Annotated in this window: 51 protein-coding genes and 2 pseudogenes (1 of these 53 running past the window's edge); 23 read left to right on the forward strand and 30 right to left on the reverse strand. The window is 68.8% G+C overall.

Annotation, left to right across the window (positions count from 1 at the left end; genetic code table 11):
- Nucleotides 1-28: 28 nt before the first annotated feature.
- Together ETD86_RS11950 and ETD86_RS11955 are read right to left on the reverse strand one after the other, a co-directional pair.
- The gene (locus tag ETD86_RS11950) at nt 29-781 is read right to left on the reverse strand and encodes an SDR family oxidoreductase (RefSeq protein WP_138666205.1); all 753 of its coding nucleotides are present in this window, start codon (nt 779-781) and stop codon (nt 29-31) included.
- 30 nt (nt 782-811) lie between these two features.
- Nucleotides 812-1,780, reverse strand: a complete 969-nt coding sequence (locus ETD86_RS11955) for a PQQ-dependent sugar dehydrogenase (protein ID WP_211369988.1) — start codon at nt 1,778-1,780, stop codon at nt 812-814.
- Between the two features lie 7 nt (nt 1,781-1,787).
- On the opposite strand from ETD86_RS11955, the gene ETD86_RS56870 reads away from it, so the two are divergent.
- Nucleotides 1,788-1,982 carry a hypothetical protein gene (locus ETD86_RS56870; protein WP_211369989.1) on the forward strand — a complete coding sequence of 65 codons (195 nt, stop codon included), beginning with the start codon at nt 1,788-1,790 and terminating at the stop codon, nt 1,980-1,982.
- Between the two features lie 84 nt (nt 1,983-2,066).
- Nucleotides 2,067-2,768 carry a TetR/AcrR family transcriptional regulator gene (locus ETD86_RS11960; RefSeq protein WP_138666207.1) on the forward strand — a complete coding sequence of 234 codons (702 nt, stop codon included), beginning with the start codon at nt 2,067-2,069 and terminating at the stop codon, nt 2,766-2,768.
- A gap of 52 nt (nt 2,769-2,820) precedes the next feature.
- On the opposite strand, the gene ETD86_RS11965 is transcribed toward ETD86_RS11960, so the two are convergent.
- The 12 genes and pseudogenes from ETD86_RS11965 to ETD86_RS12015 all read right to left on the reverse strand — a co-directional run bounded on the left by ETD86_RS11965 (nt 2,821) and on the right by ETD86_RS12015 (nt 16,315).
- The gene (locus tag ETD86_RS11965; RefSeq protein WP_170223027.1) at nt 2,821-4,998 is read right to left on the reverse strand and encodes a xanthine dehydrogenase family protein molybdopterin-binding subunit; all 2,178 of its coding nucleotides are present in this window, start codon (nt 4,996-4,998) and stop codon (nt 2,821-2,823) included.
- Nucleotides 4,995-5,978, reverse strand: coding sequence for an FAD binding domain-containing protein (locus ETD86_RS11970; RefSeq protein WP_138666208.1), 984 nt, complete (start codon nt 5,976-5,978; stop codon nt 4,995-4,997). Before ETD86_RS11970 ends, ETD86_RS11965 begins: the two co-directional genes overlap by 4 nt.
- Complete coding sequence (locus ETD86_RS58070; protein ID WP_246147871.1) at nt 5,975-6,439, reverse strand: (2Fe-2S)-binding protein; 465 nt, start codon at nt 6,437-6,439, stop codon at nt 5,975-5,977. Before ETD86_RS58070 ends, ETD86_RS11970 begins: the two co-directional genes overlap by 4 nt.
- 231 nt (nt 6,440-6,670) lie before the next feature.
- Nucleotides 6,671-6,934: pseudogene (locus ETD86_RS58075) on the reverse strand (Dabb family protein); the annotation flags it as partial.
- A gap of 331 nt (nt 6,935-7,265) precedes the next feature.
- The gene (locus ETD86_RS11980) at nt 7,266-7,778 is read right to left on the reverse strand and encodes an inorganic diphosphatase (RefSeq protein WP_138666210.1); all 513 of its coding nucleotides are present in this window, start codon (nt 7,776-7,778) and stop codon (nt 7,266-7,268) included.
- Nucleotides 7,779-8,374: 596 nt separating this feature from the next.
- A complete protein-coding gene (locus tag ETD86_RS11985) occupies nt 8,375-9,853 on the reverse strand; it encodes a sulfatase family protein (protein WP_170223028.1) in 1,479 nt (492 codons plus the stop codon).
- Nucleotides 9,854-9,891: 38 nt separating this feature from the next.
- Nucleotides 9,892-11,256, reverse strand: a complete 1,365-nt coding sequence (locus ETD86_RS11990; RefSeq protein WP_170223029.1) for a sulfatase-like hydrolase/transferase — start codon at nt 11,254-11,256, stop codon at nt 9,892-9,894.
- Nucleotides 11,253-12,617, reverse strand: coding sequence for an ABC transporter substrate-binding protein (locus tag ETD86_RS11995; RefSeq protein WP_170223030.1), 1,365 nt, complete (start codon nt 12,615-12,617; stop codon nt 11,253-11,255). Before ETD86_RS11995 ends, ETD86_RS11990 begins: the two co-directional genes overlap by 4 nt.
- Nucleotides 12,618-12,630: 13 nt before the next feature.
- The gene (locus ETD86_RS12000; RefSeq protein ID WP_138666213.1) at nt 12,631-13,290 is read right to left on the reverse strand and encodes a hypothetical protein; all 660 of its coding nucleotides are present in this window, start codon (nt 13,288-13,290) and stop codon (nt 12,631-12,633) included.
- The gene (locus tag ETD86_RS12005) at nt 13,287-14,195 is read right to left on the reverse strand and encodes a carbohydrate ABC transporter permease (protein WP_138666214.1); all 909 of its coding nucleotides are present in this window, start codon (nt 14,193-14,195) and stop codon (nt 13,287-13,289) included. Before ETD86_RS12005 ends, ETD86_RS12000 begins: the two co-directional genes overlap by 4 nt.
- Nucleotides 14,192-15,043 carry a carbohydrate ABC transporter permease gene (locus tag ETD86_RS12010; protein ID WP_170223032.1) on the reverse strand — a complete coding sequence of 284 codons (852 nt, stop codon included), beginning with the start codon at nt 15,041-15,043 and terminating at the stop codon, nt 14,192-14,194. The genes ETD86_RS12005 and ETD86_RS12010 overlap by 4 nt, the downstream gene beginning before the upstream one ends.
- Nucleotides 15,044-15,274: 231 nt before the next feature.
- A complete protein-coding gene (locus ETD86_RS12015) occupies nt 15,275-16,315 on the reverse strand; it encodes a LacI family DNA-binding transcriptional regulator (RefSeq protein ID WP_138666216.1) in 1,041 nt (346 codons plus the stop codon).
- A gap of 306 nt (nt 16,316-16,621) precedes the next feature.
- Here ETD86_RS12015 and ETD86_RS12020 point away from each other — a divergent pair, with 306 nt between their 5' ends.
- Both ETD86_RS12020 and ETD86_RS12025 read left to right on the forward strand, forming a co-directional pair.
- Nucleotides 16,622-17,140 carry a PadR family transcriptional regulator gene (locus tag ETD86_RS12020; RefSeq protein WP_138666217.1) on the forward strand — a complete coding sequence of 173 codons (519 nt, stop codon included), beginning with the start codon at nt 16,622-16,624 and terminating at the stop codon, nt 17,138-17,140.
- Nucleotides 17,137-17,919, forward strand: coding sequence for an alpha/beta fold hydrolase (locus ETD86_RS12025; protein ID WP_138666218.1), 783 nt, complete (start codon nt 17,137-17,139; stop codon nt 17,917-17,919). The genes ETD86_RS12020 and ETD86_RS12025 overlap by 4 nt, the downstream gene beginning before the upstream one ends.
- A 73-nt stretch (nt 17,920-17,992) precedes the next feature.
- Here ETD86_RS12025 and ETD86_RS12030 read toward each other — a convergent pair whose 3' ends face one another.
- Entirely contained in the window at nt 17,993-18,712 is a 720-nt protein-coding gene (locus tag ETD86_RS12030; protein WP_138666219.1) for a FadR/GntR family transcriptional regulator, read from the reverse strand.
- A gap of 311 nt (nt 18,713-19,023) precedes the next feature.
- On the opposite strand from ETD86_RS12030, the gene ETD86_RS12035 reads away from it, so the two are divergent.
- The 5 genes from ETD86_RS12035 (at nt 19,024) to ETD86_RS12055 (ending at nt 26,793) form a co-directional block, all read left to right on the forward strand.
- Nucleotides 19,024-20,349 carry an L-fuconate dehydratase gene (locus ETD86_RS12035; RefSeq protein ID WP_246147864.1) on the forward strand — a complete coding sequence of 442 codons (1,326 nt, stop codon included), beginning with the start codon at nt 19,024-19,026 and terminating at the stop codon, nt 20,347-20,349.
- A 52-nt stretch (nt 20,350-20,401) separates the two neighbouring features.
- Entirely contained in the window at nt 20,402-21,469 is a 1,068-nt protein-coding gene (locus ETD86_RS12040; RefSeq protein ID WP_138666220.1) for a sugar ABC transporter substrate-binding protein, read from the forward strand.
- Nucleotides 21,459-22,976: a sugar ABC transporter ATP-binding protein gene (locus ETD86_RS12045; protein WP_246147865.1), complete on the forward strand. Its 1,518-nt coding sequence runs from the start codon at nt 21,459-21,461 to the stop codon at nt 22,974-22,976. The genes ETD86_RS12040 and ETD86_RS12045 overlap by 11 nt, the downstream gene beginning before the upstream one ends.
- Nucleotides 22,969-23,991: an ABC transporter permease gene (locus ETD86_RS12050; RefSeq protein WP_138666221.1), complete on the forward strand. Its 1,023-nt coding sequence runs from the start codon at nt 22,969-22,971 to the stop codon at nt 23,989-23,991. Before ETD86_RS12045 ends, ETD86_RS12050 begins: the two co-directional genes overlap by 8 nt.
- A gap of 105 nt (nt 23,992-24,096) precedes the next feature.
- Nucleotides 24,097-26,793 carry a glycosyl hydrolase family 95 catalytic domain-containing protein gene (locus tag ETD86_RS12055; RefSeq protein WP_246147866.1) on the forward strand — a complete coding sequence of 899 codons (2,697 nt, stop codon included), beginning with the start codon at nt 24,097-24,099 and terminating at the stop codon, nt 26,791-26,793.
- A gap of 194 nt (nt 26,794-26,987) precedes the next feature.
- Here the strand turns inward: ETD86_RS12055 and katG are convergent, their stop codons facing one another.
- On the reverse strand, nt 26,988-29,264 hold the full coding sequence (gene katG / locus ETD86_RS12060) for a catalase/peroxidase HPI (protein ID WP_138666223.1): 2,277 nt from the start codon (nt 29,262-29,264) through the stop codon (nt 26,988-26,990).
- A 404-nt stretch (nt 29,265-29,668) separates the two neighbouring features.
- Here katG and ETD86_RS56875 point away from each other — a divergent pair, with 404 nt between their 5' ends.
- Together ETD86_RS56875 and ETD86_RS12080 are read left to right on the forward strand one after the other, a co-directional pair.
- A complete protein-coding gene (locus ETD86_RS56875) occupies nt 29,669-29,884 on the forward strand; it encodes a hypothetical protein (protein ID WP_138666224.1) in 216 nt (71 codons plus the stop codon).
- Nucleotides 29,885-30,239: 355 nt separating this feature from the next.
- Nucleotides 30,240-30,692 (forward strand): hypothetical protein, encoded by a 453-nt coding sequence (locus ETD86_RS12080; protein ID WP_138666226.1) that lies wholly within the window; start codon nt 30,240-30,242, stop codon nt 30,690-30,692.
- Between the two features lie 518 nt (nt 30,693-31,210).
- Here the strand turns inward: ETD86_RS12080 and ETD86_RS12085 are convergent.
- The 3 genes from ETD86_RS12085 to ETD86_RS12095 form a co-directional block, all read right to left on the reverse strand.
- Nucleotides 31,211-32,065: an SAM-dependent methyltransferase gene (locus ETD86_RS12085; RefSeq protein WP_138666227.1), complete on the reverse strand. Its 855-nt coding sequence runs from the start codon at nt 32,063-32,065 to the stop codon at nt 31,211-31,213.
- Nucleotides 32,066-33,070: 1,005 nt separating this feature from the next.
- On the reverse strand, nt 33,071-34,054 hold the full coding sequence (locus tag ETD86_RS12090) for an alpha/beta hydrolase (protein WP_170223033.1): 984 nt from the start codon (nt 34,052-34,054) through the stop codon (nt 33,071-33,073).
- 63 nt (nt 34,055-34,117) lie between these two features.
- Nucleotides 34,118-35,044, reverse strand: coding sequence for a LysR family transcriptional regulator (locus ETD86_RS12095; RefSeq protein WP_138666229.1), 927 nt, complete (start codon nt 35,042-35,044; stop codon nt 34,118-34,120).
- Nucleotides 35,045-35,205: 161 nt separating this feature from the next.
- Here ETD86_RS12095 and ETD86_RS12100 point away from each other — a divergent pair, with 161 nt between their 5' ends.
- The 3 genes and pseudogenes from ETD86_RS12100 (at nt 35,206) to ETD86_RS58090 (ending at nt 37,171) form a co-directional block, all read left to right on the forward strand.
- Entirely contained in the window at nt 35,206-36,330 is a 1,125-nt protein-coding gene (locus ETD86_RS12100) for a tartrate dehydrogenase (protein ID WP_138666230.1), read from the forward strand.
- 141 nt (nt 36,331-36,471) lie between these two features.
- Nucleotides 36,472-36,774: pseudogene (locus ETD86_RS60035) on the forward strand (hydantoinase B/oxoprolinase family protein); the annotation flags it as partial.
- A 166-nt stretch (nt 36,775-36,940) separates the two neighbouring features.
- Entirely contained in the window at nt 36,941-37,171 is a 231-nt protein-coding gene (locus ETD86_RS58090) for a hypothetical protein (RefSeq protein WP_246147869.1), read from the forward strand.
- Nucleotides 37,172-37,195: 24 nt separating this feature from the next.
- On the opposite strand, the gene ETD86_RS12115 is transcribed toward ETD86_RS58090, so the two are convergent.
- A complete protein-coding gene (locus tag ETD86_RS12115; protein ID WP_138666231.1) occupies nt 37,196-37,939 on the reverse strand; it encodes a GntR family transcriptional regulator in 744 nt (247 codons plus the stop codon).
- Nucleotides 37,940-38,049: 110 nt separating this feature from the next.
- Between ETD86_RS12115 and ETD86_RS12120 the strand changes: the two genes are divergently transcribed.
- Genes ETD86_RS12120 through ETD86_RS12135 form a run of 4 tightly spaced genes read left to right on the forward strand, consistent with a single transcriptional unit; the run spans nt 38,050 to nt 42,006 of the window.
- Nucleotides 38,050-39,330 (forward strand): MFS transporter, encoded by a 1,281-nt coding sequence (locus ETD86_RS12120; RefSeq protein ID WP_138666232.1) that lies wholly within the window; start codon nt 38,050-38,052, stop codon nt 39,328-39,330.
- On the forward strand, nt 39,327-40,277 hold the full coding sequence (locus tag ETD86_RS12125) for a phosphoglycerate dehydrogenase (RefSeq protein WP_138666233.1): 951 nt from the start codon (nt 39,327-39,329) through the stop codon (nt 40,275-40,277). The genes ETD86_RS12120 and ETD86_RS12125 overlap by 4 nt, the downstream gene beginning before the upstream one ends.
- Before the next feature lie 18 nt (nt 40,278-40,295).
- The gene (locus tag ETD86_RS12130) at nt 40,296-41,678 is read left to right on the forward strand and encodes an acyclic terpene utilization AtuA family protein (protein WP_138666234.1); all 1,383 of its coding nucleotides are present in this window, start codon (nt 40,296-40,298) and stop codon (nt 41,676-41,678) included.
- Entirely contained in the window at nt 41,671-42,006 is a 336-nt protein-coding gene (locus ETD86_RS12135; RefSeq protein WP_138666235.1) for a DUF4387 domain-containing protein, read from the forward strand. The genes ETD86_RS12130 and ETD86_RS12135 overlap by 8 nt, the downstream gene beginning before the upstream one ends.
- 269 nt (nt 42,007-42,275) lie before the next feature.
- Here the strand turns inward: ETD86_RS12135 and ETD86_RS12145 are convergent, their stop codons facing one another.
- The 4 genes from ETD86_RS12145 to ETD86_RS12160 form a co-directional block, all read right to left on the reverse strand.
- A complete protein-coding gene (locus ETD86_RS12145) occupies nt 42,276-42,785 on the reverse strand; it encodes a pyridoxamine 5'-phosphate oxidase family protein (protein ID WP_138666236.1) in 510 nt (169 codons plus the stop codon).
- A 72-nt stretch (nt 42,786-42,857) separates the two neighbouring features.
- Nucleotides 42,858-43,280 carry a PPOX class F420-dependent oxidoreductase gene (locus ETD86_RS12150; RefSeq protein WP_211369992.1) on the reverse strand — a complete coding sequence of 141 codons (423 nt, stop codon included), beginning with the start codon at nt 43,278-43,280 and terminating at the stop codon, nt 42,858-42,860.
- An 84-nt stretch (nt 43,281-43,364) separates the two neighbouring features.
- Nucleotides 43,365-43,634, reverse strand: coding sequence for a DUF899 family protein (locus tag ETD86_RS60040; protein WP_211369993.1), 270 nt, complete (start codon nt 43,632-43,634; stop codon nt 43,365-43,367).
- A gap of 3 nt (nt 43,635-43,637) precedes the next feature.
- Nucleotides 43,638-45,059: an MFS transporter gene (locus ETD86_RS12160; protein ID WP_425465628.1), complete on the reverse strand. Its 1,422-nt coding sequence runs from the start codon at nt 45,057-45,059 to the stop codon at nt 43,638-43,640.
- A 17-nt stretch (nt 45,060-45,076) separates the two neighbouring features.
- Here ETD86_RS12160 and ETD86_RS12165 point away from each other — a divergent pair, with 17 nt between their 5' ends.
- Nucleotides 45,077-46,015: a LysR family transcriptional regulator gene (locus tag ETD86_RS12165; protein ID WP_138666237.1), complete on the forward strand. Its 939-nt coding sequence runs from the start codon at nt 45,077-45,079 to the stop codon at nt 46,013-46,015.
- Between the two features lie 245 nt (nt 46,016-46,260).
- Nucleotides 46,261-47,262: a magnesium and cobalt transport protein CorA gene (locus ETD86_RS12170; protein WP_246147870.1), complete on the forward strand. Its 1,002-nt coding sequence runs from the start codon at nt 46,261-46,263 to the stop codon at nt 47,260-47,262.
- A gap of 136 nt (nt 47,263-47,398) precedes the next feature.
- On the opposite strand, the gene ETD86_RS12175 is transcribed toward ETD86_RS12170, so the two are convergent.
- Together ETD86_RS12175 and ETD86_RS12180 are read right to left on the reverse strand one after the other, a co-directional pair.
- On the reverse strand, nt 47,399-48,373 hold the full coding sequence (locus tag ETD86_RS12175) for a VWA domain-containing protein (protein ID WP_138666239.1): 975 nt from the start codon (nt 48,371-48,373) through the stop codon (nt 47,399-47,401).
- Nucleotides 48,374-48,865: 492 nt separating this feature from the next.
- The gene (locus tag ETD86_RS12180) at nt 48,866-50,041 is read right to left on the reverse strand and encodes a cytochrome P450 (RefSeq protein WP_138666240.1); all 1,176 of its coding nucleotides are present in this window, start codon (nt 50,039-50,041) and stop codon (nt 48,866-48,868) included.
- A gap of 97 nt (nt 50,042-50,138) precedes the next feature.
- Between ETD86_RS12180 and ETD86_RS12185 the strand changes: the two genes are divergently transcribed.
- The gene (locus ETD86_RS12185) at nt 50,139-50,804 is read left to right on the forward strand and encodes a TetR family transcriptional regulator (RefSeq protein WP_138666241.1); all 666 of its coding nucleotides are present in this window, start codon (nt 50,139-50,141) and stop codon (nt 50,802-50,804) included.
- 1,099 nt (nt 50,805-51,903) lie between these two features.
- Here the strand turns inward: ETD86_RS12185 and ETD86_RS12195 are convergent.
- Nucleotides 51,904-52,563: a VOC family protein gene (locus ETD86_RS12195; protein ID WP_138666242.1), complete on the reverse strand. Its 660-nt coding sequence runs from the start codon at nt 52,561-52,563 to the stop codon at nt 51,904-51,906.
- A gap of 480 nt (nt 52,564-53,043) precedes the next feature.
- On the opposite strand from ETD86_RS12195, the gene ETD86_RS12200 reads away from it, so the two are divergent.
- Nucleotides 53,044-53,400, forward strand: a complete 357-nt coding sequence (locus tag ETD86_RS12200; RefSeq protein WP_138666243.1) for a helix-turn-helix domain-containing protein — start codon at nt 53,044-53,046, stop codon at nt 53,398-53,400.
- Between the two features lie 27 nt (nt 53,401-53,427).
- On the opposite strand, the gene ETD86_RS12205 is transcribed toward ETD86_RS12200, so the two are convergent.
- Both ETD86_RS12205 and ETD86_RS12210 read right to left on the reverse strand, forming a co-directional pair.
- Nucleotides 53,428-54,018 (reverse strand): ClpP family protease, encoded by a 591-nt coding sequence (locus tag ETD86_RS12205; protein ID WP_138666244.1) that lies wholly within the window; start codon nt 54,016-54,018, stop codon nt 53,428-53,430.
- Nucleotides 54,015-54,641 carry a ClpP family protease gene (locus ETD86_RS12210; protein WP_138666245.1) on the reverse strand — a complete coding sequence of 209 codons (627 nt, stop codon included), beginning with the start codon at nt 54,639-54,641 and terminating at the stop codon, nt 54,015-54,017. Before ETD86_RS12210 ends, ETD86_RS12205 begins: the two co-directional genes overlap by 4 nt.
- A gap of 739 nt (nt 54,642-55,380) precedes the next feature.
- Between ETD86_RS12210 and ETD86_RS12215 the strand changes: the two genes are divergently transcribed.
- A complete protein-coding gene (locus tag ETD86_RS12215; protein ID WP_138666246.1) occupies nt 55,381-56,169 on the forward strand; it encodes a hypothetical protein in 789 nt (262 codons plus the stop codon).
- Nucleotides 56,170-56,656: 487 nt separating this feature from the next.
- Here ETD86_RS12215 and ETD86_RS12220 read toward each other — a convergent pair whose 3' ends face one another.
- Nucleotides 56,657-57,059 carry the end of a hypothetical protein gene (locus ETD86_RS12220; RefSeq protein ID WP_138666247.1) on the reverse strand. Its footprint extends 734 nt past the window's final position, so the window shows 403 of its 1,137 coding nt (coding positions 735-1,137); the start codon falls outside the window, past its right edge; the stop codon is at nt 56,657-56,659.

Consider the following 57,059-nt stretch of genomic DNA (forward strand, 5'->3'; position numbering starts at 1 on the left):
GGGTGGGGAGGTGGCGGGCATCGGCGGGTCAGGCGGTGCGGCCGCTTTGCATGGCGAGGACCTTGTCGTACACGCCGTTCGCCACCGCGAAGCGTTGGCGCTTGACGCGTTCGACGAGGATCTGCTGCGCGTCCGGCTCCGAGGCGAGCAGGGTCATGACCTCGGAGAGGAAGTCGTCGAGTGGCATCGCGCGATCGTTGTCGGTGTTGCCCGCCATCAGCGTCGTACGGGTGAGCGGCGGCACGATCTCGATGACCTGCACCGAGGTGTCGCGGAGTTGCTCACGCAGGCTCTCGGTATAGGAGTGGACGGCCGCCTTCGTCGCGCTGTACGTCGGCGACGTCGGCAGCGGCACGTACGCCAGCCCCGAGGTCACGGTCAGGATGGCCGCCTCCGGCCGGGTCTTCAGGAACGGCGCGAAGGCGTGGATGAGGCGGATCGGGCCCAGCAGGTTGGTGGCGACAGTGTGCTCGGCCACCTCCAGCGAGTCCGGGTGGAGCACCTTCTCGGCGCCCATGACGCCGGCCATCGCGACCAGCACGTTCAGGTCCGGATGCTTCGCGGTCACCGTCTCGAACAGCCGGCGGACCGAGGCGCCGTCGGTGATGTCGAACGTCTCGGCGTCCATCCCGGGGTGTGCCGCGACGAGCTCGTCGAGCAGCTCGCGGCGCCGTCCGGCGACGATCACGTGGTTGCCTGCTTCGTGAAGCCGGATGGCCAGGCCTCGCCCGATGCCGGAGGTGCCGCCGGCCACCAGCACGGTGTTTGCGGAGATCTTCATGGTGGGTCGTTCCCCTCTTGGGTGCTGCAGTCAGTTCTGTCCGGGCAGCTCGATGCGGATGATGCGGTCGTCGCCGGAACGGGGGTCGGTTCCGCCCCAGGTGGCCTGGTCGGTGTTGGACGTGACGATCCACAGGGCGCCGTCCGGCGCCACCTCGACCGTGCGGATGCGGCCGTACTCGCCGACGAGGTGCGCGATCGGCTCGCCGGTCGCGCGCGGGCCCTCGACGGGCAGTTGCCAGAGGCGCTGGCCGCCGAGGGCGCCCATCCAGAGGGAGCCGCCGGCGTAGGCGACTCCGGACGGGGAGGCGTCGTCGGGGTGGAGGGTGAAGAGGGGCGGCTGCCCGGTGTCGCCGGCGACGCCCTCGGTCTCGGGCCAGCCGTAGTCCCTGCCGGAGGTGAGGACGTTGACCTCGTCCCAGGTGCGATGGCCGAGCTCGGAGGCGTACATCGTGCCGTCGGGGCCGAACGTGATGCCCTGGACGTTGCGGTGTCCGCTGGAGTAGATGGCGGTGCCGGACGGGTTGCCGGCTGGGATCGTGCCGTCGGGGCGGATCCGGAGGATCTTGCCGTTCAGCGAGGTGCCGTCGGCGGCGTTCTCGGGCAGGAAGGCGTCGCCGGTTCCGATCCACAGGTTGCCGTCCGGGCCTATGCGCAGCCGGCCGCCGTGGTGCCGATCCGCCGTCCGGATGCCGTCGATCAGAACCCGGGTCTGGGTGAGCGAGCGGTGGTCGGGGGCGATGCGCAGGGCGACCACCCGATTGGTGGGCGAGCCGGACACGTAGGCGAAGAGGGTGCGGTCGGACTCGAACCGCGGCGAGGTGGCGAGGCCGAGCAGCCCGCCCTCGGCGCTGGTCACGACGCCCGGCACCGTGCCGACGGGTTCGGGCGTGCCACCGGTCGGCGGGATGCGGACGATCTCGCCGGACAGCCGCATGGACACCAACGCGGAGCCGTCCGGGAGGAACGCCAGCCCCCAGGGCGCCCGCAGTCCGGTCACCAACTCCGTGCGCTCACCCAGTGCCGATGACGGACTACTGACGCTCGGCGACGCCGTCGCCGGTGAGCTCGGCCGGGTCGCGGCGGCGCCGGACCCGGCGACGCTCGTCGTGCACGCCGCGAGGCTGACGCTCACGGCCCCCGCGAGCAGGAGCATCGGTACGGATCTCGTGGTCGGCGATCGGTTCATGGCCACCTCCTGACTGGTATCGATATCGATGCTAACGATAACGCGCTATCTTTGATAAAGCAACCTATTGCTATCAGTTTCCTGTTATCATCGATTCATGAGTGACCGGGAAGAGGTCCGGCGGCGCATCATCGACGCCACGACCAGGCTGCTTCGGGACAAGGGTCGCGAAGGAGTGACGACGCGCACCGTCAGCGGCGCGGCCGGCGTGCAGGCCCCCACGATCTACCGCCTGTTCAACGACATGAACGGGCTGCTCGAGGCGGTCGCGGCCGACGGATTCGCGCGCTACCTCGTCCAGAAGCACAGCCAGGCGCTCTCCGACGACCCCGTGGACGACCTGCGCCGCGGATGGGACACGCACATCGGCTTCGGCCTGGAGAACCCGGCCCACTACCTGCTCATGTACGGCCAGCCCACTCCCGGGTCCCGGACCCGGGCCGCCGTGCAGGCGCTGGCGCGGCTGCGCATGCTGGTCGAGCGCATCGCCGTCGCGGGCCTGCTCGCCGTCGGAGTCGAGGCCGCCGTCAGCATGGTGCACGCCGCGGGCGTCGGACTCACGCTCAACCTCATCGGGACGCCTCCCGAGGAGCGCGATCCGACCCTCCCCGACCGTCTGCGCGAGGCCATGATCGCGTCGATCACCACGGCGGCCCCGGCCGGCGCCCCGAGCGCGGCCCAGCGCGCCGTGGCCCTGAAGGCCGTGCTCGGCGAGGTGGCGGACCTGTACAGCCCGGGAGAGCGGGCCTTGCTGAACGAACTCCTCGACCGCGTCGCGGACCACACCCCGGCCCGCTGAGGTCGCCGGTGGATGGGCGTCCCCGAGGCACCCATCCACCGGCTCGCAGGGGTCAGAGCAGCTTGTCCGGGGTGAAGGGGACGTCCCTGAGGCGGCGGCCGATGGCGTGGTAGATGGCGTTGCCGATGGCCGCGGGCACGCCCGTCCCCGGCGTCTCGCCGAATCCGCGGACTCCGAGCAGCTTGCCGTCCGGCTCCGACCGATCCACGAACAACGCCTCGACCGACGGCGTGTCCGCGCAGACCGGAACCAGGTAGGTGGACAGGTTCGGGTTGACGACCCGCGCCGTGTTCGGGTCCACCATCGTGTGCTCCATCAGCGCGAAGCCGATCCCCCACGTCACGCCGCCGATGACCTGCCCGCGCGCGGTCCGGCGGTTGAGCACCCGTCCCAGGTCGTGCGCGGTCACCACACGGGTCACGCGCAACCTGCCCAGCCTCGGCTGGATGCGTACCTCCAGGAACACCGCGCCGAACGAGTGCCCGGCCGTGTTGTCCTGGCGTCCGGTCACCTCGACGGCGCTGCCGTGGCGGGTCACGACGTTGCGGTAGGTGTCCCTGCGATCGCGGTCGCCCCGGGCGAACAGGTGGCCGTTCTCGGTCACGACCTCCTCGGCGGGCACGCCGAGCAGCGGGGAGCGCGGGTCGGCGACGGCGAGCGCGATCACGGCGTCCCGCGCGCGCCGCGCCGCGTCGGCCGCCGGGCCGGCCACGCTGGGCATCGTGGACGACCCCGCCGACAGGGACGCCTCGGGGTACGCCGTGTCGCCGAGCAGCGTCGTGACGTGGCCGAGCGGCATGCCGAGCCCCTCGGCGACGACCTGGGTGAGCACGGTGTAGGTGCCAGTGCCGATCTCCTGGGTGGCTGCCCGCAGGGTGGCCCGCCCGTCGGGGCCGATCGCGAGGTGGACCTGGGACGGGATGACGCCGTAGGTGTGGGTCTCGGTGGCCATGCCCCACCCGACGTACTCGTCGCCGTCCCTGGTGACGCCCGGCCTGGGGCTGCGCCGGGCCCAGCCGAACGCCTCGGCCGCGGCCCGGTAGCACTCCAGCAGTTGCTTGCCGGCGTAGGCCTGGCCGGTCTCGCTCTGCTGGTCGACCTCGGTGTGGTTGCGGATCCGGAGTTCCACCGGGTCGATGCCGAGCTCGTAGCTCAGCTCGTCCATGGCGGTCTCGAGGCCGAAGTGCGCGGTCGTCTCCGGTGAGCGCATGTAGCTCGACGTCGGCAGGTCCAGCCGCACGCCCAGCTGCCGCACGTGGACGTTCGGGCAGGCGTACAGGCGGAGCGTGGAGTCGCTGCCGTTGTAGATGTTCTCCTCGACGCGGGTCACCTGTGCCGTCGAGGTGTCGACGATGGCGGTCAGCATGCCCTGCCGGGTGGCGCCGAGCCGGAGGTGGTGGCGGTACTCGGCGCGGTGACCGTTGGAGGTGTACATCTGCGCGCGCGACAGCACCAGCTTCACCGGCCGGCCGGCGAGCTGCGCGGCCGCCGCGGTGAGCAGCGTGTGCGGATAGGTGGGGCCCTTGGCGCCGAAACCACCGCCCAGGTAGGGCGAGATGACCCTGACGCTCTCCCGGCCTTTGCCGAACGCGAACGCCACGGCGTTACGGGCGAAGACCACGCCCTGGGTGCTCTCGTACAGGATCAGCGTGCCGTCCTCCCAGACGGCGGTGGTGGTGTGCGGCTCGATCGGGTTGTGGTGCTGCATCGGGCTGCTGTAGGTCTGGTCGATGCGCACCTCGGCCTGTTCGAGCGCGGCGGCGGCGTCGCCGCGGGCGGCCTCGTTGGGCCTGTTGCGGAATTTCTCCGGCAGGAACGCCTCGTCGAGCACGTCCGCCATCCGCGCGACCGGATGCTCCGCCCGGTAGCGCACCTTCACCAGGTTCGCGGCCTCCTGCGCCTGCTCCAGGGTCTGGGCCAGGACGTACGCGACCGGCTGTCCGTGGTGGTGCACCCGCGTGTCCTGCATGGGGATGAAACGCCTGTTGAACGGAAAATCCGGCAGTTTCAGCCTCGGCATGTCGGCGTGGGTGTAGACCGCGACGACGCCGGGATGCGCCAGCGCCGCCCCCGTGTCGATCTCCACGACCTCGCCGCGGGCGATCGTGCTCATCACCAGGAAGCCGTGCAGCACACCGGCCACCTCGTTGTCCGCGGCGTAGCGGGCCGCACCGGTGACCTTCGCCCGGCCGTCCACCCGCGCCACGCCCTGCCCCACCAGCCCGCTCATCGAAGCCCTCCCAGATCGCTGAGGATGCTCACCAGCGCCCGCTGGACGAGCTCGACCTTGAACCTGTTCCCTTCGTACGGCTCGGCGTCCCTGACCAGGAGCCGGCCCGCCTCGGCGATCGCCTGCCCAGTGAGCGGCCGCCCGCGCAGCGCCGCCTCCACCTGGGTGTCCCGCCACGGACGGGTGCCCACGCCGCCGAACGCCAGCCGTACGTCCTGCACCACGCGCCCGCTCGTCCGTAGCGCCGCCGCCACCGACACCACCGCGAACTCGAACGTGGCCCGGTCGCGCAGCTTCAGGTAGCGCGACCGCCCGGCGAGGGCCGTGCGCGGCACGTCCACCCAGGTGATCAGCTCGCCCGGGCGCATCACGGTCTCCCGGTCCGGCGTGGACCCGGGGAGGAGATAGAAGTCGGCGATCGGGACGGCCCGCTCGCCACCCGGCCCGAGCAGGTGGACGGTCGCGTCCAGCGCGATCAGCGCCACCGCCAGGTCCGAAGGGTGCGTGGCGATGCAGTGGTCGCCGCCGCCCAGGATCGCGTGTCCCCGGTTGTGCCCCGTGATCGCCGGGCAACCGCTGCCCGGGACCCGCTTGTTGCACGCCGAGGCCGCGTCCCGGAAATATCCGCACCTCGTGCGCTGCAACAGGTTCCCACCGATCGAGGCCATGTTCCGTACCTGAGGGGAGGCCGAGGCCAGCAGCGCCTCCGACAGCACGGGGAACTCCCGCCGCACCCTGGGGTGCTCGGCGACCTGGCGCATTCTGGCCGACCCTCCGACGCGCAACCGCCTGGAGTCGACGGCGACACCGTCGATGCCGAGGCGGTTGACGTCGACCAGGTGGTCATGGGCCTCCGCGCCGTCCCGCATCAGGTTCAGCAGGTCAGTGCCGCCCGCCACGAAGGTCGACTCGGGGGTGCTCGCGGCGATCCGCACCGCCTCGGCCGGGCTGCCCGCGACCGTGTAACCGAAGGCCCTCACCGCCGTACCTCCTTCGCGGCGTCGGCGACGGCGGCGACGATGTTCTGGTACGCCGCGCACCGGCACAGGTTCCCGCTCATCCACTCGCGGATCTCCGCCTCAGAACCCGCATGCCCCTCGTCGATACAGGCCACGGCGGACATGATCTGACCGGGAGTGCACGCCCCGCACTGGAACGCGTCGTGCCGGATGAACGCCTCCTGCACCGGGTGCAGCTCATCGCCCCGCGCCAGCCCCTCCACCGTGGTGATCTCGGCCCCCTGCCGCATCACCGCCAGCGTCAGGCACGACTTGACCCGCTCGCCGTCGGCCAGCACCGTGCACGCCCCGCACTCACCCCGGTCACAACCCTTCTTGGTGCCGGTCAGGCCGAGCCGCTCGCGCAACGCGTCCAGCAACGTCACCCTCGGCTCCAGGACGACCTTGCGCAGCTGCCCATTGACCGTCAAGGCGACCTCCACCGACGCCCCGGGGGCGACGGCGTACGCCTGAGCGGCGGCGGTCTGGGCGGCCGCGGCAGCGGGAGCGGCGGCGATGCCCGTCCCGGCCGCGGCCGTTCCCGCCGCGGTCACCGCGATGGCCTTGAGCACCGTTCGGCGGGTGTGCACGGGCCTCTCAGGCAAGGGATCGTGTTGCCGCCATTCGGCCATCTTCACGCCCGCCTCCGGATCCGGGTCGTCGGTCAGGTCGAACGAGACGATGTTCTCGATCAGCGGCAGTGCGATCTGCTCGGCACGGCGGCGCGCGGGATGCGTCATGAATTCGCGGTAGCCGTCCAGATCTTCGATCACGAAGATGGCGCCCCACTCGTACTCGCCGCTGTGGTCACGACCGACGACGAAGGATCTGACCGACGGGATGACCCTGCCCTGGTCGCTGAGGCCTTCGAGAGCCTCCGTCCGCTGTCGCGGTGTTATGTCCGGTTTGAAGGTGAACCGGCTGCCGTGATAGATCATCTCGCTCCCTTCTCCGTACGGACTGGTCTGGCGACATGCGAAAGCCCAGGCCGGTCGTGTGTGTCGTCAGCGGTCCTGGCGTCTCGGCCTGTGGTGTCGATCAGCCGGGTTCATGTGCCTTCTCGGGCGAGCAGGGGCCAACGCCACCGCCTCGTGTTCTCTGCTTTCGCGCTAGCGCTGGTAGCAGTATTCCGTTAACAGCCATTACAAGTCAACAGGCGCTAACGGAGATGTGTTAGCGATGACTCACAGCGGGAATCGCGACCATGTCCCGCTCGAACACCCGGTTCGGCTGTGAGCTGGGGTTTGCCGCGGTGGGAGTCTGCCGGCCTTATCCGCGGCATCCGGGCGTGACTTTTGACGAGGCGGATTCGGCCTGGCGGGCGGCGCGCTCGATCACGTCCTCTGCCTGGGCGCAGGCTTCCCAGCCACGGGTGTCGGTGCTTTTGCCCGGCTCGAGGTCCATGTAGACGTGGAAGAAGTGACTGATCTCGCCGAGTACGTGGACATCCACGTCCAGCAGATCCTGGATGTGGGCGTAGCGGCTATCGTTGGCAGGCACGCAGAGAATCTTCGCGTCGGGTCCGTGCTCGTCATGCATCCAGAACACCGCCACCGGACGCACCCTGATCACGCATCCGGGAAAGGTCGGCACCTCGCCCAGCACCAGCGCATCCAGCGGATCGTCGTCCTCGGCCAGTGTCCCAGGCACGAACCCGTAGTCGTAGGGATAGGCGGTGGCGGTGAACAGCAGCCGGTCGAGCTTGATCCGCCGTTTGCCCTGGTCCATCTCGTACTTGTTGCGCGATCCCCGCGGTGTCTCCACGATCACGTCGAAGCGCATCACAACCTCCCGTGCCGCAGCTCCGGCCGGCCACCCCCTCGGCAGGGCACGCGACGCGGCCAGGTGCCTGGGCGGTATGCCGCCCAGGCGGCGATTCCGCATGCCAGCCGATAGGGACGATCAAGACGTTGCCCGCTCGGCTGGAACATCGCGCACACAGGGCATTCCTCTCATCACGAGGAGAGGACCCATTGGCCGGTGCGGCGGAGCCGCCACTGGTGGAAGCGGCCTCGGCGGGCTCCACCACCGAGTTCTTCCATGATATGCCGCACACGGCGGCCGGTCAGACTCTGCATGGATGTTCGGCCGCCGGGTGAGCGCTCGCTGCATGGTGTACCGCGCGATGGGTCATACCGCCTGGCAGGCGGTCCCGTTGAGGGGTGTAATCGTGCGGGCGGTCGTGGCGGGCGACGGCCCGGCCGCGGCAGACGCGATGACCGCCCACCTGCGGGCGGCGAGGGAGCGAATGCTCGTCGCACTTCCGTGAGGTTCACCCTGCGGTTGCCGATGATGTCCCGGTGAGGGATCGAGGTCGACCCGCCATTCCTCGATCGCGACGTGTCGGCCCGGTGTGCCGGCGTCCGCCGACGGGCGGCTCATCCTGCGCCGAAGCCGGTCACCCCGCGCGACAGGTCGAACTGATGGATGCGGGTCAGCGGCCAGGTCTCGTACGGAAAGGTGCGCAGCCCGACACCATCGAGGCACTCGGTCACGCCCTCGACGCGTAGCCGCTCGGCCAGCAGCGCGGTCAGCCGATCGGCGTCGTGCGGACGCGCCTGCTGTACCGGAACGAGCTCGTCCGGATCGGACGTGAGGTCGAACAGCAGCCGGTGCCCGCCGTTGGCCAGCCAGATCAGCTTCAAGCCGCCCTGCCGGACCATGGCCTTGAACCGCCGGGTGCCGGGTCGCCCGTGGTAGCCGAACAGCGTCTCGCGGGGCGGGGCTGTCCCGGTCAGCAGGCCGAGCAGGTCGCTGCCCTGCCGCAGCTCCGGCTCCCCCGCGGCGGAGGTGGCCAGGCCGAACAGGTCGGTCAGGCAGACCAGCTCGGACCGGCGGTCACCGGCCGCGATCCGGTCCGGCCAGGAGATCAGGAACGGCACCCGGGCGGAGGCCTCGAAGAAGCTCTCCTTCTGCCAGCCGTGGTGGTCGCCGAGCAGGTCGCCGTGGTCGGCGAAGAAACAGATCACGGTGTTGCCGGCGTCCGGTCTTCGTTCCACGGCGTCGAGCAGGTCGCCGATGCAGGCGTCGATGTAGCTGATCTCGCCGTAGTAGCGGGCCTTGAGCGTCCGGGCCCGGTGCGGGTCGACGTCCTCGGCGTAGACGAGGTGGTTCATCCACGGGATGTGCTGGTCGAGATGGTCGATGGCGCGGTCGCCGCACACCGGATCGGGCATCTGGTCCGGGTCGTACATCCGGTTGTACGGCAGCGGCGGGGCGAACGGAGGGTGGGGGCCGATGTAGGACACGACGCCGAACCACGGACGGCCGTCGCCGGCGGCCAAGAGCCCGATCGCCTCGCGGGTGGCCCAGGACTCGACGGTGCAGTCCGCCGGCAGCGGACTGAGCTGCGGCATGTAGTACATGTCGGTCCGCTCGCCCATCAGGGCCTCGATCCAGTCGTACTCGGGGTGCTCGCGTGCGATCCAGGACGCGTACGCGTCCCCGGCCCGCTGCTCGGGGGTGCCGTAGAACTCCTCGCTGTGCCGCTGCACGTCGTAGCCGAGCGGCGCGTCCCACGGCGTGGTATGGAATTTGCCCACCCCCCAGGTGCGGTACCCGCGCTGCCGCATCGCCTCGGCGAGGTACGGGCCGCAGCGCTGCCGGATGTCGGCGTGCCCACCGGTCGGGACGCTGTTGTCGTACACCCCGGTACGGGTCGGCTCGCATCCGCTGCGCAAGGTGTAGCGAGCCGGGACGCACACCGGGGTGGTGGAGTACGCGTTGTCGAAGACGGTGCCGCGGGCGGCCAGCCGGTCGAGGTTGGGCGTCGCGACTCTGGCGTTGCCGAGCGCCGCGATCGTGTCGAATCTCTGCTGGTCGGTCATCACGAACAGCACGTTCGGGCGAGTGGGCATGAAGGGGTCTCCTGTCGAGGCGATCGGCGGGCCGGCGGTCATCGCGTCGGGGGCGGCAGCAGCCTGGCCCGATCGCCGCGCAGGGCCCTTTCGCGGGCGTTCCAGTCCTCGACCAGACCCAGGTCGGTCAGCAGCCGATCGGCCGGCGCGAAGGTGTCTCCGGCCTGCGCCAGCAGCGCGGCAAGCCGGGCGTCGGCCTCGGTGACCCGACCGGCCGAGGCCGGATCCGTGGCCAGGTTGTCCAGTTGCCAGGGATCGGTGAGGTCGTCGAACAGCAGCCACGGACGGCCGTCGGCAGTACGCGCGTAGGTCAGCTCCGTGGTGATCAAACCTCGCCATTCACCGATCCCCTGGTCATACCCGTTGTCGAAGCTGACCCAGTTGCCGATGAGCAGTTCTGGACGCAGCGGTGCACCCGACCGGAGCTCATCGCTCAGGTCACGGCCGTAGGCCCCGATCGGGGGCAACCCGAGCAGTCCGAGCAGGGTCGGCGCCAGATCGACCAGGCCGAGCAGGCCGGTGGGCCGGGACGCGGGCACACCGGGACCGTTGATCACCATCGGCACCCGGACGGCCTCGGCGTACGGGCTCTGCTTGGCCCGCAGGCCGTGCGCCCCGAGCAGGTCGCCGTGGTCGGAGGTGACCACGATGATCGTGTTCTGGCGGAGCCCGAGCCGGTCCAGCGCCCCCACGATGCGGCCGATCTGCGCGTCCACGGCGGTGATCGCGCTGTAGTAGAGCCGCTGCACCTCACGCTGCCCGGAGGTGTCGGGCGTGTTCGGCGGCGGCCTCAGCACGCCGGCTGGATACCCGGTCCGCAGGCGCTCCGGCACCGAGTCGTACGGGTCGTGCGGCGGGTTGTAGGAGACCGTGAGGAAGAACGGGCCGTTCCGCTCTTCCAGGAACTCCACCGCGAGGTCGGTCTGCACCTCCGGCTCGTAGCCGGTGAAGTCGACCCTGGATCCGTCGCCGGCGTAGTAATGCCCATCGATGTGATCGTGGGAGCAGTCGACGCCGACGTAGCGCCCGATTCCCGGCCGTGCGGCCGGCGGCACCCATTTGTCCCTGGGCAGCCCGGCCAGGTGCCATTTGCCGATCCACCCGGTCCGGTAGCCGGCGCCGGACAACGCCGTGGCCAGCGTGTCCACGTGTGGGGCGAGCGGCAGGTCGTTGGCGACCACGCCGTTCTGGTGGGGCAGCCTGCCGGTGAGCAGGCTCGCCCGGCTCGGCCCGCAGACGGGCGAGGTGGCGCGTCCCCCGGCGACGGCGGCGCCACCGTCCGCCAGCCGGTCCAGGTTCGGAGTGCGAACCTGGGAGGCTCGGCCCCTGGTGTCGTCGAGCCAGCCCTGGTCCTGTCCCCGCCACTGGTCGGCCAGCAGGACGACCACGTTCGGCGCTGTCACGCCCGGAACTCCTGCGGGTCGACGTCGCCGCGCTGCACGGCGGCGTCGTAGGCGGCCTGCATGCGCTGCTGCAGCCCGGAGAGCGCCGGTTCGAGCGCCGCCGACGGGTCGAGCAGCAGCTTCTCCACGGTCTGGTCGACGCTTTCGCCGTCCACCTGGAGCAGGCCGCCCGGCGTCTTCGGCCACTGCCGGTCCAGCTCGCCCGGCCTGAACTGCTGCAGGAGCGCGTTGTCCTTGATCACCGCCGAGTCCCAGACGGCGCCGTTCAACGGCGGTGCCGCCTTGGCCGCCAGCGCCTGCTGTACCGCGTCGCCGACCATCACCTCGAATACGGCCGCGGCCTTCTCGGGGTTCTGCGAGGTCGAGGAGATCGCGTACGGGTAGCCGGCGTTCATGGGCGAGCGCACCAGCTTCTGTCCGTCGGGCACCGGCAGCGGGGCCGCGATCGCCTTGACCTTGCTGCTCAGGTCGGCCAGCGAGGAGACGATCGCGCTGCTGGTGATGTACATGCCGGCCTCGCCCTTGCCGAAGGCGTTGATCGCGACGTCGGCGGCGAGGGTCGCGGCGCCGGGGTAGGCCGTCTTGTCGGTGATCATGGCTCGGTAGAGCTCCAGCAGCGGCGCGTACTTGGCCGACTCGTAGGTCTGCGTGGCCGCGTTGAACAACCCGAATTGCGCCAGCGCCGCGTCCCCCGCCATGAGCGGGATGTCGACGCTCCACTGCCGGAACCCGGTCGCCTTGATCGGGATCAACATGCCGAACGCGTCACCGCCACCGGCCTTGGTGATCGCGGCGGCGGCGCGCCGTACCTCGGAGAAGGTCGCCGGCGGCGCGCCGGGATCCAGACCGGCCTTCTCGAACAGGTCTACGTTGATCACCATCCGGTTGGTGAACGCGGTGGTCGGCACCGCGTACGGCACCCCGCCCCACACCAGTTCGGAGTTCTTCTGGTGGTACGGCGCGGCCTTGTCCAGCACGGCCTTGCCGACCAGATCCGGCAGCGGACGGACCCACCCGGCCGCGACGAACGCGCCCAGTTGCGCCGAAGGGCTGTGGAACAGATCGGGCGCCCGCTTGGTCTGGAAGCCGAGCCGGACGATCTCCTCGTACTTGTCCGTCGCCTGCGGCTCGTACCGCACCGCGATGCCGCGGGACTTGCCCTCTCGCTCGTTCCAGACGCGGAAGAACTCCTGCCGGGCCTTGGCGTGCGCGCCGGCCCGGTCCCAGATCACGATCGTGGTCAGCTCACCCGGGTCGCTGGATTCGCTGGAGGGTCCGCTGCCGCAACCGGCGAGGGAGACCGCGGCGCCGGCGGCGAGCGTGCCGAGGAAACCGCGACGGGTCAGGACGGGATCAGTCATCGGAGGGCCTTTCTCAAGCAGCGGGAACCGAGCCGGAAACGATCCGGCCAGTGGCATGGGGGTCGCGAGCCTTGGCGGCCCGGTCGCACAGCGTGGTCACGATCGTTGCCGTGGCCGCCGGCAGCGCGACCAGCAGCAGCGGGCCCAGGTAGGGCACCTTCGTCGCGAGGAAGGGCACCGCGACGGTGGCGGCCACCACCGTCGCCGTCGAGGTCAGCGCCAGCTCGATCCGCGACAGCGCCAGCAGGTAGGCGATACGGAGCGCCGCGACGGCACGTCCGCCCGTCCGTTCGAGCATCACCGCCGACCAGGGAGCGACCAGCAGCCAGGTCGCTCCGGCCACCACACTGGTGGTGAGCACCAGCCAGCCGTACGCGCCGCCGGGCGAGGGGCCGAGCAGGCCGACGAGCACCAGGCCCGCGACGGCGAGGTGACAACCGGCCAGCCGCAGGGCGGCCGGCAGCCGGGAGAGCAGGAACCGCAGCGTCTCGCCAGGTCCGAGGGCGGCCTCGCCGGCGGCGAGGCGGCGTTGCTGGACGATCAGCCACTGGCAGGCGGCCGGGGCGGTGATCAGGGGCAGGCTCAGCAGCAACCAGCAGCAACTGGTCCAAGCCCAGAACCACCAGCGGGACCAGCCGCGCAGCAGGGCGCCGTCCGCGGCGAACAGGGTCATCCCTTCACCGACCCGTCCGTCCAGCCGCGCACGAAGTGACGCTGCAGCACGATGAAGATCACCACGATCGGCAGCAGCGCCATGTTCGCCCCTGCCAGCACGGTGTTGTACGGCGTCATGCCCTCGGCGGCGTCGTACTGCAGCGCGCTCACCCCCACGACGAGGGTGCGCAGGTCGGGTGCGGCCAGGGAGAACACCAGCGGCACCTGGTAGTTGTTCCAGGAGGCCTGGAAGCCGAGGATCACGGTGGTGGCGAGGATGGGCCGCATCATCGGGAAGGCGATCCGCCAGTAGGTGCCGAACAACCCGCAACCGTCGACGCGGGCGGCATCCTCCATCTCGGTGCCGAGGCCGAGCACGAACGCCTTGATGAGGAAGATGTGCACCAGCATGATCCCGGCGAGCTGGACCAGTGCGATGCCGAGCAGGTTGTCCAGGCCCAGGGCCTGGGCGATCACGTACTGGGGGTAGAGCGTCGCGGTGGTCAGGCCGACGAACAGCGTGCCGACGTACAGGCCCTCCAGGAAACGCTGGCCGCGCAGCCGCCTGCGCGCCAGCACGTATCCGGTCATGCTGGAGGCGAGCGTGTCCAGCAGCACGACGAGGGCCGTGACGACGAGGCTGTTGACGAAGTAGCGGGAGAAGCTGGCCGTGGTCCAGGCCTGCAGGTAGGTGCCCCACTCCCAGACCTGGGGCAGGATCCCGCCGTCCCTGCTGAGGATCTGCTCCAACGGCGACACCGAGGCGAACAGGCCGAAGACCAGCGGCGAGAGCATGATCAGCGCTGCCGCGGCCAGCACCACGTGCACCAGCACGGTGCGGGGGCGGACGCGGCGTCCGCGGCGGGCCGGCACGTCCGGGGCGGCCGTCCTGCTGGGCTTTTCGGTGATGACGGGGGTGCTCACGCCGGGGTCCTCCCACTCCGGTTGATCCGCAGGTAGGCCACGGAGATGATGCCGACGACCACGCTCGCGGTGACGCCGAGCGCGGCGGCGTACCCGATCTGGGGCACGGATTCCGGCTCGAAGAAGAACCGGTAGAGGTAGGTGAACATGACCTCGGTGCTTCCGGCCGGGCCGCCGTCGGTGAGGGTCTTGACCAGGTCGAAACTGCGCAGCGTCCCGATGATCGAAATCAGGACCACCACGCGCGTCACCGGGGCCAGCAGCGGCAGCACGATGTGCCGCAGCGTCGACCAGTGGCCCGCGCCTTCCAACGACGCGCTCTCCAGCAGCTCGTTCGGGATCGTCATCATGCCGGCGAAGAAGAGCAGCAGGTTGATGCCGAGGTGGGCCCACACGCCGACGCCGATGAGGCTGCCGAGCGCGCTGCCGGCCTCGCCCAGGAACCGGACCGGCGCCTCCAGCAGGCCCGACCCGGTGAGCAACTGGTTGATCGGCCCGCCGGTCTCCCGCAGCAGGAAGACGAAGATGATGCCGACGATCGCCGGCGACAGCACGTGCGGCAGGAACAGAATCGTCCGGTACACGGTGCCGCCGCGCACCCCGCGGAAGAACACGTACGCCAGCACCAGGGCCAGCGGAATCTCGATGAGCAGCCGGCCCGCCCCGAACTTCAGCGTGTTCAGCACCGCCAGCCACCACTGCTCGTCGCCGATCATCCGCTGGTAGTTGGCCGTGCCGGTGAACTGCGGCGGCGAGAACCCGTTCCAGCGCTGGAAGCTGAACCAGAAGAGCCAGCCGATCGGCAGCAGCGCGAAGGCGAGATACGGCAGCAGGCTCGGCAGCAGCATCAGGCGGCCGACACCGTCCTCGCGCCGATGCCATTGCGCACGAGGTGGCTTGAACTGTCGTGGAGATCGGACAACTGCGGACATCCGTGCCCCTTCCGTGGTCGAGTCCGCCGACCGGGGCTCGCGGCTGGTCCGGCCTGGCCGACTCGGTTCGGGACAACTTAGATCGATCTAAACAGCGGGTCAACCATACCCATAAAAACCCATAGGTCAACTCGGTAATTAGGGAGGTCAGTGACAGCCGCAGGATGCGCGCGCGTGAATCTCGGGTGCTGGAGGGGTATCGCGGCCCTGGATCGCCATCCCCATCTCGGCCAGGAGCACCCGGCCGCAGACCCGGCCCAGCTCGACCGGATTCGTGGCGATGCTACTGATCGACGGGTTCCACATCGCCGACTGGTGCAGGTCGTCGATGCCGAGCACCGCGCAGGGCCTTTCCCCGGGCGCGCCCTGGCGCAACGCCTTGACCAGGCCGTAGGCCACGTTGTCGCTGTGGCACAGGACCCCGTCGGGCGGTGGCCCGGCCATGAGCAACTCAGTGGCGCGCCGGTAGGCGGCGTCCGCGGTGGCCTCGAACGGCTCCGACCAGACCACGTCCCACCCGGCCCCGGCCTCGGTGACCGCCCGCCGAAAACTCTCCATCCGGCCGACCCGCGGCGAGGCCAGCGGATCACCGCCGAAGTAGGCCACCCGGCGGCAAGCGTGGACGCCCAGCAGGTGCGCGGCGCCGAGCCGGCCGATGGCCGCCTCGTCGGTGCCGACGAACGGGAGATCCACTCCGTCGAGATGCCGCAGCAGCAGCACCGTCGGCAGACCGCTGCGGCCGATGCCGGCGAAGTCGTCCGCGGTCGAGGTCAGCGCCGGGATCGAGACCACGCCGGCCGCCCGATGCTCGACCAGGGAACGCAGGATTTGCCCCTGGAGGTCCGTCCGGTCGACCGTATTGGCGATCATGACGAAGTAGCCGACCTCGCCGAGCACCTCCTGCACGCCCAGCGACACCTCTCCGACGAACGGGTTCATCACGTCCGGCATCACCAGCCCCACCAGATCGTTGCGCTGGGTCCGCAGGTTGGCGGCGGCCTGGTTGTAGATGTATCCCAGCCGCTCGGCCTCGGCCAGAACCGCGCGCCGCGTCGCCGCCGACACCAGCGGACTGTTGCGCATCACCAACGAAACGGTGGCCCGCGACAGGCCGAGCGAGTTGGCCACGTCGATCATCCGCACCCGCCGCGCTCCGGGCCGGTCGCCCTGCCGGCCGTCCTCGTGCATGTCTCACCTCCCGCGCCAGCCCGCACCGCGCCGGCGTCGCCGCCTGGGCGGACGACACCTCCATGATCATCGTGTGCTCGAGCGGCCTCAGGATAGCCCGATACCGGCGGACCTGCCGATCGGCGAGCGCCCCGCGCCCTGCCGGCCCGGACACGCCACATCGACCGAAAGTGTCCGTCGATCGCGCGAGAGGGGCTCCAAGCACTACGGCGGAAGCCATCCCGAAGCCTTGGGGTGCCCGATTGAGTTCGCACCGGGAGACGACCATAGTTGACAAGTCTACTAGGTGACATATCTACTAGTGGCGTGGTTCTCTCACGCATCATCTTGGGATTGCTCGCTATCGCGCCCATGACCGGATATGACCTCAAGCGGCACTTCGACTCGACCGTGGGGCACTTCTGGACGGCAGACAAGGCGCACATCTATCGCACCCTCGCCCAACTCGTCGCTGAGGGGTGTGCGGAGGTCGAGACGGTGGCCGGGGCAGGGGCGCCGGACCGTCAAGAGCATCACATCACCGCCGCCGGACGGGCGGCTCTGGCCGCGTGGCTCGCGAGCGAGCCGGAGCGTCACGTTGAACGCGACCCGTTCCTCGCGCGGGTGTTCTTCGGCGCCGACCTTGACGATGACGGCCTCCGGTCGCTCTTCACGCGACGTCGCGAGGCGGTCCTGGCGCAACTGGCGCGCTTTGAGCGGATGCGGGCCGAGGCCGAAGCGTCAGATCGTGGTGCCCGGCTGCGGCTTGCCACGCTGGACAACGGCATCGCGCACCTACGCACCGAGCTCGCCTGGCTCGACACGGTCGAGGAGGAGGTCGTATGAGTGGCTTTCCTGAGGTGCACCGTCCAGAGACGGACGCGGCGGGCAGCCCGGTGGTGATGTTGCACGGAGGCAACGTCGCGAACTGGATGTGGGAGCTACAGGTGGCCGCGCTGACCGACCGGCTGGTGCTCACGCCGGATCTGCCGGGTTTCGGAGAGCGGGTCCGCGAGTACTGGCCGGGTCTGGACGCGGTGGCCGACGACGTGGTGGCACGAGTAACCGACCATGGCGTCGACGGTCCCTTCGATCTCGTCGGGCTCTCCCTGGGTGCCGTAGCGGCGGTGCGCGTGTTGGCACGGCACCCTGATCGGGTGCGCTCGGCGTTCCTCACTGGAGCGCCGCTCGAGCAGCCCGGCGCCGGAGTACGCCTGATCGCCCGGCTGCAGCTGGCGTTCTGGCGGGCGCCGTGGTACTGGCGGGCTCTAGCCGCAGCGATGGGGCTTCCGCCGGACTCTCGCGAGCGGTACGTCACGCACGGCCTCTCTGTACGCCGCGAAACCGCGTCCGCGATGTTCGCGGACGTCTACGCGGGCGGCGTGCCTGCGGGCGTGGGCGATTACTCCGGCCCTCTGCTGGCGATCGCGGGCGAGAAGGAGGACGCAGCGGTGCGCCGCTCCCTGATGACACTCGCCCAGGCCGCACCGCAAGCACAGGTGAGGCTCGCGCCGGGAGTGCACCACATCTGGAATGTCGAAGACACCAGCCTGTTCAACGAGGTCCTGCGCTCCTGGCTGAACGGGACCACAGACCCGCGTCTCCTCCCAGTGCCCCGACACTGAGCAACGCAACCGCGTCGGGTTCGGTACGGATATTCACGAGCCGGGCCCAGCGGCATCCGCTCGGTCGGGTAGATCAGCCGTCGTCGTCCCCGTCCTGGTCGAGGGAGCCCTCGACGTCTCCCAGCACCGAGCGGAGCCAGGTCTCGGTCGTGACGATGTGCATGAGAGCCGCGGCTTGGGCGAGCATGGCGTCGCCGGCGGCCAGGGCGTTGTAGATCGCCTCGTGCTCGGCGACGGTCTTGTGCGAGCTGCCTGCCTCGACCGTGCCGCGCCACACCCGCATCCGCAACGTGCGGCCGGAGATTCCGTCGAGCAGGGTGGACAGCGTCTCGTTGCCGGTCGCGCTCACGACGGCGCGGTGGAACGCGGCGTCGTGGTGGTTCAGCTTCTCCACGTCATCGCAAGCAGCGCGCATCGCGTTCAGATGTTCGCCGATCTCGTCGAGTTGCTCGGCAGAGATCTGGGCCGCGGCAAGGGCGGTCGCCGCGGGCTCCAGCATCCGCCGTACCTGGACGATCTCCAGCAGGGTGTCGTCGCGCAGCAACTCGACGGCCAGCCCCAGCCCTTCCAGCAGCAGCCGCGGCTCCAGGCTGGTCACGAAGGTGCCGTCGCCCCGCCGCACGTCGAGCACCCGGGCCACGACCAGCGCCTTGACCGCCTCGCGCAACGGGTTGCGGGAGACGCCGAGTTGGGCGGCGAGCTGGTGCTCCGGTGGCAGCCGAGCCCCTGGGGGCAGCTCCCCCGACTGGATGAGCGCCCGGATGCGGGAGATCGCCTCGTCAGTCAGGGACATGTGTGCGGCCTCCGGGCGTGGAGTCGCTCGATCGGCACTCGGGTCACGCTGGAAAACATAGCAGACATCCCATGTTCGAGAGAGAGCTCAAAGTATCGAGGCACAGACGTGGGTTGTCTACCCATCAGATTGGGGGACTGGTAGACGGCTATCGCGCGTTATTCCTGGAATTTCTCGCAGAGGTCTAGACACAGGGCCTCGGCGAGGATTACAAAGACATCCCATGTTCATGCAGTGAAGGCCTCTTCATCTCCCGGAAACATCCACTGGAGGTTCACCTTCGTGCGCAAGCATCACCAGGGCCGGTCATCGTGACCGAGCTGATCACCGCCGTCGAGGCCCACGACATCCGGTTCCCCACCTCCCGGCATCTCGATGGGTCCGACGCCATGAACCCCGAGCCCGACTACTCCGCCGCCTACGTGATCGTGCGGACCGGTGGCGGACAGGAAGGGCACGGGCTCGCCTTCACCGTCGGCCGCGGCAACGAGATCGCCGTCGCCGCCGTGGAGTCGCTGGCGCCGCTGGTCACCGGCCGGCCGGTGGCCGAGGTGCTCGGTGACCTCGGCGGGGTGTCCCGCCGGCTCACCGGCGACAGCCAGCTGCGCTGGCTCGGCCCGGAGAAGGGCGTCATCCACATGGCGGCTGGGGCCGTGCTCAACGCTCTGTGGGACCTTCGCGCGCGCAGGGCAGGCAAGCCGTTGTGGCAGCTGCTGTCGGAGCTGCCGCCGGAGGAGATCGTCGATGTCGTCGACTTCCGTTACCTGGAGGACGCGCTCACCCGTGAGGAGGCGCTGGCCATCCTGCGCGGCGCCGAGCCGGGCCGCGCCGAACGCCGCGCCCGCCTGCTGGCCGAGGGCTACCCGGCCTACACCACCACTCCCGGCTGGCTCGGCTACACCGACGACAAGCTGGTCCGGCTGGCGGAGGAGGCGGTCGCCGACGGGTTTCGCCAGATCAAGCTGAAAGTCGGCGCCGACCTGGCCGAGGACGTCCGGCGCGTACGGCTGGCCCGCGCGGCGGTCGGCCCCGATGTGCGCATCGCCGTGGACGCCAACCAGGCGTGGAACGTCGGCCAGGCGATCGAGTGGCTGGCTCCGCTCGCCGAGTTCGACCTGTACTGGATCGAGGAGCCCACCTCGCCCGACGACGTGCTCGGCCACGCCGCCATCCGCAAGCAGGTGGCGCCCATCAAGGTCGCCACCGGCGAGCACACCCACAACCGGGTGATGTTCAAGCAGTTCCTGCAGGCGGGCGCGCTCGACATCCTGCAGCTCGACGCCGCCAGAGTCGCCGGGGTCAACGAGAACATCGCCATCCTGCTGCTGGCCGCCAAGTTCGGGGTGCCGGTGTGCCCGCACGCGGGCGGCGTCGGCCTGTGCGAGATGGTCCAGCACCTGTCGATGTTCGACTACGTGGCCGTCAGCGGCACCGCCGAGGACCGCGTCATCGAGTACATCGACCATCTGCACGAGCACTTCACCGACCCGGTCGTGATCCGGGACGGCCGATACGTCGCCCCCGCACGGCCGGGCGGAGGCGCCGAGATGCGTCCGGCATCCCGCGCCGAGTACGCCTACCCGCACGGCCCCCAGTGGGCCGCCGACGCAGTCGCCGACGTGGCGGGTGCGGTGTGACACGCTCCCCCGGCGGGCTCCGGCCGCGAGCGAGCACAGGAAAGGAACAGTCATGAAACGAGGACTCGCCTTAGGTGCGGCCATCGCGCTGTCGGTCGGGCTGGCCACCGCCTGCGGGGGCAGCGGAGGCGGCGGCACGGCCGCCTCAGGAGGCGGCAAGCCGATCGTCGGAGTGGACTACCCCCGCTCCGACACCGACTTCTGGAACTCCTTCATCAAGTACGTCCCCCAGTTCGGCGCCGAGAACGGCCTGGAGCTGAAGACCTCCAACTCGCAGAACGACATCTCCAAGCTCACCGCCAACGTGCAGAGCTTCATCAGCCAGGGCGTCAAGGGCGTCGTGCTGGCGCCGCAGGACACGGCTGCCGTGGCCCCCACCCTCCAGCAGCTCAACACCAAGAAGATCCCCGTCGTCATGGTGGACACCCGTCCCGAGCAGGGTGACGCCTTCATGGTGGTACGTGCCGACAACCGGGCGTACGGCGAGAAGGCGTGCAAGTTCCTCGGCGAGAAGCTGTCCGGCAAGGGCAAGGTCGTGATGCTCCAGGGCGACCTCGCCTCCATCAACGGCCGCGACCGCACCGAGGCGTTCAACGCCTGCATGAAGGCCAGCTACCCCGGCATCACGGTGTTCGGCGAGGCCACCAACTGGGACGGCGCGATCGCCTCGCAGAAGCTCCAGACCCAGCTCACCGCCCACCCCGACATCAAGGGCGTCTACATGCAGTCGAGCTTCGCCCTGTCGGGCACCCTCCAGGTGCTCCAGCAGCGCGGCCTCTTGGTCCCGGCGGACGATCCCAAGCACGTCTTCGTCATCTCCAACGACGGCATCCCCCAGGAGCTGAAGGAGATCGCCGCCGGCAACATCGACGCGACCGTCTCCCAGCCGGCCGACCAATACGCCAAGTACGCGCTGCAGTACACCAAGGCCGCCATCGACGGCAAGACGTTCAAGCCGGGCCCGACCGACCACGACAGCACCATCATCCAGGTGCGCCCGGGCCTGCTGGAGGACCAGCTCTCCGCGCCCCTGGTCACCGCCGACGGCGGCACCTACGGAGGCGTAGCGAGCGTCAAGCCGGACGACTCCTCGCTCTGGGGCAACAACCTTGGCGGATGACCAGGCGGCCACGCCTCTCGCCGAGGCGATGGGTGTCACCAAGAGATACGGCGAGACCGTCGCGCTGGACCGCGCCGGAATCCGCATCATGGCCGGCCAGACCCACGCGCTCGTCGGCCGCAACGGAGCCGGGAAGTCCACCCTGGTCTCGATCCTCACCGGGCTCCAGGCCCCCGACGAGGGCGAGGTGCGGTTCGGCGGCGAGCCTGCCCCGCGCCTCACCGACCGCGACGCCTGGCGGCAACGGGTGGCCTGCGTCTACCAGAAGTCCACGATCATCCCCGAGCTGACCGTGGCGGAGAACCTCTACCTGCACCGCCACGACCTGAACCGGTTCGGGCTGGTCCGCTGGGGCAGCCTCCGGCGCAAGGCGGCCGAGCTGCTCGCCACCTGGTCGGTGGACGTCGACGTGCGCCTGCCGGCCGGCGAGCTGGACGTCGAACAGCGGCAGTTCGTGGAGATCGCCCGAGCGCTGTCCTTCGGCGCCCGGTTCATCATCCTCGACGAGCCGACCGCTCAGCTCGACGCGGCCGCCATCGCCCGGCTGTTCACCCGGATCCGCACCCTGCAGGAACAGGGAGTGACCTTCCTGTTCATCAGCCACCACCTGCAGGAGATCTACGAGATCTGCGACACGGTCACGGTCTTCCGCGACGCCCGGCACATCCTGACCACCACGGTGGCCGACCTGCCGCACGGGGAGCTGGTGGCGGCGATGGCGGGAGAGGCCGCCGGCCTGGCCGAGTCGTCCGCCCGGGCGGCCCCGCCCGGCGGCGCCGGTGTGGTGCTCGGCGTGCGCGACCTGTCGTACGGCGACGCCTACCGGGAGATCGACTTCCAGATCCAGGCCGGCGAGATCGTCGGCCTGGCGGGCGCGGCCGGCAGCGGCAGGACCGAGCTGGCCGAGACCATCGTCGGGTTGCGCGCAGCCGATTCGGGCACGATCGAGGTCGCCGGGCGCGCTCCCCGTCCCGGCAGCGTGCCCGACGCGCTCGCGGCAGGTGTCGGCTTCGTCCCCCGCGACCGGCACCACCAGGGGTTCGTCCCGATGATGTCGATCGCCGACAACGCCACCATGACCGTCCCCGACCAACTCGGCGAGGCCGGCCTGATCAGCGGCCGGCGGCGCGACCGGCTGGCCAGGACTCTGATCACCAACCTGGCGATCAAGACCCCCGGCCCCGGCCTGCCCGTGATGGGCCTGTCCGGCGGCAACCAGCAGAAGGTCGTCATGGCCAGGGCGCTGGCCTCCGATCCCCGGCTGCTCGTGCTGATCACACCCACCGCCGGGGTGGACGTGAAGTCCAAGGAGTTCCTGCTCGGCAAGGTCGAGGAGACCGCCGCCAGGGGGACCGGCGTGCTGATCGCCTCCGACGAACTCGACGACCTGCGGCTGTGCGACCGGCTGCTGGTGATGTTCCAGGGCCGTGTCGTCGCGGACATGGCCGCCGGATGGCACGACCACGACGTGGTGGCGGCCATGGAAGGAGTCCGGCTCGATGCCTGAGAAAACTCTCACGCCCGCCACCGAGAACGCCGCCCCCGAGCGGGAACGGCCACGGATACGACTGGCCCGGTTGCGCGACTTCGCCCTGATCCCCGCGATCATCGCGATCGCCATCGTCGGCCAGATCGTCAACCCGATCTTCCTGCAGGGCGACAACCTGATCAACATCCTGCAGACCATGTCGGAGATCTCGCTCCTGGTCCTTGCCCAGACCATCGTGCTGGTCGCCGGCAAGATGGACCTGTCGCTGGAGTCGACGTTCGGTCTCGCGCCGGGCGTGGCGGCCTGGCTCACCGTGGCCGCCGGTTCGGGCGCCGGTCTCGGCCTGCTGCCGGGCGCCTGGTCGATCCCCGTCACCCTGGCCGTCGGCGTGCTCATCGGCGCGATCAACGCGCTGCTGATCGTACGGTTCGGGCTCAACGGCTTCATCGTCACCCTCGGCATGCTCATCGTGCTGCGCGGCCTGCTCACCGGCATCTCCGGCGGCCAGACCTTCTTCAACCTGCCGGCGTCGATGCTCTATCTCGGCTCGGCCCTGTGGCTCGGCGTGCCCGCCTCGATCTGGCTCTGCCTGCTGCTGTTCGCCGCCGGCATCGTGCTGCTCGGCTTCACCAAGTTCGGCCGCGCCCTGTACGCCATCGGCGGCAACGTGGACGCGGCCAAGGCGGCCGGCATCCGTACCGACCGGGTGTTGTGGACCGCCCTGGTGGGCGCCAGCGTGCTGGCCGCGCTCGGCGGCCTGCTGATGTCGGGCCACCTCGCCTCCGTGGCGGCCGCGCAGGGTGACGGCGCCATCTTCACCGTGTTCGCCGCGGCCGTGATCGGCGGTGTCGGCCTCAACGGCGGCAAGGGCACGATGTTCGGCGCGTTCACCGGCATCCTTCTCCTCTACATGATCCAGAACGTCCTCACCCTGGCCGGCGTGCCGGCCCAATGGATCCAGGCCCTCAACGGCGCGATCATCATCATCGCCCTCGTCCTGTCCCGCCTCACCGGAGGCAAGGTCCAGGAATAGCCCGCCGCGGGCACCCCTCTCCTCTCCGCCTCGGCGTCCCGAGCGCCGCACCCCCTAACGATGGGAACAGCCATGTCCGAACACCACCTGACACGACGGCAGCTGATGAAGATCGGAACAGCCGGTGCCGGTGCGCTGCTGCTGCCGATGCAATGGACGGCGGTCGCCCGAGCCGCTTCCATGCCGCCTCCGGAGGTGCGCGCCGCCAACGATCTGGCGCTCTGGTACGACGAGGCCGCCGGCACGGACTGGCTCCGCGCGCTCCCCATCGGCAACGGCCGCCTGGGGGCCATGGTGTTCGGCAACGTCGACACCGAGCGCCTGCAGTTGAACGAGGACACCGTCTGGGCCGGCGGCCCGTACGACCAGAGCAACCCGAAGGGTGCGCAGGCGCTGCCGGAGATCCGGCGGCTGGTCTTCGAGAACCAGTGGACCCAGGCCCAGGATCTGATCAACCAGACGATGCTCGGCAAGCCCGTGGGCCAGCTGGCCTACCAGCCCGTCGGCAATCTGCGGCTCAACTTCGGCAGCGCGGCCGGGGCGTCGGAGTACAACCGCCAGCTGGATCTGACCACCGCCACGACATCCGTGACCTACGTCCTGAACGGTGTGCGGTACCGGCGCGAGGTGCTCGCGAGCGCGCCGGATCAGGTGATCGCCATCCGCCTCACCGCCGACAAGCCCGGCTCGATCACGTTCTCGGCGACGTTCGACAGCCCGCAGCGGACGACCCGCTCCAGCCCGGACGGAACCACGGTGGCAGTCGACGGCGTCTCGGGCGACATGGAAGGAGTGACCGGCTCGGTCCGGTTCCTGGCACTGGCCCGGGCCGTCGCCGAAGGCGGCAGTGTCACCAGTTCCGGCGGCACGCTCCAGGTGTCCGCCGCCGACAGCGTGACACTGCTGATCTCCATCGGCTCCAGCTACGTGAACTACAAGGATGTCGGCGGCGACTACCAGGGCATCGCGTGGAAGCACCTCAACACCGCCCTGGACACGCCCTACGACAAGCTGCGCAGCCGGCACGTTGCCGACTACCAGCGCCTGTTCGGGCGTACGACGATCGAGCTCGGCCGTACCGCGGCGGCCGACCAGCCGACCGACGTCCGGATCGCGCAGCACTCCTCTGTCGACGACCCGCAGTTCTCCGCGCTGCTGTTCCAGTTCGGCCGCTACCTGCTGATCAGTTCCTCGCGTCCCGGGACCCAGCCGGCCAACCTTCAGGGCATCTGGAACGACCAGATGCGCCCGCCGTGGGACTCGAAGTACACCCTCAACGCCAATCTGCCGATGAACTACTGGCCCGCCGACACGACGAACCTGTCCGAGTGTTACGCGCCGGTGTTCGACATGATCAAGGACCTCACCGTGACCGGCGCCCGCACGGCCCAGGCACAGTACGGTGCGGCCGGTTGGGTCACCCATCACAACACCGACGCATGGCGGGCCGCATCGGTCGTCGACGGCGCGTTCTGGGGCATGTGGCAGACCGGCGGCGCGTGGCTCGCCAGCATGATCTGGGACCACTACCTGTTCACCGGCGACACCGACTTCCTGCGCGCGAACTACCCGGCCATGAAGGGCGCCGCCCAGTTCTTCCTCGACACCCTGGTGCCGGAGCCGGAACTCGGCTGGCTGGTCACGAACCCGTCCAACTCCCCCGAGCTCAGCCATCACCCGAACGCCAGCGTGGCCGCAGGCCCCACCATGGACATGCAGATCCTGCGTGACCTGTTCGACGGCTGCGCCGAGGCCAGCAAGGTTCTCGGTGTGGACGCGGACTTCCGAGGCAAGGTCGAGACCGCCCGCGAGCGACTGGCTCCGATGAAGATCGGTTCCCGCGGCAACATCCAGGAATGGCTCTACGACTGGGTGGAGACCGAGCCCAACCACCGGCACGTCTCACACCTTTACGGCCTGCATCCCAGCCATCAGATCACCAAGCGCGACACACCCGAGCTGTTCGAGGCCGCGCGCCGGACTCTGGAACTGCGCGGCGACGACGGGACGGGCTGGTCGCTGGCCTGGAAGATCAACTACTGGGCAAGGCTGGAGGAGGGTACGCGAGCGCACGACCTGGTCCGCGCCCTCGTCACACCGGCCAGGCTCGCCCCGAACATGTTCGACCTGCACCCTCCGTTCCAGATCGACGGCAACTTCGGGGCGACGTCCGGCATCGCGGAGATGCTGCTGCAGAGCCACGCCGATGAACTCCACCTGTTGCCCGCCCTGCCGGAGGCCTGGCCGAGCGGACAGGTGAAGGGTCTTCGGGGTCGCGGCGGCCACACCGTCGGCGCGGCGTGGAGCGAAGGGCAGGCCGACGAGTTCCTGCTCACGCCCGATCGCGACGGCACCGTAAAGGTACGCGGCGAGATGTTCACCGGGCGCTACAGGGTGGTCGACGCCACGCGCGGCGGCCAGGCCCGCACCAAGAAGGTCGGCCCCGACCTGATCGAACTCACCGGGCAGGCGGGTCACACCTATCGCGCGTACAGCTTGCAGAAGGTCCGGCTCGACGCACCCGCCGAGGTGACCCCGGGCCAGGAGGCGAAGGTCACCGTCACCGTCCGGGCGATCGAGATGCCGCTGGCCCCTTCGGCCACGGTGTCCGTCGAGGCTCCGGATGGGTGGAGCGTCACCCCCGCGCAGGTCGTGTTGGGGCCCCTGAAGCCCGACTCGGAGAGCACTGCCGAGTTCAAGGTCACCCCAAGCGCGAACGAGCCCACGGGCACCGTGGTCCTGACCGGCAAGGCGAGCGGCCGTGACTGGACCACGTCGGCGAAGGCCACGGTCCGGGTGTAGGACGGCCCGGCAGTCGGATTGAGCATCCGGCCCCGCATTCGCCGCCTGCTCGCGCTTCCGGACGGAGCCGAGCGATCTCGACGCGATGGCCAACCTGTACGTGCGGCTGCCGGTGACCGGATCCAATGGCGGACGAGCCCGGTCGAGCCCGGTAGATCACGGTGGCTCGACCGGGCTCGTCGGGTGGAGACGGGTCAGGCGAGGTCGAACCGGTCGAGTTCCATGACCTTGGTCCAGGCCGCGACGAAGTCGGTCACGAACTTGTTGCGGGCGTCCTGGCCGGCGTAGACCTCCGCGAGGGCTCGTAGCTGGGAGTTGGAGCCGAAGATGAGGTCGATTGCGGTGGCGGTCCACTTCACCTCATCGGTGGCCACGTCGCGGATCTCGTACACATGCTCCTCGGATTCCGATGCCTTCCACCGGGTGCCCGGGGAGAGCAGGTTGGTGAAGAAGTCATTGGTGAGCACGCCGGGCCGGTCGGTGAGGACGCCGTGCTGGGTGCCGCCGAAGTTGGCTCCGAGGGAACGCAGGCCGCCGAGGAGGACGGTCATTTCGGGCGGGGTCAGGTTGAGCATGTAGGCACGATCGACGAGCAGCACCTCCGGTTGGGTCTTCTCGCCGGAACGCAGGTAGTTGCGGAACCCGTCGGCCCGCGGCTCGAGGACCCGGAAGGACTCGACGTCGGTCTGCTCCTGGGTGGCGTCGGTGCGGCCCGGGCGGAACGGCACCGTCACCTCCACGCCGGCCTCGCGTGCCGCCTTCTCGACGGCGGCCGAGCCGGCCAGCACGATCAGGTCGGCGAGCGAGATCTTCGCGCCGCCGGCCTCGTTGAACTCGCGCTGGATGCCCTCGAGGGTGTCCAGGACCGTCGCGAGTTGCTCGGGCTGGTTGACCTCCCAGCTGCGCTGCGGCTGGAGACGGAGCCGGGCGCCGTTGGCGCCGCCGCGCTTGTCGGTGGACCGGAAGCTCGCGGCGGAGGCCCAGGCGGTGGAGACCAGTTGAGCGGTCGTGAGGCCGGACTCCAGGACCTTCGCCTTGAGGGAGGCGACGTCGGCGTCACCCACGAGTTCGTGGTCGACGGCCGGCACCGGGTCCTGCCACAGCTGGGGCTCGGCGACCCACGGTCCGAGGAAGCGGCTGACCGGACCCATGTCGCGGTGCAGCAGCTTGTACCAGGCCTTGGCGAAGGCCAACGCGAACTCGTCGGGGTTCTCCAGGAAGCTGAGGGAGATCTTCTGGTACGTCGGGTCGACGCGCAGCGCCAGGTCGGTCGTGAGCATCGTCGGCTTGTGCTTCTTCGATGGGTCGTGGGCGTCCGGAATGATCGCCTCGGCGTCCTTCGCGACCCACTGCTTCGCGCCGCCCGGGCTCGTGGTGAGCTCCCACTCGTAGCCGAAGAGGATCTCGAAGAAACGGTTGCTCCACTGCGTCGGCCGGTCGGTCCACGTCACCTCGAGACCGCTGGTGATCGTGTCACCGCCCTTGCCGGTGCCGTGGCTGCTCAGCCAGCCCAGGCCCTGCGCCTCCAGCGGCGCGGCCTCGGGCTCCGGCCCCACGTGGTCGTCCGCGATGCCGGCGCCGTGGGTCTTGCCGAACGTGTGGCCGCCGGCGATGAGAGCGACAGTCTCCTCGTCGTTCATCGCCATCCGTCCGAAGGTCTCGCGGATGAAATGCGCCGCCGCAGCCGGGTCGGCGTTGCCGCGGGGACCCTCCGGGTTGACGTAGATGAGACCCATCTCGGTCGCGCCGAAGTTCGGCACCATCTCGGTGTCGTTGACGTAGCGCTCGTCACCGAGCCAGGCGTCCTCCGGACCCCAGAAGATCTCCTCTGGCTCCCAGACGTCCTCGCGCCCGAAGCCGAAGCCGAAGGTCTTGAAACCCATCGACTCCAGGGCTACGTTGCCGGCGAGCACGAGCAGGTCGGCCCACGAGATCTTCTGGCCGTACTTCTGCTTGACCGGCCACAGCAGTCGGCGGGCCTTGTCGAGGTTGGCGTTGTCGGGCCAGCTGTTGAGCGGGGCGAAACGCTGGGCGCCGTCGCCGGCCCCGCCGCGACCGTCGTGGATGCGGTAGGTGCCCGCGGCGTGCCAGCTCATCCGGATCATGAGGCCGCCGTAGTGGCCGAAGTCGGCCGGCCACCAGTCCTGCGAGGTCGTGAGCACCTCGATGATGTCCTGCTTGAGGGCCTCGACGTCGAGCTTCTCGAACTCCTTGGCGTAGCTGAAGTCCTCTGCCAGTGGGTTGCCCTTGGACGAGTGCGCACGCAACACCGACAGGTCGAGCTGGTTGGGCCACCAGTCCCGGTTGGTGCGCGGACGACCGCCGGTCTTCGGAGTCGGCGAGTCGATTGCCGGGTTCTCGCTCTCGCTGCCATGCGCGGTCACGGAGTCATGCGCGAGCGGGTAGCCGGCCGCCGCCTTCCGATCCACGCCCTGCGCGCTGGAGTGGGCGTTGTCCTGGTTGTCGCTCATCTGCTTCCTCCGAACTTCCGGATCACTGGTCAATGCGTCTAGCCGCACAGTCGGGGTAGGTGCCCCAATAGACGACCTCTAGACGACCTCCGGCACGTCGACCACGAAACCCTTGCCATCCGAGGCGGTGAGACAGGGGGGCAGCCGACGTACGCGCCCGCACCGCACGAGCGGCATACGACATGGTGGTGGTTGTCCACCGTGTCGGTGTCGACGTGCGTGCTCGCGCGGCGCGGCGGGCACTGCCAACCGCGGCCGGGTCACGCGCGACGAAACCCCTCGCAACTGCGTCTCGAAGTCAGACGCCATATGGTCAACATAGCCGCCCCCTTCGACGAGCAGATACGCGGCCCTGCCCTGCCGTCTGGCTCGCGGCCCCGGGCAGGGGTCGTGCAAGCGAGCACGTGCGCCCGCTCCTGCATGGTTACCTGACCGCGTGGCGCGAACCGCCCCGCTTGATCACGCCGATCGTGCTGCTGTCCGTACCTGGGACCGTGATCGGGTGGCTCACTCTGCCTCTCGCCACGGGAACCGATCTCGCTGTGATCAGCGGCGAGATGGTGCCGGTCGGCCGGCTTGGAATCCCGATGCTCGTCTGGACTGCGATCATCCTCCGGTGAACGAAGGCCCGGTGCTGTTCACCGACGAAGGGGGCGAAGGGGCCGCGCTCGCTGTGGCCCCTCGCCCCGATGGCGGCCTCGTAGTGGCGGTCCTCGACTTCGATCCTCAAGGGTGGGCCGAGTTGTCCTTCTTCTTCTGTCACGATCTGGCGTGCTCGCGGTCCGACCGGAAGTCTGTCGCCAAGCTCAGCCATATCAAGAGACCGCGCCACCAGCATCGCCCGCTGGCACTCGCGATCGCGCCGGACGGCACACCCATCGCCGCCCACGCCAATGACGCCACCGGGGGCGTCGATGTCATCACCTGCGACGTTCCGACGTGCAACCGGCCGCGCGTGACCCAGCCTGCCGCGCGGTGCAGCTCCGCGCCGGCGAGGACGGTGCCGAGAGGGCATCGCTCTCTCTCGCCGTGCGGCGTGGCGGGCGTCCGCTGATCGCCTATCGCGACATCCGCACCACCGCGAGCGTGCTGCTGAACTGCCGGTCCAAGGAATGCGCACAGGCCGACCGCATCCCGCTCACCGGGCCGAGCGAGGAACAGCTGACGCCGCCGCCGGCGCTGGCGCTGGACGCGGCAGGACACGCCCGCCTGGCTGTCTGGGACATGCGGACTCGGCGATTGCTGCTCGTCACCTGCCTGGAAAGCACCTGCTCCTCCAGTGCCGTGGGAGAGTTCGAGCACAACCCCGACGCAACTGAGCTCACCGTCGACGCGCGCGGCCGACCCGTGATCGCCTGGGTTGACATCGAGAGCGAATTCCGGAAGCGCGAGATCTGGTTCTACACGACCGTGGTCCTCAACCGCTGACGTACGAACACCTCCCGGTGATCAGCCCTCCCATGGGCACGCCAGGCCTCAGGACGGGCCGGGCTCGCCCACGATCGTGGGCCTGATGCAACATCTGGGCGCGTTCAAGCAGATCAGCGAGCTCCTCGGGGTCGCGGGCTCGCCGCTGCTCAACCTGCTGGTGCTGTGCTACGTCGCCGGCATCACTTCCTTCGCCGCCAGCTCCATCGCGGTGTTCCCGACCGTCATGCCCCTCCTGCCGCCCCTGGTGGCCGCCGGCGTCTCCCCCGGTCGGCGGCGTGCTCGCCCTGGCCCTGGCTTCGGTGCTGGTCGACCTCAACCCGCTCGGCATCACCGGCGGCCTCATCCTCGGCGCCGCCGAGCCCTCGGCGCGATCCCGCCTGTTCCGCCAACTGCTCATCTACGGCCTGACCTCGATCGTCGTCGCACCCGTCCTGACCTGGGCCGACCGGGCCGTTCTGGCGGCGCTGGCCCGGTGGTCGCCGATGGCGTGTGGACCCGGCGGCCCCCGCGCCGTTTCAAGGTTTGATCGCGACGCCGCCGTAGGCCCAGGCGTGGCCGCCAGGGATGGGTTCCTGGTATGCGGCGGGGTCCGGTCGCCACTCCACCACCTCGACGAGACCCGGCTCGACCAGCTGCCAGCCCTCGAAGAAGCGCAGCGTCTCGTCGTGGGTGCGGGGCACCATGGGGGCGGTGCTGTTGTCGTAGGGCTTGGTGAAGTCCTCGCGGCGCACCTTTGGGGCGAAGTCGAGTGTGATGTGCGACAGCAGCAGGCGACTCCCGCTGGGCACGGCGGCCTTGAGCCGATCGACCAGTCCGTACGGATCTTCCTCGTCGGTGACGAAATGCAAGACCCCGGCCAGGATGACGGCCATCGGGCGGGTGAAGTCCATCACCTGCTGGATCTCAGGGTGGGAGAGTATCTCCTCGGGTTGCCGCAGGTCCGCCTCGACCATGGCGGTCATTCCGGCTGGGTCACCGGCCAGCAGGGCACGGCCGTGCACCAAAACGATCGGGTCATTGTCCACATAGGCCACCCGGACCTCGGGATTGACCTCTTGGGCGATCTCATGGGTGTTGTCCTGGGTGGGGATCCCCGTTCCGATGTCGAGGAACTGGGTGATGCCCGCCTCGGCGGCCAGGTAGCGCACCGCCCGGCCGAGGAAGGCGCGATGCGCGCGCACGCCCTCACGCGTGCCCGGCGACACCTCGATGAGCGCCTCGGCAGCCGCGCGATCGGACGCAAAATTGTCCTTGCCCGCCAATAGATAGTCATATATCCGAGCTGGATGGGGAATATGAGGATTGATCTTTATGGCGGGATCCTGCGCGTATACGGGGTCTAATGGGTCCGTCCCGCCGCTGTATGTCATCTTCTCTCCCTTATAGTCGGCAATTACCGCCGGGCGTGGCCCTTTCGTTGTCCGGTCCGGGACCACCGCGCAGGCCGCTCGCGAAGTCAAACAGCAGCCGCCACCGGTCTGCAAGGCCGTGCGGCACCGGCCCGATCGGGTCCTTGAAGAATGCCGGCTCGGGCAGCGCGCCCGCGCGACCTGCGTCGTACGCGGCGGCGGCCGAGAAAGTCCTCGAAGGTGACCAGGTCCGCACTCGCAGGTTCCGCGTCTCGGCTCCGGTGCTCATAGGGCTCCCAAGGTTCAGTGGGTCCTGTCCGCCGATCCGGGCGAGTCGATCGGCAGCTCCGCGGCGGAGCCGGGGTCGGCGACGACGGCGCACCGCGGCCTCGCCTCATGGGAGGACGGGAGCTCTCCTGCCGGCCTCCGAAGCACTCATCATCGAGCACGGACATGGGATGTCTTTTTACGGCCAAACCTGTGCCAATGTCCAGAGCTCACGGAGAATAGGCGAAACGAAGTGTTCCAGGCGGTGGTCACGCGGTCTCCGGTTGAAGTCGCCGCTTCTTGACGGAGAGGGGTACGTCCCATGTCTCTCCGGCGCACCCCCTGAAAGTTTCATGCCAGATGCGCCCGCGGCCTCTCATACCTTCTTCGCCCAGAAGCCCTTTGCGGCCTCATCGAGGACCGCCGGTCCGCCGTTCTCGCGGTCACCGTTGACGGCTGCGGCAGGCAGGATCGGCGACAGCAGCACCGGCCGGGTGATGGAGCCGAAGGCGGCACCCCTCTGGGACCAGAGAGCGGCACTGGCGACAATACGTCGGCGCGCGCCTTGCCCTGACTGCATGCTTCACGTCAGGAAGGAGCCCACCCCATGTCCCGACGTCCGTGGCTGACGACGCTGGCCACCGTGGTGCACGCGAGCACGCAGGGAGCACGCTGACACCATCCATGATCGCCGCCAACTGGGGGGCAGCAGGTACCGGCTGAGGAGTCGCCGCGGGCCAGGGGCACCACGATCCGGCGTCATCGGGGCGGCTCTTCGCCGCAGAGTGCTCGGCGGAGGGCATTGTGCCGGTAGCCGCGGACTCGAACGCTCAGCTCGGCGTCGGGCGCGAGGGTTTCACCGCCGTGGATGCCGCCTGGATAGACGTGCAGTTCGACGGGAACGCCGGCCCAGGACAGCCGGCGCGCGAAATCGATCGCCTCGTCGCGCAACAGGTCGAGGTCGCCGACGTCGACGTACGCCGGCGGCAGGCCGGAGAGATCGCCGGCGCGCGCCGGCGCGGCGTACGGCGGCACCCGGTCTGTGCCGAAGTCCTCGCCGAGCAGCGCCCGCCAGGCCTGGATGTTGGCCTCACGACTCCACGCGCCGAAGCCGGTGTTGGCCGTGGCCGAAGGGGTCGACGACAGGTCGTCCAGCATGGGGGACACCAGCATCTGGTGGGCGATGGCCGGGCTGCCGCGGTCGCGGGACAGCAACGCCACCGCCGCGGCCAGCCCGCCGCCCGCGCTCGTCCCGTAGAGACCGATCAGGCCGGGGTCGATCCCGAGCTCGCGGTGCCGGTCCGCGACCGCCACGAGCCCCGCGTAGCAGTCGTCCAGCGCCGCGGGGTACGGGTTCTCCGGTGCCAGCCGGTACTCGACCGCGACGACGACAAAGCCGGTCGCCCGGGCCAGCCCGATGGCCTTCGCATGATCGCCGTCGACGCTGCCCGCCACCATGCCGCCACCGTGAATGTAGTAGACGCAGGGCGACTGCCGGGTGCTCGCATGCGGCCGGTACACACGCACCAGCACCGGCGTCGCCACACCGTGAGTGATCGACAGGTCGTACACGTCGATGTCGCCGGGCACGACCGGGGCGGCTCGCAGAGCGGTCAACTCGGCCTGCCGCCTGCGCCGCTCGGGAATGTCCCTGATACCACTCAGACCTTGGGGACCGACCAGCTGCAGGTACTGATCGAGGCGCGCGCGGACCTGAGGATCGATGCGCTCGGTGATGTCCACGGTAGGCAACCTAGGAATCGGGGTGGCGGTTGGACAATGCCGTCAACGGCAAAGCGACCTTTCTCAGCGGGAAAGCGCCGGCTCACCGGAGCCGGCGATGCGGTCCGGCAGTCGCGCCGCCAGATGGTCGACCAGCTCGCTGATCCGTCGGGGCATGTGGACGTCGTCGGACAGGAGCGCGTAGATGTCGGCAGGCGGTGTCGGTACCTCGGGCAGCACGCGCACCAGGGCGCCGCTCTCGAGGTGAGACCGGATCTGCCATTCCGAGCGCATGATCACCCCACGGCCCTGCAGTGCCCAGTCGGTGACGATGTCCCCGTCATTGCTGGACAGACGGCCGTGGACGCGTATCTGGCGCGGGTTCCCGGCATCGCCGAAGCGCCACAGGGCGAAGTCGCCCTCGTTCTCGCGGAGCACGATGCAGTCGTGGTCGGCCAGGTCCTCCACGCGTTCGGGCGTTCCGCTCCGTTCCAGGTAGGAGGGTGCGGCGCAGGGAACTCGACGGTTCTCCGCCAGCCGGCGCATCCGCAGGGAGGAGTCCGGGGGCGTTCCGACGTGGACGGCCAGGTCGAACTCGCGACGGTGCGGCCGCAGGGGCAGCGCCGTCGTGCGCAGCTGGATGCTCAGCTGGGGATGCCGGGCGGTGAACTCGCCGAGCAGCGGCGCCACGTGCGCGCGTCCGAGGCCCACGGTCGCCTGGACCACGACGGAGCCCCGCAGGTCGCCGGAGCGATGGGTGACCAGGTCCTCGAGTTCGCGGACCTGGTCGAGGATCGTCTCCAGGCGCGCGGCGTAGACCTCCCCCTCGGGGGTCAGCGCGAGCCGGCGCGTGCCGCGGTGCACCAGACGTACGTCGAGCCGGCGTTCCAGGGCGCTGAGGCGCTTGCTGACGACAGGCAGGGAGCAGTCCAGCTCGCGGGCGGCCGCCGTGAGCGTTTCGCTGGAGGCGACCACCTGGAAGAAGTGGAGGTCGTCCATCGAGGTGGTCATCGCGTCGCACCGCGGCGGGTGTGGCGCCGGGGTCTTTCCATGAGCGAAAGGATAGGTTGCTCCCTTCGTTCTTGTTGCGGCGTTTTCCGCCGACGAAGGTGGAGGCGCACCCGCCGGCCGGACCGGGTGCGTGCACTGTCGACGAGGCCGGAGGAGCGCCTGTGTCCCACCGTTACCGCATCGCGGTCATCCCGGGCGACGGCATCGGAGGCGAGGTCGTCCCGGAAGGGCTGCGGTGCCTGCGGGCCGCCGCGGAGACCTATGGATTCGAGCTGGAGACCGTCGAGTTCGGGTTCGCCTGCGCCGACTACTGGGTGCGGCACGGCGAGATGTTGCCGCCGGACTGGCGGGAGGTGCTCGGCGGCTTCGACGCGATCTTCTTCGGCGCGGTCGGCTGGCCCGAGGTCGTGCCCGACCACGTGTCGCTGTGGGGCAGCCTGCTGAAGTTCCGTCGTGAGTTCGACCAGTACGTCAACCTGCGGCCGGTACGGCTGCTGCGCGGGGTGCGCAGCCCGCTGCGTGACCGCGAGCCGGGCGACATCGACTTCCTGGTCGTCCGCGAGAACACCGAGGGCGAGTACTCGAACATCGGGGGCCGGATCTTCGAGGGCACCGACCGCGAGACGGTCGTGCAGGAGACCGTGATGACCCGAACCGGGGTGGACCGGGTGCTGCGGTACGCGTTCGAGCTGGCCGGCTCCCGGCCACGCAAGCACCTGACGTGGGCGACCAAGAGCAACGGCATCTCCATCACGATGCCGTACTGGGACGAGCGCGCGGCCGCGATGGCGGAGCGGTACCCGGACGTGGTCGCGGACAAGGACCACATCGACATCCTCGCGGCCAAGTTCGTCCTGCGCCCCGAGCAGTACGACGTCGTCGTCGCCAGCAACCTCTTCGGGGACATCCTCTCCGACCTCGGACCAGCGTGCGCGGGGACGATCGGGATCGCACCTAGCGCCAACATCAACCCGGATCGCACCTGGCCAAGCCTGTTCGAGCCGGTGCACGGCTCGGCTCCCGACATCGCCGGACGCGGGATCGCCAACCCGGTCGGTCAGATCTGGAGCGGCGCCATGATGCTCGACCACCTGGGAGAGCCCGCCGCGGCGGCGCGGATCGTGGCCGCGATCGAGAGCGTGCTCGACGAGCAGCCGGAGGTGGTCACTCCCGACCTCGGCGGCTCTGGGACGACCGCGCGTCTCGGCACGGCGATCGCCGCCGAGATCGCGACCGGGGCATCCGGGCAACGCGGTTCGCAGCCGAAGGACACCACGACATCATGACACCATCCTTCTCCGACCCGATCGGCCTGGAAGTCCGGTGGGACCGGCTCGCCGCCGCGACCGACGAGGCCGCCTCGACGATGCTGCGCACGGCCGTTCTCGACCATCGTCCGCGAGTCCAACGACTACACCGTCGTCCTGATGGACCGCCAGGGACGCACCATGGCGGAGTCGCGCGCCGGCATCCCCGGTTTCGCGGCCCTGATGAGCTCCCTCAGCGCCGTGGTCCTGGACAGGTTCCCGGCCCGCGAACGGCAGGACGGCGACTGCGTCACCACCGACGACCCGTGGATCGCGACGGGACACCTGCCCGACATCGCCATGATCACCCCGATCTTCCACGGGGGCGTGCTCGTCGGCTTTGCCGGGACCGCGGCGCATTCCCCCGACATCGGCGGCACGCCGTCCATGGGAGCCACCGATCTGATCTCGGAGGGCATCCCGATCCCGCCGTTGCGGCTGTTCCGGGCCGACGGGGTGGAGCAGGGAGTCAACGCCTCCACCGGCATGCGAAAAGACCTACCGCGCGACGTTCGGTCGCTCCCTCGACGGACCCGCGGAAGTCGTCAACTGGCGGCTTTCGGCACCACTGCCCGGCCACGACATCCCCGTGGGATGTGCGCCCGTCGCCGGCGACCCCCGGCGCGGGGTACGCGAGGTGTGGCTCACCGGGCACGGCCGGCTCCAGGCGACGGTCTGGGACCGGTACCGCCTGCGACCGGGAACGGAGATCACGGGGCCGGCGGTCTTCGAGGAGCGGGAGTCCTCGTGCTGTTTCGGACCGGAGTGCCGCATCCGGGTCGACCGTGATCTGACACTCCTCGTCGACCTCGCGCGCTGACCTCAGGCGGCCGGCCATGGTCCTTCAGGACCGGACGACGGAAGCCACCGCCGGTGTCGTGGGCGCGGCGAGCAGGTCCCCGAGCCCGCCACGGGCGTCCTCGATCACGAGCGCCTCGGCCGCCGCCGAGTCACGCGCCCGCAACGCCCGGACGAGCGCCCGATGGCTCGTGTAGCGGTGCAGGCCGAACTCGGCGTCGCGGCTGATCCGTTCGATCAGCCTGGCCCGGCGCTCCGGCCACGAGAACACCCGGGTCTGGTCGAGCAGACGCACGAGGACCGGGTTGCCGGCGCAGGACTCGACGACCTCGTTGAAGCGCTGCATGGCGTCGAGCAGCCGGCCGAGGTGCCGCGACAGCTCCTGCCCGGCCTTCTGGCGCTGCTTGATGAGGATCAGCAGGTCGTCGGCTTCGTCGAGGATGGCGTCGAGCTGGTCCAGTTGCTCCGGGGACGCGTGCCGGGCGGCGAAGCGGGCCACCATCCCGCGCAGGGCCACCTCGACCTCGGCGAGATCCTGTATGGCGACGTCGCCGAACGTGGCGACCTGCACCGTCCTCGGTCCCGTCCGTTCGAGCAGGCCGTCCTGCTCCAGGCGCCGGATGGCCTCGCGCACCGGCGTCGGGCTGACCGACAACCGCTCGGCGAGCCCCCGTTCGGTGACCTTCTGACCGGGACGTAGCTCTCCGATCGTGATCGCGTCGCGGATGGCGCGGTACGCGCGGTCGGCCAGGGTGCCGGCCGTCAGGCCCTTCAACGTCTCATCCGCCATGCGAGCAGTCTATCTGCCATGGCAAAGCTCGATTGGGACTATTGACCGTCTTGCTATAGCAACCGTAGCGTGGTGCTCGCCACAACGGCGGAGTGAAGGGAAGGTGTGCAATGTCCACGACGATGAGCGGGCAGCCCACGCGAGCGGGACACATCACCTTCTTCGTCTCCCTGGCGGTCTTCGCGCAGGAATCGACGTGGAACCTCTATGACTCGCAGGTACCGCCGTTGCTCCGCGAGCACATCGCCAGTGCCGCGCTCATCGGCCTGCTCATGGGGATGGACAACCTGCTCGGCATCTTCATCCAGCCGTGGATGGGCAACCGGTCGGACAACACCCGTACCTCGTGGGGAAGACGTGTCCCGTACCTCGTCGTCGGGATGCCGTTGGCGGCGCTGCTGTTCCTCGCCATCCCGCATGCCGCGGCCGCGTTGCCCCTGCTGGTCCTGGTGATGTTCGCCTACGCGCTGGTCGCGAACTCGTTCAAGCCCATCGCCGAGTCCCTGCTCCCGGACTTCATCCCGCCGCAGCGCCGGAGCCGGGCCAACGCGGCGGTCAAGATCGCGTCGAGCCTCACGGTGATGGTCGCGGCGCTGATCAGCATCTTCCTGATCGACGACTTCCCGAGATTGTCGTTCGCGATTCCCGCGGTCCTGATGGTGGCGTCCGTGGTCCTGCTCGCCGCGAAGTTGCGGGACAGCCGGTCCCCGGCCTACCAGACGGCGCTCGATGAGGACCGCGAGCGGCAGGGTACGGCGTCGGCGAACGTGCGGGTGCGGGTGCGGGACGTCGTGCTCGACATCGTGCGGGACCCGAACCGCAGCAGGTTGTTGCTCATCGTGGCCATCCTCCTCTTCGGCGGTGCGTGGGCCGCCTCCCGGGCACTCATCACGCCGTACGGCATGGAGGTGCTGAACCTGTCCCGCGGCGAAGCGGGCGGGCTGACCCTGCCCAGCGGGGTGGCCTTCATCGTGGCGGCCTACCCGGTGGCGCTGCTCGCGGAGCGCTTCGGCCGGCTGCGCGTGATGATGGCCGGGATGGTGGTGTTCGCGGCCGGCCTGGTGCTCGGCACCGTGGTGCAGACGCCCACCGGCGCGGTGGTCGGTCTGTGCGTCGCGGCAGCGGGTGCGTCCTCGTTCCTGGTCAACGCGGTCGTCGTCCTGTGGAATCTCTCCCCGTCTGACGGAGTGGTCGGGACCTATACCGGTCTCTATACCGTCGGATGGGTGGGTGGTGGCTTCCTCGGGCCGGCGGTGGTCGGCGGCATGGTCGACCTGACGAGCTGGTCCCTGCTGATGATCCACGTCGCGATCATCGCGGTCATCGCCGTCCTGACGGTCGCGCGCGTCAGTGCCCTGCAACGACGGTCTTCCTCCGGACGTGTGTTGTGACGGCGACCCGCGTACTGATCACCACGGACTACCTCCGCCCCGGCGACGAGGTCGACGAGTTCCTGAGGCTCTCCGGGCTGGAGACCGTGCACCTGCCCATGGTCGGTCGGCGCGACCCCGAACAGCTCGTGGCGGCGCTCGCCGGGATCGACGCCGCGCTGGTGGCCAACGAACCGCTGACGGCCGACGTCCTCGCCCGCGCGCCGAGGCTGAAGGTCATCGTGCGGACAGGCGTGGGCTATGACTCGGTCGATGTCGCCGCCGCGGCCCGACTGGGGATCAGCGTGAGCAACCTGCCCGGCATCAACGCCAACGCCGTCGCCGAGTACACCATGGGTCTGTTGCTCGCGGGCGCCCGGCGCCTCGTGCAGTCCGCACACGGTGTGGCCCAGGGGGCCTGGCCGCGTGCGGACGGATGTGAACTGCGCGGGTCCACCCTCGGACTCATCGGCTACGGCGCGTCGGCGCGGGCGGTGGTGCCGCTGGCTCGCGCCTTCGGCATGAGCGTGGTCTGCACCACCAACGTGCCGGCGCGACTGCGGAGCGATCCCTCGGTCGGGTTCGTCGACCTGCCCGAGCTGCTGGCCACCGCCGACTACGTCTCGGTGCACACCTCGCTCACGGAACGGACCCGAGGCCTGCTCGGCGAGTCGGCGTTCAAGCGGATGAAGCCGACCGCGCTGCTGGTCAACACCGCGCGTGGTCCCATCGTCGACGAGAACGCGCTCGTCGCGGCCGTGCGGGCGGGACAGATCGCGGGCGCCGCACTCGACGTCGTGAGCGAGGAGCCGCTCCCGCCTGACAGCCCGTTGCGCGGCGTCGACGGCATCGTCGTCTACTCCCACATGGCCGGGCAAACCGCCGAAGCACGAGCCGCCGCAGGGCGCAGAGGGGCCGAGGAACTCGTGGCGGCGCTCGCAGGCCGAGCACAGTTCCCGGTGAACTGACACGAGAGAAAGAGGGACATGGACAGCGAACCCGTCAAGCCGGTCCGGGTCCTGTCGCCGAGTGGCATGCTCGGCGCAGGCTGGGACCACGCGACGATCGAGCGCGGCATCGCACTGGGTGCCGACGTCATCAGCATCGACGCCGGGTCAACGGACTCCGGCCCCTACTACCTCGGCTCCGCGACCCCCAAGACGACGGCCAAGGCGGTGGCACGCGACCTGCGCAGCTTGCTGACGGCCGCCTCCAGCGCGGGCATACCCGTGATCGTGGGCTCCTGCGGTACGAGCGGGACCGACAGCGGCGTCGACTGGGTCGCCGGGATCGCGGCCGAGGTGATGGCGCAGGAGGGCCTGGACCTGAAGGTCGCCCGGATCTACAGCGAGCAGAACGCGACCGGGTTGAAGGAGCACCTCGACGCGGGCCGGATCCACCCGCTGCCCCCGCTGGGACAGCTGCGGGCCGAGACCCTGGAGAGCTGCACCCACATCGTCGGCGCGATGGGCCACGAACCGATCGTCCAGGCACTCCGTGCCGGTGCCCAGGTCGTGCTCGCCGGCCGTGCCACCGACACGGCGGTGGCCGCTGCCTACCCGCTCATGAAGGGGATGCCCGCCGGGCCGACGTGGCACGCCGCCAAGATCGTCGAGTGCGGCGGTCAGTGCACCAGCAACCCGCGCGCGGGCGGAGTCCTCGCCACCATCGACGCCGACGGCTTCACCATCGAACCGCTCGACCCCACGGTGTCGTGCACGCCGATCTCGGTGGCCGCCCACATGCTCTACGAGACCGCGAACCCGTTCGAGATGCGGGAGCCCGACGGCACCCTCGACGTTCGTGACGCGCGGTACACCGCGGTCGACGACCGGATCGTCCGCGTCGAGGGGTCGAGGTTCCACGTCGCCGACCAGTACACGATCAAGCTGGAAGGCGCCCGGATCACCGGCTACGAGACCATGTCGTTCACCGCGATCCGAGACCCCCTCATCCTCGCTGACATCGACGCCTGGGCGGACCTGATGCGCACGATGATCAAGCGGCGGGTGGGCCAGACGCTGGAGCTGTCGGACGGCGAGTACGCCTTCGACCTGCGCCTCTACGGCCACAACGCAGTGCTGGACGACCTCGAGCCCGAGACCGGGCCGCCGCGGGAGGTGGGCGTGATGCTGCTGGTCAACGCGCCCGACCAGGCGACGGCCACGGCGATCGCCAAGGTCGCCAACCCGCTGATGCTGCACCTGCCGACGCCGTCGATGGACTACCTGCCTAGCCTCGCGTTCGCGTCCTCGCCGGCCGAGGTCGAGCGCGGCGCGGCGTACGAGTTCGTGCTGAACCACGTCGTCGACTGCGCCGACCCGACGAGCCTGTTCCGCATCGAGATGGGAGAGAACGCCGATGTCTGAGACCACCCTGGCCGACCTCGCCCACGAGGTCCGGTCCAAGAACGCGGGCCCGTTCTGGGTCACCATGGAGCTCTTCATGCGCGACGCCGACGGCTACCGGATCGCCGCGGACGAGTCCTTCCTGAACGAGCGCGTGATCGCCGAGCTCTACCGGGTCGAGGAGAGCACGGTCCAGATGTTCCGGATCCCGTCGCTGAACGTCGTGAAGATCTCCTTTCCACGTCCTATCAGCCAGGGATCGCTCCGGGACCGCGACATGCACGCCGGCCAGCACCACGTCCCTCTCGCGCGCATGCCGATCAAGCGGCCGGCCGAACGTGATCGCTGACGACCTCGGCACCTGGGCGGCTGCGCTGAATCATGGTGTTGCGTCATGAAGTGGCAGTGCTGCGACGTCAGGTCACGCGCCCGAAGCCGGACTGGGCCGAACGAGCCGTTCTCGCGGCGCCGGCCCGAACGTTGCCGGCGGTCCTGCGCGCTCGTCGGCTGGTCACCCCGGCGACCTTGCTGGCGTGGCACCGTCGTCTGCTGCGACGGGCCTGGACCTGCCCGCATCGGCCCGGGCGTCCATTGGGATCGCGGACGGATGTGGCTGGTCTAAAAGCGCCAGCGGGTTGCGCTGAAGCCTTCCTCCTTGCCGAACGCGAACACCACCGTCGGCGCGACCGCGAAGACGTGCTGAGGATCGCTCAGGGAGGTGTCGGCTGGATCGTGGAACTCTCCCTCCCTGACGAGCGGGTGCCACCACGGATACTTGGTCGGGAACAGGTCCGCGACCCGTTGCAGCCTGGCAGCGTCGCGCACGAGGTGCGCCGTGCCCTCGACCACGAGGTCGACGTCGTGACCGGGAACGGTGATCGCGCAGCTGTCATTCTCTGCGAGGTCACGGGCCTTGCGGGTCTGCCGGCCGGTGCTGAAGCAGACGGCACCTTCCAGCCAGACACCTAGCACCGGCACCACGTGCACCCGCCCGCCCGCGCCGGATGTCGCGAGCAGATAATCCTCGCTGTCGCTCAGCCGCGTCCGTACGTCGGCCCAGGTGAGTGCCGTCAGCGGTGTGCCGCTAGGGCTGGACAGCTTCTCGGCTGTCGGTTCTGACTCTGCCATCTCCGCTCCTCAGATTCGGTTGATGCCGGCTCGGGTGGGGAAGTTCTCGGAACTCTTCGGGCGTGGGGCGTGTCAGCCGAGGCCGGATCGGGCTATGACGTTGGTGATGCTGATGCGAACTGCGGTGAAGCCTTCCCGTACGAATGATTCAGCGACGTCCTCGGCGGGTTGGGAGGGGTAGTAGCGGTTGGCGATGCGTGCGGCGACGTGTTTGATCTGGTCCGGCTCGGCGGAGACGTGTGCTTCTCCTTCGATGGTGACGAAGCTGTAGGGTTGCCGATCATCGCTGACGCAGAGTGCGATTCGCCGGTCGTGGGCCAGGCTTTTGCCCTTGACGCTCCCAGGGGATAGGGCGAAGGCGAGTTCGTCGCCGTCGAGGACGAAGCAGACCGGGGTGACGTGGGGTCGCCCGTCGGGGCGGGTGAGAGCTATGTGGGCAAGCCTTGTTCCCGCTGTGAGGAAGGATCGCCATTCGTTGTCGGTCATTGTTGTCATCGGTGTGTTCCTTCTGTTTCGATGGTGCGATTCCGCGCTAACGGTGGCGCTGTGTTACAGCCTCGCGGCCGGCTTCATCGCGCCTCACCGGTGTGTTCGTGGATCGCGTGGACGATGGTTTCTCTTGCTCGTATTCGTCGGGTCGCCGCCACCACCAGCCGCTGGCTGGCGACCAGCTGTGTCCGGGCGGCCGAGCGCGGTGAGGTCGAGGTAGTTGAACGTGCTGTTGAGCAGGTCGGCGCCTCGAGCGTAGGTGGAGTAGACGTGGAAAACATCTGCCTCGCCGCCGGAGGAAGGTGCTGATGCCGCGGCCTTCGCCAGTGCCGTCCCGGACCCATGCCGCACGAGGAGCACCCCCTACCACCAGGATGCTCGCGGTGAGGAACCTCCGTCCAGCACTGACCAGCGGAGGCATGTCCTCGAGCCCGAGAAGCCACAGCGACTCGGACCATGCTGGGCGCCGCAGCCTGCCGCGTGAGGCCGGTCGTGGCCATCATGACCGACCTGCCTGCCGCGCGCGCAGGGATCCAGCGACGGCTTGCTGCGCCAAGAAGAGTAGGACCCCCGTAGCGAGGGCGGTGGCGCCCAGCCAGATTCTGCCGGTGTGCTCCAGCAGCGCCGTGCCGGCCACCGGGCCGAGGGTGACGCCGAGGCTCCACGTGCTCGAAGCGACGCCCATGTATCTGCCGCGCAGATCAGGCGGCGCCAAGTCAGCGAACGTGGCGCCGAACTGGACGGCCATCCCGATCTGCCCGAGGGTGAGGATGAGGACCGCGCGGCAAAGCCGGCGCTGCTCTGAGTCACGGCGGCCAGACCGCCGCCCGGGCCTGCCAACAGCATGGAGGTGGCGAGTACTGTCCCGCGGTCACGATGCGCCAGCACAACGACGGCCAGCGGCTGAAGGATGACGATGGCGAGCCCGTCGAGGGCGAGCACGGCGCCGTAGGCGGCCGCGCCGTGCCCCTGCGCTGTCATCAGCAGCGGCAACGTGGCGAACGCCTGCATGAGCAGCGTGAAGTAGGCCACGTGGATCAGAGCCATGGTGAACATCAGGCGGTCGCCGAGCAACGCTGGCAGCAGCGCACGCCGAGGGTGGCTCGAGGCCGAGCGGGTCTCCGGCACCGCAGCCACCACGATCAACGCCGCGGCCAGCATGGCGACCGCGTTCAACCAGAACAGCAGGCTGTAGCCGTGACTTACCAAGACCACGGCAGCCGTTGCGGCGATGGCGTACCCGAGGTTCGCAGCCCAATAGAGCAGGCTGTACGCCCGCACCCGCTGTTCGGGCGGGAGGTCCGCCACGGGCGCCGAGCCGGCCGGGCGGAAGAGCCCCGCGATCAGGCCGTACCCGACTGCCGCCGCCCAGATGACCGGCGTCGTGTCGGCCGATCCCAGGGCGACCAGCGCAATTGACGTCCCCAGGAACCCTAGGAGCATCGTCTGTCGACGTCCGAACCGGTCCCCGAGCCATCCGCCCAGCAATTGCGAACCGAAGTCGCCGATGCCCACAGCCGCCACCACGCACCCGCCGCCGTCGGAGCCATCCGCTGCTCCTGGGTCAGGTAAAGCACAAGCATCGGCTGCACGAACGCGCCGGCTCGAGCAACGAGGTGGCACGCCCCCAAGGGTCCACGCCAGGGCTGGTAGCCCGAACGGCGGCCTGCGTGTGCGGATCCCCGCACCGGTGTCGACCCTGGTTGTCGAAACTGTCATGCCGTCGACGCTAGAAGCGATGAGTGATCGAGAAAAGCGAATGTTTACGATCGAATCCATCGCCATGTGTTATACATGGAGCCATGGCCGACGTCGACCTGCGGCAGCTGACGACCATGATCGCGATCGCGGAGGAGGGGACGTTCTCCCGAGCGGCGAGCAGACTGGGCTACACCCAGTCGAGCGTGAGCCAGCACATCGCAGCGCTGGAGCGGGCTCTTGGCGGCTCAGTGTTCGATCGGCCCGGTGGTCCAAGGCCGGTGCGGATAACTCCTCTCGGAGCCGTGGTGCTCGAGCAAGGCAGGGAGCTGCTGTCGAAAGCCGAAGCGCTGGCGCATGCGGTTGATCGATTCAAGGCCGGCGATGGCCGAATCGACGTCGGCACCCTGCAGAGCGTCTCCAACGTGATCCTTCCCACCGTGCTGCGCCGCCTTCGGGACGAGCATCCCAACTGCGAGATCAGACTCTCGGAAGCGGAGCCGGACGACGCGCAGATCGGCGATCTCGACCTCCTGTTCTACGACGGACTGATCAGCGATGAAGCGGAACACGTCCTGCTGATGGAGGACCCCTACTTGGTGGTGGCGCATCCAGGAGACCTGCCGGCCGGCCCCGTGGCCGCGGAGAAGCTGGACGGGAAGGCGATGGTGGCCTGGCCAGCGACCTGTGACCAGCCCAAATTGGAGAAGTTCCTCGCGGACGCAGGCGCACAGCCGCGCATCGTGTTCCGCTCAGCGGGAAACGAAACGATCCTGTCGATGGTGCGCGCCGGGATGGGGCTCGCCGTTCTGCCGTGGCTTGCGATTCATCACGTCGTGTGCCGCTCCTGTGGCGCGATTCATGGACCAGAAGGTTGGCCAGATCTGCAGGTGCACGAACTTGACCCCGCACCCACGCGCGAGATCTACCTTCACTGGTGCCCTGGACGCGGCGGTCAGTCGCCGCTTGCGGCCCGCACCATCGAGATCGCCGTTCAAGTCTCGCGCGAGCTGGCTCAGCAGTCTCCACTAGCCCGGACCTGACCCGGCTACCAGCTGCTTCAGCGTCGACACCGGCGCAGCCCGACGGTCCGATCAATTCTCAGTCGGGTGTCGAGCGGTTCAAGCCAGCGACGGTCGGATTGATATCGAAACCTTCCAGAGCGTGTCCCGCTCGGAAATACTCCTCGCCCGCCACTGCCCAGCTTTCTGGAGGTTGGAGTGACGATGCGGGGTGGGGATCGGTCACCGTCTCGGCGCAGATGGGAGGATTGCGCGGATACGCGAGAATGCCCACTGTGATTGTGAACAAGGCGATCTACTGCAATGGCGTGCGTGAGACCATCAGCGGCGACATCAGCGATGCCTTCAGCGCAGCCCGGGCCAGGGGCGACTGCTTCTTGTGGATCGGCCTGCACGAGCCCACGCAGGAGGAGTTCGATCTGATCACCAGCGAGGTGAAACTGCATCCGCTGGCGGTGGAGGACGCCATCCATGCCCATCAGCGGCCCAAGCTCGAACGCTACGACGACACCCTGTTCATGGTGCTCAAGCCGCTGATGTATGTGGAAGAGACCTCCGACATCGAGGTCGGCGAGATCAACCTGTTCCTGGGCGATGACTTCTTCATCAGCGTCCGCCACGGCCAGGCCAACCCGCTGAGCGGAGTGCGCCAACGCGTCGAATCCGATCCCGACCTGCTGGCGGCCGGGCCGGCCGGGGTGCTGTACGCGATCTGCGACCAGGTCGTCGACACCTACTCCCAGGTCTCCCACGAGGTCGAGCACGATCTCATCGCGCTCGAGCGTCGGGTCTTCAGCGGCGAGCACACCGATGTCACCGCCGACATCTACTCCCTCAAGCGCGAGGTCCTGGAGTTCCGGGCCGCCCAGGACCCGCTCGTACCGGTCCTGGAGGAGATCGTCAAAGGCCGGGTGACCTTGTGTGCCGGCACCCGCGATCAGTTCCGCGATGTCCTGGACCACCTGCTCCGCGTGGACGCCCAGGTCGACGAGCACAACGAGCTGCTCACCAGCGCCTTGAGCGCCCACCTGGCCCTGGTCGGCCGTGAGCAGAGCACGGTGGCCATGCAACAGAACGCCGACATGCGCAAAATCTCGTCATGGGCCGCCCTCATCGCCGTCCCCACCATGATCGCCGGCATCTACGGCATGAACTTCGACTACATGCCCGAACTGCACTGGCTGCTCGGCTACCCCTTAAGTTTGACCGTCATGGTCATCGCCGTGCTCATCGTCCACCGGCTGCTGCGAAAGAGCGGATGGCTATGAGAACGCCCAATTTCTTCCCCCGCGGACCCTCCCCGAGCAGACTTGTCCTTGCCGCGGTCGTCGCCTGGATCGTCCTGTTGACCGTCATCATCCTGCTCGATCCCCACGGCTCCGGCCCATGAGTCCGCACCCGCTGTCAGCCGCCGCGGGCAGGACGGCGTGACCAGGCCGGTTTGATCGGGGCCAGCAGCGACAGGCCGGCCAGCGCGAACGCCGGCACGAGCGCCCAGCGCAATACCACGGACCCGACTTCCTGAGTCTTGGCCATGGTGCCGAGCGAACTGCCGATGCTGCGATACACCTCATCCAGCGAGTTGGCCGTCTGAGCGTCGTAGGTCCGCCCGGCGGTGCCCTCGGCCAAGGTGCGCAGCGTTTCGGTGTTCGGTGGGACCGGCAGTTGGCGGCCGTCGATCTCCACGGTGCCGTTCGGGGTGCCGAAGGCGATGGTGGAGACCGGCACCTTGCTCCGGGCAGCGTCTTGGGCGGCCTCCGGCACCGTGCGGCCCGCGGTGTTGTCGCCGTCCGACAGCAGCACGATGGCCGCCGGCGGCGGGTCGCTGGCCGCCTGCTGGTCGAAAGAACGGATGGCGTCCAAACTGGAGAAGACCGCCTCGCCGATGGCGGTGCCCGATGCGGGCCGGAGCGTCTCGACGGCCTGAGCCACCGCCTCGTGGTTCACCGTGGGCGAGACCACCACGGCCGCCGATCGGGCGAAGGACACCAGGGCGACGTTGAAGCGCTCAGGCAGACTGGTGATGAACCTCTTCGCCGAGGACTTGGCCGCCTGCAACCGGGACGGCGGGATGTCGGTCGCCACCATGGACAGCGACACGTCGATCGCCACCACGATGGTGGCCCGGTCCCGGGGCACGAGAACCGTGGCGGTCGGGCGCGCGGCAGCCACAATGAGCAGCCCCATCACCAGCGCGAACAGCCCCGCGGCAAGGTGCCGCGACCAGGTCGCCCGGTGCGGTGCCACCAGGTCCAGCAACCTCGGGTTCGTATAACGCGCGGCGTAACGAGGCCGGAGGAGCTGCACGACGACGTATCCGGCCACGGCGGCGGCCAAGGCCACGAACAACCACAACCATCCGGCGGCCTGAAAGCTCATCCTGCCTCCCCGCGGACAGCACTGGCGCCCCGGAGCAGAGCAGCGCCCGCGGCCTGACTTCTCCTCGGCGTGCCTGTCGCATGCGGACATCCGCAGGTCTACCCCCGGCCGGTACACACATGCGCGGCCGGTTCTTCCGGATACCGCCAGGACCGGCGGCCAAGGGTGAGGAGGTGAGGCTGCATGAGCAGTGAACCTCCTGGTCCGGCCCGCTGAGCGTCCCACCCCCGTTCTGACCAGCGCCGCCGTGCGGCTCATTCGGCTGTGCCGCCGTGTTGGTGACCCATGATGTCCGACTGGCGTTCGTGCGTTATCGCTCAAACCGGTTAAGCGTCCGCTCAACCACATTTGAGCGAACGCTCAGCTGGTGATCGAAGGCTCGATGGAAGTGTCTGGTCAGAGCGATGGCGCAATTCTCGCACCAACACCGTCCCCGGACTCATGCCAACAATCAGGCGCCGTCCAGTGAGATCGCGGGGTCGACGCTGATTTTCACGACGTCGGGTCCCAGGTGACGGGCAGCCCGTACAAACCGTAGATCAACATGTCGTCGCGCAGCGGAACCTCCTCCTCCGGCACGGCGAGCCGCAACGTGGGGAACCTGTCGAACAACGCCGGCAGTGCCACCTCCATCTCCACCCTCGCCAGTTGCTGCCCCAGGCACTGGTGGATGCCGTGTCCGAAGGCCACGTGTCCGGATGCCGACCTGTGCAGGTCGAGTGTGTCCGGCTCGGCGAAGTGCTGGGGGTCGCGGTTGGCGGCGGGGATCGAGACGGTGACCGACTGGCCCGCCTTGATCTGGACCCCGCCGAGCTCGAGGTCCTCCAGCGCGGCGCGCACGCTGGCGGGGATGATGCTCAGATATCTGAGCAGTTCCTCGGCGGCGCCGCGCCGGCGCAGGGCGGGGATCTGGTCGCGGTGGCCCATCAGAGCGTAGGCGCCCAGGCTGATCATGTTGGCTGTGGTGTCGAGTCCCGCGCCCACCAGGATGAAACCGATGGTGGCCAGCTCGTCGTCGGTGAGGTCGGAACTGCCGGCCAGGCCACTGAGCATGTCGTCGGTGGGGTTGGCGCGTTTGTCCTGGATCAGCTCGGCCACGTACCCGCGTAGGGACATGAAGGTGGCGGCTTTGTCTTCCGGCGAGACGTCCATGCGCCCCAGGACGGCCATTTCGTCGTAGAACCGACTCCTGTCGCTCTCGGGCACCCCGAGTAGTTCACACATCACCTGGCCGGGGATGGGCACGGCGAACGCCTGGACGAGGTCCACGGGCGGGCCCTCCTCCTGCATGGCGTCCAGTCGCTCTGCGGTGACCGCTTTGATCCTTTCGGTGAGCCGGCGCATCCTGCGGACGGTGAACTGGCCGGTCAGCAGTTGCCTGTAGCGGGTGTGCTCCGGCGGGTCCATCGCGGTGAACGCCCCTGGAGGCGCCGGTTGCGGCTTGTCGCTGATGCCCACTCCTGTGAGCGGGTTGTGGAGGAGCTCGGCCTTGTGGCTGAAGCGCGGGTCGGACAGCACCTCACGGGCCAGGGCGTGGCTGGTCACCAGCCAGCCCTCGTGTCCGTCTGGATAGGTCAGGGGGGAGACGGGTTCCTCGGCGCGCAGGCGCGCGAGCTCTGGTGCCGGGTCGAAAGGACATCCGGCCTGTCGTTGTGTCAGCAAGGACATCTGTTCGCCTCTCTTTGACGGCTTCAGTTCCGAGATAACACCCCCATGAGGAAAAGTACAACTTATGTAACTTTAGTGATGATGTAAGATTTTGCCCATGGAGGACAGCAGGCGCGAGCGCAAGAAGCGCCAGACCAGGCAGTTGCTCGTCGACACCGCGTTCAGACTGTTCGCCGAGCAGGGTTACGAGGGCACCACGGTCGCGCAGATCGCCGCTGCGGCCGATGTGGCGATGAAGACCTTCTTCAACTACTTCCCGAGCAAGGAGGACGTCGTCTTCGGCAACGCGGGCTCCTACGTGGAGGCGGCGCGGAGGCTGATCGCCCAGCGCGAGCCTGACGAGAGCGTTCCCGGCCTGCTGATGCGGCTGTATGACGTGGAAATCGTCAACTACTTGACCGAGGGGCCCACGGCAGGTGACGTCGAGCGGATGGAGGTCTACAAGCACATGGTGATGACCGTGCCCGCCGTACAGGCCAAGGGGCTGCAAGTCCTTTTCGACATCCAACGAGGGATGGCTGAGGCGCTGGTCGAGGCGTGCCCTGACGAGCTCGACCCGATCAGCGCGGCGGCAGCGGTCGGCTCCATGATCGGCGCGGCGCAGGCAGCGGCGATGGCCAGCTACGAGCGGTCCGGCCCCGCGGAACAGGAGCAGCTCAAGGCGGCCAGACGCGGCTTCGACCTAGCGATGAAAGGGCTCAACACACTAGGCCGCGCCCCTCGCGCCGATCAGGTCAGGACCGCTACCTCCGACAACCAGTGAAACCCCGCCCGCACCTGCGCTTTCACCACCGAGCCCGGCGAAACGGCGATCCTGCGGTCGCACACGATCACGTGCGCGGCGCAGCACCTCGGCGAGTTCGGCGCGGTTCACCTCTCCATCGTGCCGCAAAGATCGCACGCGGGGTGGTGCCGCCGGTCCCACGGCTCACCGGTCCTGGCGGAGCAGAGCGGCGCGTACCGATCATCGAACCATGGCAGACGTGACCACGGTGGCGCTGGTCACCGGAGCGAACAAGGGTCTGGGCCGCGAGACCGCGCGCCGCCTCGCGGGAGAAGGTGGCAGGTGTTCCTGGCCGCCAGGGACCGAGAACGCGGCATGCGCACGGTGCACGAACTGGCCGGTGAGGGGCTCGACGTGGAGTTCGTCGAGCTGGACCCGGCCCGCCCCGAATCTAGCTTGCTGAACCTGGCCTCCCCTCGTCCAAGACCGCACTCAATATGATCGTTTCCCAGTACGCATCCAAGATCAACGCAGCGGCTTCCCCGCCACCGACATGAACCAGCACACCGGCATCCACACCGTCACCGAAGGCACCGAAGGCACCGAGGGCACCGACACGATCATCCGGCTGGCGACCTGGACGCGGCCGGACCGACCGGTGGGTTCTTCGATCGCGACGGCGCTGTCCCCTGGTAGGAGCAATGACCATGACCAAGATCCTGACGATCGGCCTCCACCCCCCGCGAGCTCGACTACAGCCTGCATCCAGGCCTGGACGAGACGACGCTCAGCGCTCGTACCATCCTCTTCGAACGCTTGATCAACGTGCTGGTGGGGCCTCACCCGGGATCCGGTTCTTCTTCAACAACTCCCCCGAGACGACGACCGATGCCATTCGCCGCCAACTGCAGGGGCTCTCCTGAGCAGCCCGACCCCTTCCCGGGCCGGGCACCGGGGAAAGTGCCGAAACTGCCACACGCCTCGGCCCACTGGGCGGCTGCCGACCTTGCTGGATAGCAGGATGGAGTGCGGTTGAGCGGTCATGTCCCCGGCGCCGCCTTCAGCTCAGGTGCGGCGACCAGCATGAACTCCTCATCGTAGTTTTCGGCTGCTGGCTCCCCGTAGCTTCCGGCCCGGGTCAACAGTCCAGCGCCGGCATGGGCCGCCCGTCCGGGCTCCAGGTGCGCAGGAACTCCGGCTGGACGGAGACGTCGACGAGTTCCAGCCGCAATCCCATGCCCGTCATCCGGTGGTAGGTGAAGGGACGACCGTACGGGCGGGCGTCGAAGTCCAGCGGCCACCCCTTCTCGACGAGACGGTTCGAGCAGTCGTCGATCCTGGAGGCCCAGAATCCGATGTGGTCGCAGCGAGCTCCCTGGCCGGGGTCCCAGGGGCTGCCCACGGGCCCCTCGATCAACTCCGTGTAGAGCGGACCATGCCGGGAGAAGACGATGCGGTAGGCCCAGTCCCCCAGCCGCCCTTCCCGAATCGCGTTCCATACGATGCCCACCGTGCGGCTGAAGTCGCGCATGGCGGCCTCGATGTCCGGCACGACGAAACCTAAGTGATAGGGGCCGACACTCCCGCTGGCGGGGCAGGCCGCCGGGGCGGACGTTTCCCCCGGTCGTGTCTCCGCCGTTTCCCCGGTGGGCGGCGCTGCCCAGGCCGGGGCGGCGAATCCGCCGCCCGTGGCCGTTAGCAGGGCGCCCAGCCCCACCGCGCCACCCAAGCGGAGCGTGTGCCGCCGGCCCGTCGGGCTCTCGCCGTGATCGATGTCCCACTCGTCATTGATGCTCATCGCGTCCTTTCGCCGGAACAGCGGGATCACAGCACGGCCCGCACGCGGATGACCAATAAGCATGCCTTCGGTGATCCATCGGGCTACTGATGGCTGCACGCGAGGCAGCCACACGGAGTGCCTGGAGGTTCACAGGTGATGGCGGTGCGGACGGGGCGACACAGAAGATGCCTGACGAGGTGATCTTGCCGTTTCAGGGCCGGATCTGACCAAGGACCGACTACCGCGACGATCCGCGCGCGATGACCGTGGCGGGATCTCCTGCGGCGCTCCAGCACCCACCGCACGATCATGTATGCGAGGGACCACAGCCCCTGAAAGGCTCCCGGACCAGCCCACGCTGCCGCTGACAAAACCCCAGCTCACTCACACCCAGGCGCGAATTTGTCGACCGGCACAGGCTGAGCGGAGGAGACAGGGATGGTTCTGCTCTGCGCGAAGCAGGCAGAACTGGAACGCGCCGTCTGCCTATGGTGAGGCATGGCCTCCTCCATCCCGCCGCTACGTCCAGCGATCGATCGGACCGCCCCCAAGCCGTCTCCGGCTCGCGAGCCGCTGTGGCGGCACGTGCTCGGTGAGCGTCTGAGAGGTCTTCGTCACGAGCGGGGCGAGAAGTTGAGCGAGACGGCGAGTCGCGCCGGAGTCTCGCCGCAATATCTCTCCGAGATGGAACGAGGCGTCAAAGAGCCGTCGAGCGAAATGATCGCTGCGGTCGCCGGCGCGCTGGATGTGACCCTGGTCGATCTGACCCTCGCCGTTGCCGAGAGCTTGCGGTCTGCTCAGCACAGCACGTCGAGAGGTGCTACCTGCTCGGCGGCATATGCTCTGGCCGCGTAGCGCGGCTCGCCGGGGTTATCCACGGGCCTATGAATGCTCCTTGATGATCTGATCGAGGAGCCCGTACTCCAAGGCCGCGGTCGCGGTAAACACGCGATCGTGATCGGTGTCGGCGCGCAGGGTCTCGATCGTCTGGCCGGTGTGCCGTGACAGGATGCGCTCGATGTCTGCCCGGACCCGTACGACCTCGTCGGCTTGCAAGATGAGATCGGGGATCGTTCCGCGCCCCTGAGCGGCCGGTTGGTGCAGGATCACTCGTGCGTGCGGGAGAGCGGCACGTTTTCCTTCGGCACCCGCGGCGAGAAGGACGGCACCCACCGCGACAGCCTGTCCGACGCAGGTTGTCGAAACCCGGGGGCGGATATGGCGCATGGTGTCGTATATCGCGAGCATTGCGCTCGGATCCCCGCCTTCGCAGTTGATATAGAACTGTATTTCGGCGTCGGGGTTGTCTGACTCCAGAAAAATCAGCTGCGCGATGAGCGCGTTCGCGACGCCCGCGTCAATTGCGGTGCCCAGATACACGATTCGCTCGGTGAGCAGGTGCGAGTAAACATCCATGATCCGCTCGCCACGAGGATTCTGGGCGATGACGTTCGGGATCGTATATGTGGTCACTGGCCGACTCCTTCGGTGACGCCGAATCCGGGCCGTGGGCGATTGTGTGGCGCGATTTCGTCGAAGTTCTGCACGATCGCATCTATGAAGCCGTACTCCAGTGCCTCCTGCGCTGTGTACCAACGATCGTGCAGAGAATCCTCAAATATGCGTTCGACGGGCTGACCCGTGTCCTCGGCGATAAGACCGAGCACCGTGTCGCGAGTATGCCGTAGGTCGCCGGCCTGCAGTTCGATGTCGACTGCGGTGCCGCCGATTCCCGCCGAGCCTTGGTGCATCAGGACACGTGCGTGCGGCAGGGCGCGGCGCTTCCCTCGGGCCCCCGACGACAGCAAGAATTGCCCGGCGCTGTAAGCGATGCCCAGCACGAGGGTCGATACATCACAGGGAATGAGTCGAATGATGTCGCGGATGGCAAGCATCGAGGGAACCGAGCCGCCCGGGGAGTGAATCCACAAGGCGATATCGGACGACACGTCCTGCGTGGCGAGTGCCATCAGCTGCGTGGCCAGCAGCGTCCCATTGTCGTCATCGAGAGGGCCGTCGAGAACGAGAACACGCTGCTCGTAGAGCTCACGTCTTACCCGCGCGTTGAACAGCGGAAGTTTCGATTCTTCGCTCATGTGTCCATCATGTGAGGCGATCCGGATCGGCGTCGACACGATCCGCCTGGGGCAGATCTGCTCTGAGCAGAGAGAACTCCTGAGCAGGGACAACTCGATTTCCGGCCCCAGTTCGGAGCATTGCGGTCCTGGAATCGAGCGGCCGAGCGGTTGGAGATCGATGAGGATCTCGTGGCCGCCCGCCTCTTCGACAGTGAGGTGATCTCAGCGAAAATAATTCGACGATGGGGATCTCTCGGAGGCCGCTCGTGGCGCGTTCCGGGCCCTTCTGCAGGTGTCCCGCTCGGGAACACGACTTCGTGCTCTGAACTTGGGTTTTGCCGGATGATCAGGGCGGTGGCTGGGACCATCTCGAAGTGTTGTCGGCGCTCCACCGGTTGATGAGAGATCTGCTCGGCGTGCTTGCGGTGCTGCATCAGGCCGATTTGTCCAAGGACATCGAACTGCATGGCCGGCCACGGTGGACCACGCCGACAGGTTCCGGCTTACGGCGTTGCCCGGGCTCGTGAAACGCCGCCGCTGAGCGGAGATCTTCCGGCGACCAGGCCATGATTCTACGCCGCCGCCCTCCCGGCCGCACTCTACGAAACCTCCTGATGGGCCTCCCCACTGAAAGTTTCCCCATCCACAGCCCCTCCACCAGCGCCGTTATCGGCGGCTGTCGCCACGCGCCCTCCTCTGGACGCCGGATGGCGTACCTTACTCCCGCTCACCCACATCCGCGTCAAAGGGAGTCGTCGTGCGTACATGGTTGGCCCGCGCCGTTGTGTCCTTCCTGATGGTGCCGCTGACGGCCGCTCCGGCGGCCCCCTCCGCCTCGGCTCAGACGGACGCGCGTACGTGCGCGAAGGCGAACCTGCTGTTCTGCGAGGACTTCCAGGCCATGCCCATCGGCGGCGCTAGCAGTCTCCGCTGGGGAATCGACACCAAGCACGGCACGCTCACCGTCGAGCGCGGCGGGCGGCAGGGGCAGAAGGTGCTGCGTGTGCACACCGAAGGCAACGGCCGCGCGTTTCTGAAGGTGGACGACTTCGCCGCGCCGGGCAACAGCTTCTACGGGCGCGTACGGTTGCGGGCCGGCGCGTTCCCGACCGCGCCTGCCTGGGCGCACTACACGCTGATCGAGGCGACCGGCGACGGACCCGAGATCGTCCGCCCGCTCGGCGGCCAGTACGCCCCGCCGCCCCACGGCGGAGCCGCGTACTGGGGCGTCGGCGCGGACGGCGGCCCCACCGGGGACTGGACGAACTGGCAACCCACCGCGCCCTCCGTCGCCGGGACATGGACATGCGTGGAGTGGCACATGGATGCCGGCGACAACCGCATCTCGTTGTGGTTCGACGGGGTGGCCAAGCCAGAGCTCACCGTGTCCACCCGGGAACACGGCGGCAACCCGGTCGACTTCGTCTTCCCGCGGTTCGACACGATCAAGCTGGGCTGGCAGCTCTACCAGGAGAACCCGACCCCCGCCGCCTACGACGTGTGGATCGACGACATCGCGCTGAGCAGCCGGAGAGTGGGCTGCTGACCGTATGCGGATCAGACGGCGGCGGAAGCCTGTGGGGCTCAAGAACTCGAATCACTTCCAGCGCAGAGCCCCTCGTCCAGTGGAATGGAAAGGCTCCTGCTGCAGAGCAGCGTCTCCATGGAGGCGGAGCTACGGTGCTTCGGCATCAGGACCTGGTCCTACGCCGCCAAGTCACACGGGTGCGCTCCGAGCCAGCCGACCGCATGTGGCGCGCGGCGCTCTCGCACCTGATACCCCGCCCCCAATGGGGAAGGATCTTCCCGAAAACTCCGGCCACCCTGCTGGCCTGGCACCGCAAACTCGTGGCCAGAGAGTGGGACTCGCGGACAGCGCCGTCCCGGACGACCGCCCACGACAGCTGCGGTCAAGGCCCTCATTCTGCGCATGCGGCGACTACGTCGTGGAGCGCAACGAGATCTACGACTACTCCAAGCTCGCCACCTACACCCCGGCCGACCATATGTACGGGATTGCCCGACGCCGCTCGTTACGGCTCGTTCTTCAGCACTCCCGTCAACCGGTCGTAGCGGTAGACACGCACGCTGGACTCGGCGCGGTTCTGCAGTCCCCTGACCCGCACGACGAGCACACCTTGCTGAACTCGGTCCTCGGTGCTGACGCGGAGCCAGGGCTCACCGTCACGCAGCGCGATGACATCCTCCACCAGATCGCCGTCGTGCCCCGCCGCGATGGCGTACGTACGGCCTTCAGGCGAAGCAATGTCGATGCCGCCGTCCTGCCGAAGCGTGAAGGTGACGACGAGATTGCCGCGGCCGCCGTTCGCGTCGCCCACGAAGTCGTACAGAGGCGCGGGATCGCCCACGTAGTATCGCAGCCGACCCATGCCGGTGACGTCCATGCCGTTGTAGAAGTTGCGGCCCGCCGAGTCC

It is taken from the genome of Nonomuraea turkmeniaca (assembly GCF_005889735.1).
Taxonomy (GTDB): Bacteria; Actinomycetota; Actinomycetes; order Streptosporangiales; family Streptosporangiaceae; genus Nonomuraea; species Nonomuraea turkmeniaca.

Excerpts from the sequence above, each read along its gene's own strand:
- ETD86_RS11950 (WP_138666205.1), bottom strand. The coding sequence starts at position 781 with ATGAAGATCTCCGCAAACACCGTGCTGGTGGCCGGCGGCACCTCCGGC.
- ETD86_RS11960 (WP_138666207.1), top strand. The coding sequence starts at position 2,067 with ATGAGTGACCGGGAAGAGGTCCGGCGGCGCATCATCGACGCCACGACC.
- ETD86_RS11965 (WP_170223027.1), bottom strand. The coding sequence starts at position 4,998 with ATGAGCGGGCTGGTGGGGCAGGGCGTGGCGCGGGTGGACGGCCGGGCG.
- ETD86_RS11980 (WP_138666210.1), bottom strand. The coding sequence starts at position 7,778 with ATGCGCTTCGACGTGATCGTGGAGACACCGCGGGGATCGCGCAACAAG.
- ETD86_RS11985 (WP_170223028.1), bottom strand. The coding sequence starts at position 9,853 with ATGCCCACTCGCCCGAACGTGCTGTTCGTGATGACCGACCAGCAGAGA.
- ETD86_RS11995 (WP_170223030.1), bottom strand. The coding sequence starts at position 12,617 with ATGACTGATCCCGTCCTGACCCGTCGCGGTTTCCTCGGCACGCTCGCC.
- ETD86_RS12000 (WP_138666213.1), bottom strand. The coding sequence starts at position 13,290 with ATGACCCTGTTCGCCGCGGACGGCGCCCTGCTGCGCGGCTGGTCCCGC.
- ETD86_RS12010 (WP_170223032.1), bottom strand. The coding sequence starts at position 15,043 with ATGCTGCTGCCGAGCCTGCTGCCGTATCTCGCCTTCGCGCTGCTGCCG.
- ETD86_RS12015 (WP_138666216.1), bottom strand. The coding sequence starts at position 16,315 with ATGCACGAGGACGGCCGGCAGGGCGACCGGCCCGGAGCGCGGCGGGTG.
- ETD86_RS12025 (WP_138666218.1), top strand. The coding sequence starts at position 17,137 with ATGAGTGGCTTTCCTGAGGTGCACCGTCCAGAGACGGACGCGGCGGGC.
- ETD86_RS12030 (WP_138666219.1), bottom strand. The coding sequence starts at position 18,712 with ATGTCCCTGACTGACGAGGCGATCTCCCGCATCCGGGCGCTCATCCAG.
- ETD86_RS12040 (WP_138666220.1), top strand. The coding sequence starts at position 20,402 with ATGAAACGAGGACTCGCCTTAGGTGCGGCCATCGCGCTGTCGGTCGGG.
- ETD86_RS12050 (WP_138666221.1), top strand. The coding sequence starts at position 22,969 with ATGCCTGAGAAAACTCTCACGCCCGCCACCGAGAACGCCGCCCCCGAG.
- ETD86_RS12055 (WP_246147866.1), top strand. The coding sequence starts at position 24,097 with ATGAAGATCGGAACAGCCGGTGCCGGTGCGCTGCTGCTGCCGATGCAA.
- katG (WP_138666223.1), bottom strand. The coding sequence starts at position 29,264 with ATGAGCGACAACCAGGACAACGCCCACTCCAGCGCGCAGGGCGTGGAT.
- ETD86_RS12085 (WP_138666227.1), bottom strand. The coding sequence starts at position 32,065 with ATGACATACAGCGGCGGGACGGACCCATTAGACCCCGTATACGCGCAG.
- ETD86_RS12095 (WP_138666229.1), bottom strand. The coding sequence starts at position 35,044 with ATGACCACCTCGATGGACGACCTCCACTTCTTCCAGGTGGTCGCCTCC.
- ETD86_RS12115 (WP_138666231.1), bottom strand. The coding sequence starts at position 37,939 with ATGGCGGATGAGACGTTGAAGGGCCTGACGGCCGGCACCCTGGCCGAC.
- ETD86_RS12120 (WP_138666232.1), top strand. The coding sequence starts at position 38,050 with ATGTCCACGACGATGAGCGGGCAGCCCACGCGAGCGGGACACATCACC.
- ETD86_RS12130 (WP_138666234.1), top strand. The coding sequence starts at position 40,296 with ATGGACAGCGAACCCGTCAAGCCGGTCCGGGTCCTGTCGCCGAGTGGC.
- ETD86_RS12135 (WP_138666235.1), top strand. The coding sequence starts at position 41,671 with ATGTCTGAGACCACCCTGGCCGACCTCGCCCACGAGGTCCGGTCCAAG.
- ETD86_RS12145 (WP_138666236.1), bottom strand. The coding sequence starts at position 42,785 with ATGGCAGAGTCAGAACCGACAGCCGAGAAGCTGTCCAGCCCTAGCGGC.
- ETD86_RS12150 (WP_211369992.1), bottom strand. The coding sequence starts at position 43,280 with ATGACAACAATGACCGACAACGAATGGCGATCCTTCCTCACAGCGGGA.
- ETD86_RS12160 (WP_425465628.1), bottom strand. The coding sequence starts at position 45,059 with ATGGCGATGGATTCGATCGTAAACATTCGCTTTTCTCGATCACTCATC.
- ETD86_RS12165 (WP_138666237.1), top strand. The coding sequence starts at position 45,077 with ATGGCCGACGTCGACCTGCGGCAGCTGACGACCATGATCGCGATCGCG.
- ETD86_RS12170 (WP_246147870.1), top strand. The coding sequence starts at position 46,261 with ATGCCCACTGTGATTGTGAACAAGGCGATCTACTGCAATGGCGTGCGT.
- ETD86_RS12175 (WP_138666239.1), bottom strand. The coding sequence starts at position 48,373 with ATGAGCTTTCAGGCCGCCGGATGGTTGTGGTTGTTCGTGGCCTTGGCC.
- ETD86_RS12180 (WP_138666240.1), bottom strand. The coding sequence starts at position 50,041 with ATGTCCTTGCTGACACAACGACAGGCCGGATGTCCTTTCGACCCGGCA.
- ETD86_RS12185 (WP_138666241.1), top strand. The coding sequence starts at position 50,139 with ATGGAGGACAGCAGGCGCGAGCGCAAGAAGCGCCAGACCAGGCAGTTG.
- ETD86_RS12195 (WP_138666242.1), bottom strand. The coding sequence starts at position 52,563 with ATGAGCATCAATGACGAGTGGGACATCGATCACGGCGAGAGCCCGACG.
- ETD86_RS12200 (WP_138666243.1), top strand. The coding sequence starts at position 53,044 with ATGGCCTCCTCCATCCCGCCGCTACGTCCAGCGATCGATCGGACCGCC.
- ETD86_RS12210 (WP_138666245.1), bottom strand. The coding sequence starts at position 54,641 with ATGAGCGAAGAATCGAAACTTCCGCTGTTCAACGCGCGGGTAAGACGT.